Source organism: Nocardiopsis sp. SBT366, assembly GCF_001083815.1.
GTDB classification, from domain to species: domain Bacteria; phylum Actinomycetota; class Actinomycetes; order Streptosporangiales; family Streptosporangiaceae; genus Nocardiopsis; species Nocardiopsis prasina.
On record NZ_LAVM01000005.1, the window covers coordinates 57,500 to 109,995 of the forward strand.

Annotated in this window: 30 protein-coding genes and 1 pseudogene (1 of these 31 cut by a window edge); 15 read left to right on the top strand and 16 right to left on the bottom strand. The window is 71.1% G+C overall.

Features of this window, described 5'->3' with window-relative positions; genetic code table 11:
- The 10 genes from ADX84_RS02530 to ADX84_RS02575 all read right to left on the bottom strand — a co-directional run.
- On the bottom strand, window positions 1-7,402 hold the 5' portion of the coding sequence (locus tag ADX84_RS02530) for a non-ribosomal peptide synthetase (RefSeq protein ID WP_049566757.1). Its footprint begins 3,092 nt before the window's first position; only the first 7,402 of its 10,494 coding nucleotides appear in the window; it begins with the start codon at window positions 7,400-7,402; the stop codon falls past the left edge of the window.
- A 169-nt stretch (window positions 7,403-7,571) separates the two neighbouring features.
- On the bottom strand, window positions 7,572-9,398 hold the full coding sequence (locus ADX84_RS02535; protein WP_049566760.1) for a non-ribosomal peptide synthetase: 1,827 nt from the start codon (window positions 9,396-9,398) through the stop codon (window positions 7,572-7,574).
- Window positions 9,395-10,426 carry a TauD/TfdA family dioxygenase gene (locus ADX84_RS02540; protein ID WP_049566763.1) on the bottom strand — a complete coding sequence of 344 codons (1,032 nt, stop codon included), beginning with the start codon at window positions 10,424-10,426 and terminating at the stop codon, window positions 9,395-9,397. The genes ADX84_RS02535 and ADX84_RS02540 overlap by 4 nt, the downstream gene beginning before the upstream one ends.
- Window positions 10,427-10,496: 70 nt before the next feature.
- Window positions 10,497-11,291 (bottom strand): thioesterase II family protein, encoded by a 795-nt coding sequence (locus ADX84_RS02545; RefSeq protein ID WP_049566767.1) that lies wholly within the window; start codon window positions 11,289-11,291, stop codon window positions 10,497-10,499.
- Between the two features lie 262 nt (window positions 11,292-11,553).
- Window positions 11,554-21,138 (bottom strand): non-ribosomal peptide synthetase, encoded by a 9,585-nt coding sequence (locus ADX84_RS02550; protein ID WP_049566769.1) that lies wholly within the window; start codon window positions 21,136-21,138, stop codon window positions 11,554-11,556.
- Window positions 21,139-21,236: 98 nt separating this feature from the next.
- On the bottom strand, window positions 21,237-22,505 hold the full coding sequence (locus tag ADX84_RS02555; RefSeq protein WP_049566772.1) for a glutamate synthase-related protein: 1,269 nt from the start codon (window positions 22,503-22,505) through the stop codon (window positions 21,237-21,239).
- Entirely contained in the window at window positions 22,502-23,497 is a 996-nt protein-coding gene (locus ADX84_RS02560) for an asparagine synthetase A (protein ID WP_049566774.1), read from the bottom strand. Before ADX84_RS02560 ends, ADX84_RS02555 begins: the two co-directional genes overlap by 4 nt.
- 59 nt (window positions 23,498-23,556) lie before the next feature.
- The gene (locus ADX84_RS02565; RefSeq protein WP_049566777.1) at window positions 23,557-24,819 is read right to left on the bottom strand and encodes a methylaspartate mutase; all 1,263 of its coding nucleotides are present in this window, start codon (window positions 24,817-24,819) and stop codon (window positions 23,557-23,559) included.
- Window positions 24,816-25,256, bottom strand: coding sequence for a cobalamin B12-binding domain-containing protein (locus ADX84_RS02570; RefSeq protein WP_049566782.1), 441 nt, complete (start codon window positions 25,254-25,256; stop codon window positions 24,816-24,818). Before ADX84_RS02570 ends, ADX84_RS02565 begins: the two co-directional genes overlap by 4 nt.
- Before the next feature lie 122 nt (window positions 25,257-25,378).
- The gene (locus ADX84_RS02575) at window positions 25,379-26,677 is read right to left on the bottom strand and encodes a helix-turn-helix domain-containing protein (protein WP_049566784.1); all 1,299 of its coding nucleotides are present in this window, start codon (window positions 26,675-26,677) and stop codon (window positions 25,379-25,381) included.
- Between the two features lie 306 nt (window positions 26,678-26,983).
- Here ADX84_RS02575 and ADX84_RS25905 point away from each other — a divergent pair, with 306 nt between their 5' ends.
- Window positions 26,984-27,142 (top strand): hypothetical protein, encoded by a 159-nt coding sequence (locus tag ADX84_RS25905; RefSeq protein ID WP_156208010.1) that lies wholly within the window; start codon window positions 26,984-26,986, stop codon window positions 27,140-27,142.
- Window positions 27,143-27,173: 31 nt separating this feature from the next.
- On the opposite strand, the gene ADX84_RS02580 is transcribed toward ADX84_RS25905, so the two are convergent.
- Window positions 27,174-30,134, bottom strand: a complete 2,961-nt coding sequence (locus tag ADX84_RS02580) for an AfsR/SARP family transcriptional regulator (RefSeq protein WP_199776451.1) — start codon at window positions 30,132-30,134, stop codon at window positions 27,174-27,176.
- Window positions 30,135-30,481: 347 nt separating this feature from the next.
- Here ADX84_RS02580 and ADX84_RS25225 point away from each other — a divergent pair, with 347 nt between their 5' ends.
- The 3 genes from ADX84_RS25225 to ADX84_RS02595 all read left to right on the top strand — a co-directional run bounded on the left by ADX84_RS25225 (window position 30,482) and on the right by ADX84_RS02595 (window position 38,220).
- Window positions 30,482-30,943: a nuclear transport factor 2 family protein gene (locus ADX84_RS25225; RefSeq protein WP_082206263.1), complete on the top strand. Its 462-nt coding sequence runs from the start codon at window positions 30,482-30,484 to the stop codon at window positions 30,941-30,943.
- Between the two features lie 174 nt (window positions 30,944-31,117).
- A complete protein-coding gene (locus ADX84_RS02590) occupies window positions 31,118-33,166 on the top strand; it encodes a flotillin family protein (protein ID WP_049566789.1) in 2,049 nt (682 codons plus the stop codon).
- A gap of 11 nt (window positions 33,167-33,177) precedes the next feature.
- Window positions 33,178-38,220, top strand: a complete 5,043-nt coding sequence (locus ADX84_RS02595) for a DNA repair ATPase (RefSeq protein ID WP_049566793.1) — start codon at window positions 33,178-33,180, stop codon at window positions 38,218-38,220.
- Window positions 38,221-38,273: 53 nt separating this feature from the next.
- On the opposite strand, the gene ADX84_RS02600 is transcribed toward ADX84_RS02595, so the two are convergent.
- The 5 genes and pseudogenes from ADX84_RS02600 to ADX84_RS02620 form a co-directional block, all read right to left on the bottom strand.
- Window positions 38,274-38,576 carry a helix-turn-helix domain-containing protein gene (locus tag ADX84_RS02600; protein ID WP_049566797.1) on the bottom strand — a complete coding sequence of 101 codons (303 nt, stop codon included), beginning with the start codon at window positions 38,574-38,576 and terminating at the stop codon, window positions 38,274-38,276.
- Window positions 38,573-38,929, bottom strand: a complete 357-nt coding sequence (locus tag ADX84_RS02605) for a type II toxin-antitoxin system RelE/ParE family toxin (protein WP_049566801.1) — start codon at window positions 38,927-38,929, stop codon at window positions 38,573-38,575. The genes ADX84_RS02600 and ADX84_RS02605 overlap by 4 nt, the downstream gene beginning before the upstream one ends.
- Before the next feature lie 144 nt (window positions 38,930-39,073).
- Window positions 39,074-39,412 (bottom strand): annotated as a pseudogene (locus ADX84_RS02610) (acyltransferase family protein); the annotation flags it as partial.
- Between the two features lie 66 nt (window positions 39,413-39,478).
- Window positions 39,479-40,081, bottom strand: coding sequence for a suppressor of fused domain protein (locus ADX84_RS02615; RefSeq protein WP_049566807.1), 603 nt, complete (start codon window positions 40,079-40,081; stop codon window positions 39,479-39,481).
- 92 nt (window positions 40,082-40,173) lie between these two features.
- The gene (locus tag ADX84_RS02620) at window positions 40,174-40,824 is read right to left on the bottom strand and encodes an FMN-dependent NADH-azoreductase (RefSeq protein WP_234003822.1); all 651 of its coding nucleotides are present in this window, start codon (window positions 40,822-40,824) and stop codon (window positions 40,174-40,176) included.
- A gap of 102 nt (window positions 40,825-40,926) precedes the next feature.
- Between ADX84_RS02620 and ADX84_RS26940 the strand changes: the two genes are divergently transcribed.
- The 11 genes from ADX84_RS26940 to ADX84_RS02675 all read left to right on the top strand — a co-directional run.
- Window positions 40,927-41,538: a TetR/AcrR family transcriptional regulator gene (locus ADX84_RS26940; protein WP_255352543.1), complete on the top strand. Its 612-nt coding sequence runs from the start codon at window positions 40,927-40,929 to the stop codon at window positions 41,536-41,538.
- A gap of 207 nt (window positions 41,539-41,745) precedes the next feature.
- Window positions 41,746-42,426, top strand: coding sequence for a DedA family protein (locus tag ADX84_RS02630; protein ID WP_369801046.1), 681 nt, complete (start codon window positions 41,746-41,748; stop codon window positions 42,424-42,426).
- Window positions 42,427-42,597: 171 nt separating this feature from the next.
- On the top strand, window positions 42,598-43,431 hold the full coding sequence (locus tag ADX84_RS02635; RefSeq protein WP_049566816.1) for an aldo/keto reductase: 834 nt from the start codon (window positions 42,598-42,600) through the stop codon (window positions 43,429-43,431).
- Window positions 43,432-43,730: 299 nt separating this feature from the next.
- Window positions 43,731-44,774 carry a hypothetical protein gene (locus ADX84_RS02640; RefSeq protein ID WP_049566819.1) on the top strand — a complete coding sequence of 348 codons (1,044 nt, stop codon included), beginning with the start codon at window positions 43,731-43,733 and terminating at the stop codon, window positions 44,772-44,774.
- A 210-nt stretch (window positions 44,775-44,984) separates the two neighbouring features.
- Entirely contained in the window at window positions 44,985-45,167 is a 183-nt protein-coding gene (locus ADX84_RS02645; RefSeq protein WP_017590578.1) for a thiazolylpeptide-type bacteriocin, read from the top strand.
- Between the two features lie 147 nt (window positions 45,168-45,314).
- On the top strand, window positions 45,315-45,497 hold the full coding sequence (locus ADX84_RS02650; RefSeq protein ID WP_049566824.1) for a thiazolylpeptide-type bacteriocin: 183 nt from the start codon (window positions 45,315-45,317) through the stop codon (window positions 45,495-45,497).
- 81 nt (window positions 45,498-45,578) lie between these two features.
- Window positions 45,579-46,496 (top strand): ABC transporter ATP-binding protein, encoded by a 918-nt coding sequence (locus ADX84_RS02655; protein ID WP_049566828.1) that lies wholly within the window; start codon window positions 45,579-45,581, stop codon window positions 46,494-46,496.
- Window positions 46,493-47,377 (top strand): ABC transporter permease, encoded by an 885-nt coding sequence (locus tag ADX84_RS02660; protein ID WP_049566831.1) that lies wholly within the window; start codon window positions 46,493-46,495, stop codon window positions 47,375-47,377. Before ADX84_RS02655 ends, ADX84_RS02660 begins: the two co-directional genes overlap by 4 nt.
- Complete coding sequence (locus tag ADX84_RS02665; RefSeq protein ID WP_049566834.1) at window positions 47,374-50,022, top strand: lantibiotic dehydratase; 2,649 nt, start codon at window positions 47,374-47,376, stop codon at window positions 50,020-50,022. The genes ADX84_RS02660 and ADX84_RS02665 overlap by 4 nt, the downstream gene beginning before the upstream one ends.
- The gene (locus ADX84_RS02670) at window positions 50,019-51,167 is read left to right on the top strand and encodes a lantibiotic dehydratase C-terminal domain-containing protein (protein WP_049566838.1); all 1,149 of its coding nucleotides are present in this window, start codon (window positions 50,019-50,021) and stop codon (window positions 51,165-51,167) included. The genes ADX84_RS02665 and ADX84_RS02670 overlap by 4 nt, the downstream gene beginning before the upstream one ends.
- A partial coding sequence (locus ADX84_RS02675) for a hypothetical protein (protein WP_199776452.1) occupies window positions 51,160-52,496 on the top strand: 1,337 nt, incomplete at its 3' end. The genes ADX84_RS02670 and ADX84_RS02675, both read left to right, overlap by 8 nt.

Here is a 52,496-nt window from a genome sequence, read left to right on the forward strand (position 1 = left end):
GCACCAGGGTGTTCACGAAGAAGCCGACCAGGTCGTCGAAGGCCGGGTCCGTCCGGCCCGCCACCGGAGTGCCGACGGCGATGTCGTCGCCCACGCCCATCCTGGTGAACAGGGCGGCCAGCGCGGCATGCACCACCATGAAGAGGGTGCAGTCGTGTTCGCGGGCGACGCGCCGGAGCCCGTCGTAGACCTCGTCCGGCAGGACCGCCGTGACCGTGCCGCCCTCGTGCCGGGCCTCGGCGGGTCGGGGGAAGTCGAGCGGCCACTCCGCGACCTCGGGCAACCCGCTCAACGCCCGCTCCCAGTACCGGGACTGGCGGCTGTGCGCGGAGTCGGGGTCGCCGGGATCGCCGAGCAGGTCGTTCTGCCACAGGGTGTAGTCGGCGTACTGGACGGGCAGCGCGTCCCAGTCGGGGGCGCGTCCCTCGAAGCGGGCCGCGTAGGCCTCCTGGAGGTCCCGGAGCAGCGGCGCGAGCGACCAGCCGTCACCGATGACGTGGTGCATCTGCACCACCAGGGCCGAGTCGCCCTCCCCGGCGAGCAGCAGGTCGGCGCGCACCAGCGGTCCGGCCTCCAGGTCGAAGACGTGTGCGTCGATGTCCCTCAGTACGTCCGGGATCTGCTCGGGTTCGACCGCGCGCACCCGGAGGCGGATCGCGGAGCCGTCAGTGACGTGCTGGTAGGGCTCCCCCTGTTCGGTGGGCAGGACCGTTCGCAGTGCCTCGTGCCGCTGGACGACGTCCGCGAGGGCGGCCGTCCACGCGTCGGGGTCGGGGCGGCCGTCCAGGCGCAGCACGGTCTGGATGTTGTAGGCGCGTTCCTGGCCGTCGACCTGGTGCAGGAACCACAGCCTGCGCTGGGCGGAGGACAGCGGAAGGAGCTCGGGTCGCGACCGGGGCACCGCCCTGGGGCGGGACGGGCGGTCCCCGGCGGCCTCGACCACCCGGGCCACGCCCGTGACGGTGGGCGAGGAGAACAGTTCGCGCAGCTCGACGTCGACGCCGAGCACGGAGCGCACACGCGCGATGAGGCGGGTGGCGAGCAGGGAGTGGCCGCCCAGGTCGAAGAAGGAGTCGTCGATGCCGACCCGGTCCAGGCCGAGGACCTCGGCGAACAGCCCGCACAGGATCTCCTCGCGCGGGCCCCGGGGGGCGCGGCCGGAGCCCGTGGCGGCGGCGAAGTCCGGCTCGGGCAGGGCGCGTCGGTCCAACTTGCCGTTGCCGTTCAGGGGAAGGGCGTCCAGGACCATCACGGCGGAGGGAACCATGTAGTCGGGCAGGACCTTCGCGACGGCGGCCCTGACCAGCGCGCCCTCCAGGGACGCGCCCGCAGCGGGCACGACGTAGGCGACCAGGGCCATGGCGCCGCTGTGGTCCCGCCGTGCCGTGACGAACGCCTGGGCGACACCGGGCATCGCGGCGGCGACGGCCTGGATCTCTCCCGGCTCGACGCGGAACCCGCGGACCTTGACCTGGTCGTCGGCGCGGCCCAGGTACTCGATGCGACCGGCCTCGACCCAGCGGACGACGTCCCCGGTCCGGTACATCCTGGCGCCCGGCTCACCGAAAGGGTCGGGCAGGAACCGTTCGGCGGTCAGGTCCGGGAGTCCCACGTAACCGTGCGCCAGCCCGGTCCCGGACACGTACAGCTCACCCGGGACACCGACGGGTACGGGGCGCAGGCGCTCGTCGAGGACGTAGCCCCGGCGGTTGGCGAGCGGCCCGCCGATGGGCACCGGCCCGTCCTCCTGATCGCGGACCTCGTGGGAGTGGGTGAAGACCATGCTCTCGACCGGCCCGTACCCGTTGCGCAGGCGGATGTCGGGGAAGGCGGCGCGGAAGCGGCGCATGTGCTCCGCGGACGGTTTCTCCCCACCCACGTGGACCTGGAGCGCACCCTCGAAGACCTGGGGGTACTCGTCCACGACCAGGTTGAACAGGCCGGTGGACAGGAAGAGCGAGTCGACGCCGTGCCTGGCGACGAGCTCCGCCATGCGCGGGGGCTCGGGGACCTGACCGGGGTGCAGGACGCAGACGGAGCCGTGGAGCAGCGCCCCCCAGAACTCGAGGACGAAGGCGTCCCAGGAGACGGGTGCGGACTGCAGCCAGACCCGGTCGGGGCCCAGGTCGGCGTAGTCCTGGCCGGTGAAGGTGGACACGATGGCGCGGTGCGGGGCGAGCACCCCCTTGGGGACACCGGACGATCCGGACGTGAACATCACGCAGGCCGTGCTCAGCGGCGACAGGTCGAGGGCGAGGTCGCTCCCGTCGTGTCCGTCGATCGCGGACGCGACCGTGTCGACCGCGATGGTGTGCCGGGCCCCGGTCTCGCGCTCCAGCAGGTCGGCGCGGCTGACGACGAGGCGGGTCCCTGACGCGGACGCCATCGCGGCCAGCCGGGTGTCGGGGAAGGCGGGGTCCAGGGGCGTGTACCCGGCACCGGCCTTGAGCACGGCCAGCAGCGCGACGGCGTACTCGACACTGCGCTCCATGAGCACGCCGACCATGCTGCCCGGGGCGACGCCGTTCTCGCGCAGGTGTCGGGCGAGCCGGTTGGCGCGGGTGTTCAGTTCGGCGTAGGTGACCTCGGTGCCCTCGAAGACCAGCGCCAGGGAGTCGGGTGCCGCCGCGGCCCGTTCCTCGAACAGCGCGTGCACGAGAGCCGAGGGTTCACCCGCCGCGGTGTCGTTGACCTCGTGCACCAGCGCGTGGAACTCGTCCCCGGTCAGCACCGCGATGTCGGCGATCCTGGCTTCGGGGTCGTCGGCGACGGCGTTCAGTACCCGGATCAGGCGTTCGCCGAGGTCCTCGGCGGTCCGGCGGTCGAACAGGTCCGTGGCGTAGTCCACGACGGCGGTCAGGCCGTCGGGCCCCTCCCCGAAGGCGAAGGTGAGGTCGAACTTGGCCGTCTTCCAGCCGAAGGGCTCACGGTCCGCACGGAGCCCGGGCAGGCGGGGCTCCACCACGGCGTTGTTCTGGAGGACCATCATCACCTGGAACAGGGGGTGATGGGCGGTCGAGCGCTCCGGGTTGAGCTTCTCCACGAGCAGGTCGAAGGGGACGTCCTGGTGGTCGAAGGCCGCCAGGTCGGTCTCCCTCACGCGTTCGAGCAGGTCGGTGAAGGACGGGTCGCCGGAGGTGTCGGTGCGCAGGACGAGCGTGTTGACGAAGAACCCGACGAGGTCGTCCAACGCGGGGTCGGCGCGTCCCGCGATCGGGGTGCCCAGCGGGATGTCCTCGCCCGCCCCCGAGCGGTTCAGGGTCACCGCCAAGGCGGCCTGGAGCGCCATGAACAGGGTGCAGCCGCGGGCGCGGGTGATCTCCTCCAGTCGGTCGCGCAGATCCGCGCCCAGGTCGAACACGATGCTGTCGCCCCGGTGCGAGGGGGTCGGCGGTCGGGGCCGGTCCAGGGGCAGTTCGAGGACCTCGGGAGCCCCGTCGAGGGCCCGCCGCCAGAAGTCGAGCTGACGCGCGGCCACACCCTCGGGGTCCCGCTCGTCCAGGAGCTCGTTCTGCCAGAGCGTGTAGTCCGCGTACTGCACCGGCAGCGGCTCCCACTCGGGCGCCCCGCCAGCGAGGCGCGCGGCGTAGGCCTGGCACAGATCGCGAACGAGCACACCCTCGGACCAACCGTCGGTCGCGATGTGGTGCATCAGCACCACCAGCACCGACTCCTGGTCGCTGACACGGAGCAGCGCGGCACGCACCGGCAGGTCCTCTGCCAGGTCGAAGGTCCGGCCGATGAACTCCTCGATCGCGCCGGGGACGTCGGACTCGGCGCGTTCGCTTGTCTCGAAGCCCAGCCGGGCACGGGCCTCTCCGGTTCCGAGCACCTGCTGGTGGAGCTCTTCCCCGTGCTCGGTGAGGACGGTGCGCAGGATCTCGTGGCGGTCCACGGTGTCGCCGAGGGCCGCGCGCAGGGCACCGGAGTCGAGGCGCCCGCGCAGGCGCAGGGCGACGGACACGTTGTAGGTGGCGGAGGCGCCCTCGATCCGGTTCGCGAGCCACAGTCGGCGCTGGGCGTAGGACAGGGGAGCCAGTTCACCGCGATCAGCGGGGACCAGCTCCGGACGGGAGGTCACCCCCCGCCCTCGAGCGATCACCCGGTCCACACCCGCCACCGTCGGATCACGGAAGAAGTCCCGGACCCCCACTTCGGCGCAGAGCACCGACCGCACCCGCGACACCAGCCGCAGCGCCAGCAGCGAGTTGCCGCCCGAACGGAAGAAGTTCTCCCCCGGACCCACCGACTCCCGGCCCAACAGTCGCGCGAACAACTCGCACAGGATCTCCTGACGCGGAGTCAGCGAACCAGAGGCCGCAGCCTCGTCGTCACCGGGCGCGGACACGGTCAGCGTGCCCCTGTTGGTCAGGGCCGCGCACTCTTCGTCCGTCAACCCGATCGCGGCACCCGCCACCGCCCCGGTGTCCCCGGCCATCGCTCGCAGCACCCGGTCCAGCACCGCGACCAGCGCTCGAACAGTCGAGTCGTCGAAGAGGTCGACGGCGAAGTCGACCGCGCCCCCGAGCCCGGCGGGTGCGCCGCCGCCGTCCCGGTACTCGACGAAACCCACGGCCAGGTCGAACTTGGCCACACCCGTGGTGACGGTGGTGACCTCCGCACCGTCGAAGCCGGAGGCGTCCGCGAAGGCGGGATTCAGCGCGACCGTGACCTGGAAGAGAGGATGGTGGGCGGTCGAGCGCTCCGGGTTGAGCTTCTCCACGAGCAGGTCGAAGGGGACGTCCTGATGGTCGAAGGCCGCCAGAGCGGTCTCCCGGACGCCGTCCAGGATCTGGGCGAAGGTCTTCTCCCCGGACACGTCGGTGCGCAGGACGAGCGTGTTGATGAAGAACCCGACCAGGTCGTCCAGCGCGGGCTCGGTGCGTCCCGCGATCGGGGTGCCCAGCGGGATGTCCTCACCCGCCCCCGCCTTGGACAGCGCGATCGCCAGCGCGGCCTGCACCACCATGAACAGCGTGCAGCCGTGCTCCTTGGCCACACGCGCCAGGGCGGTGTGCAGCTCCGCGTCCACCTCGAAGTGGACGCTCTCACCCCGGTGCGAGGGGACCTCGGGTCGGGCCCTGTCCAGGGGTAGTTCGAGGACCTCGGGAGCCCCGTCGAGGGCCCGCCGCCAGAAGTCGAGCTGACGGGCGGCCACACCCTCGGGGTCCCGCTCGTCCAGGAGCTCGTTCTGCCAGAGCGTGTAGTCCGCGTACTGCACCGGCAGCGGCTCCCACTCGGGCGCCCCGCCAGCGAGGCGCGCGGCGTAGGCCTGGCACAGATCGCGGACGAGCACACCCTCGGACCAGCCGTCCGTGGCGATGTGGTGCATCAGCACCACCAGCACCGACTCCCGCGCGCAGCCGAAGTAGCGGACCAGGACGGGCCGGTCCACCGCGAGGTCGAACGGCGTTCGCGCGAACTCGCCCACCAGCGCGTCCACCCCATCGGGAGCGCACTCCACCACCTCGAACCCCGGCAGGCCCTCCCCCGGCCCCAACACCCGTTGGAAGGGCTCGCCGCCGCGCTCCCCGTAGACCGTCCGCAAGACCTCGTGCCGCTCGACCACGTCACCCAACGCCGTCTCCAGAGCGGCGGCGTCCACATCGGCGCCGAACCGCACCACCACGGGCACGTTGTAGGTCGAACTCGCCCCTTCGAGCCGGTTCACGAACCACAGCCGCCGCTGCGCGAAGGACAACGGAGAAAGCTCCCCACGCTCCACGGAGACCAACCCCGGCCGGAACGCCACCGCCCGCCCCCGAGCGATCACCCGGTCCACACCCGCCACCGTCGGATCACGGAAGAAGTCGCGCACCCCCACCTCGGCCCCGAGCACCGACCGCACCCGCGACACCAGACGCAGCGCCAGCAGCGAGTTACCACCCGAACGGAAGAAGTTCTCCCCAGGCTCCACCGACTCCCGACCCAACAGTTCCCCGAACAACCCGCACAGGATCTCCTGACGCGGAGTCAGCGGGCCGGACGGTGAGTCGACGACGGTCGCCACCGCGCTCACCGCGGGCGTACCGCGATCGGTCAGAGCCACCCGCTCCGGTTCCGTCAGCTCGACGCACTCGCCCACGGTCGATTCCGGGTCCCCGGCCATGGCGCGCAACACCCGCACCAGGACCGCGCCCAGGGCACGGACCGTGGCGGCGTCGAAGAGGTCACACGCGTACTCCACAACACCGGACAGCCCCGCCGCCCCACCCGAACCGTCCCGGCGCTCCACGAAGCCCACCGCGAAGTCGAACTTGGCCACACCCGTGTCCACGGGGACCAGCTCCGTCGTCACCGCCCCGGCGAACTCCGGGTCCGCGCCATCCCCCTGAGCTCCGTTCACGGCGACCGTGACCTGGAACAGCGGGTGGCGTCCGGGCACGCGCTCCGGGTTGAGGGCCTCGACCAGCAGGTCGAAGGGGACGTCCTGGTGGGCGTAGGCGCGCAGGTCGGCCTCGCGCACCTGCGCGAGGAGCTCCGAGATCGTCTGGTCCGGGCGGACCCCGGTGCGGAGCACCAGGGTGTTCACGAAGAACCCCACCAGGTCCTCCAGGGCCTCCTCGTCACGACCGGCCACCGGGGTGCCCAACGGCACGTCGTCCCCCGCGCCGGCCTTGGAGAGCGCGACCGCCAGCGCCGCCTGCACCACCATCAGCAGGGTGCAACCGTGCGCACCGGCCACCTCCAGCAGGCGTGCGTGCAGGTCCGCGTCGAGGTCGAGGGCCTCCTGCGCGCCCCGGCCCGTGGGCGTGTCCGGACGTACTCGGTCGAAGGGTAGCTCCAGGGATCCGGGCGCCCCCTCCAGCGCGTCCCGCCAGAAGTCCGTCTGCTGTGACAGGAGACTGTCCGGGTCCTCGGGCGAGCCCAGGACGTCCCGCTGCCAGAGGGCGAAGTCCGCGTACTGCACCGGCAGCGGCTCCCACTCGGGCGCCCTGCCAGCGAGGCGCGCGGCGTAGGCCCGCCCCAGGTCCCGCACGAGCACGCCCTCGGACCAACCGTCCGTGGCGATGTGGTGCATCAGCACCACCAGCACCGACCCACCGGGACCGCAGTCGAAGTAGCGGACCCGCACCGGCCGGTCCACCGCGAGGTCGAACGGCGTTCGCGCGAACTCCCCCACCAGCGCGTCCGCCCCATCGGGAGCGCACTCCACCACCTCGAACCCCGGCAACCCCTCCGCCAGCCCCAACACCCGCTGGAAGGGCTCGCCCCCGCGCTCCCCGTAGACCGTCCGCAACACCTCGTGCCGCTCGACCACGTCACCCAACGCCGCTTCCAGAGCGGCGGCGTCCAGACCGGCACCGAACCGCACCACCAACGGCACGTTGTAGGTCGAGCCCGCGCCTTCAAGCCGGTTCACGAACCACAGCCGCCGCTGCGCGAAGGAAAGGGGGATCACGGTTACTCCTCAAGGGAAAGGGTGGTGCCTTCGTCCGCCGGAAACGTGGTGTGCGGCGGTTCTCACCCGGGTTCGGGCGGTCCGGCGGTGCTCCGGGAGGGACCGCGGACGCGGTGGTCCCCTCCCGGGCCGGTCGGAGCTGCGTGGCTCTCCGGTCGAGAGCATCCGCTCAGTTCGCTGACTCGATGACGGACGCGAGGTCGCGCAGCTTCGGGTTCTCGTACACGGCCTTGAGCGGGATCTTCACCCCCAGCTGCGCCTTGACCTGGGAGACGAGCTTGATGGCCAGGAGCGAATGGCCTCCGAGACGGAAGAAGTCGTCCTCCGCCCCGATCACGGGGACTCCCAGGACCGTGGCCCACACCCGCGCGATGAGCTGCTCCACGGAGCTGAGCCCCTCGTCACCGGAGTCCTCTCTGCCGACGGGCTCGGGGTCGGGCAGGGCCGCGCGGTCCAGCTTGCCGCTGGGGGTCCTCGGAAACTCGGCGAGCTCCACGTAGGCCGCGGGTTCCATGTAGCCGGGCAGGCTGGCGGCGGCGAGGTCGCGCAGCTCCCGGTCCAGGCCGCAACCGTGCGACCGGTAGTAGGCCACCAGCGCGGGCCCTCCGGTCAGGGACCGTAGGTCGACGACGACCTCGGCGACGGCGGGATGCGCGCCCAGGACCCCCTCGACCTCGCCGGGCTCGATGCGGAATCCGCGCAGTTTGACCTGGCGGTCGCCGCGGCCCAGGTACTCCAGGCGGCCGTCGTGGAGTCGGCGCGCCAGGTCACCGGTGCGGTACATGCGCGAGCCGTCGGCCGCGGCGATGTCCGGGACGAATCGCTGGGCGGTCAGGCCGGGCGCTCCTCGGTAACCGCGGGCCACCCGGTACCCGGCGAGGTAGATCTCGCCGGTGACCCCCTCGGGCACGGGCGACAGCCGCTCGTCGAGCAGGCGCAGTTCCAGCCCGGGTAGGACCCGGCCGATGTGCGGTTCACGGGAGGAGTCGATCCAGCCGGCCGTCGCGTCGACAGTGCACTCCGTGGGGCCGTAGACGTTGACGGCGCGGATCGAGCCCCGCTCCGCCATCGCGCTCAGCCGGTGCCACAGGGGCGGGCTGACGGGTTCTCCGCCGACGAGCAGCGTGAGGGGCCCCGGACGGTTTCCGCCCAGGTGCTCCTCCAGGTGGTCCAGGAGCAGGTCGGCGTGGGAGGGGGTGATGTCCAGGTCGGTCAGGCGCTGCTCGCTGATGAGCCTGGCCATGGCCGCCGGGTCGGACCGGACCTGGTCGTCGAGGGTGACGACGGTGTCACCCCTGCACAGACGGGTCCACTGCTGGACGGAGGCGTCGAAGGAGGCGGAGGCGTTCCAGCCCACGCGGCCCCCGGGGGGACCCGCGAGGTGCTCGCTCTCCAGGTCCGCGAGCAGGGCCGAGACCGATCCGCGGGAGACCTCCACGCCCTTGGGCCGCCCTGTGGATCCGGAGGTGTAGATGACGTAGGCGAGGTTGGCGGGGCTGACGGCCGCGGGCAGGAAGGGTTCCTGGGACGCCTCGACCGAAGTTCCGTCGGGCGCGATCCGGCAGAGGGCGACGGTCTCGGGGAACGTGGCGTCCGAGGCGCCGCAGTCCTCGTGGCCGCCCGTGGCGGCGCCGCAGGACACGACCACCAGATCGGCGGCCGCGTCCTCCAGCAGGTGTCTGCGGCGCTCGACGGGCAGGGCCGGGTCGACGGGCAGGTAGGCCGCGCCGGCCGTCAGGGTGCCGATCAGGCCGAGGACGAGATCGGCGCCTCGCGGCATGCAGAGGGCGACGACGCGCTCACGCCCGATCCCCCTGCCGACGAGTTCACGGGCGACGCGGACGGCTCCGGCCCTGAGCTGGTCGAAGGTGAGGACGCGGTCGCCGTCGACGACGGCGTCGCGGGTCCCTGGTACTTCGGCGAGGCGGTCCAGGAGGTCCCGGGCCCCGCTGTGGCGCCCGGCCACGGAGTCGAGGGACTCGATCGGGGTCGTCACCGGGCCGTCCCGTCCTGGCTCGCGCCGGTCGCCGGAGGTGCGGTCGGTGCGCAGTCGGCGAGGGGCACCGGGTCGCCCATGGCGACGAGGATCTTCCGGTCTCCCTCGAAGGCCTCACGGCCGTGGGCGTTGAGGATGTTGTCGACCATCAGCAGGTCGCCGACCTGGTAGGTCTCCCTGCGCGTGGCCCGGGAGTAGGCGTCGTTGAGCGCGTCGGCCTCCTCCCGGGTGAGCGGGGTGCCGTCACCGACGAAGGTCTCGAAGGGCAGGCCCTCCTCGCCGTAGGTCTCCAGCAGCACGTCGCGGACGTCCTCGTCCAGGGACCAGCGGCTCCAGAAGGCGGCGTGGTTGAACCAGACCCGCTCCCCCGTACCCGGGTGGGTGACGATCGCCGACCGGCGCTGGCGGGTGCGCAGGGTCTCCTCGTCGAGCCATTCGCAGCCGATCACGTTCTCCGCGCAGTAGGCCTCGACCTCAGCGGGGGACTCCGTGGCGAAACTGGTCTGCCAGGGCAGACCGGCCAGAGCCGAGTAGTTGCGGACCAGCAGCCAGCCGTGTTCCTCGAACCTGCGACGCAGGTCCTCGGGGACCAGCTCCAGCACCTCGCGCATGTCGCCGACGGTCGTCGCGCCTCCCTTGTCGGGGGCGACGACGCAGCAGAAGAGAAGCGTGCCCGGGAAGTCGAGGGTGTAGCTGTTCTCGTTGTGCAGGCGGATGGGCTGGATCGCGGGCAGGTCGGTGGACGAGAACACGCCGCCGCCGAAGTCGGTGCGCGGGGTGGCCTTCTCCTTGTAGGCGGCGGGCTGGGGCAGCAGGACGTCGCGGACCCGGCCGAAGGCGGCGGCGTCCTGGACGGGAAGACCCCTGACCAGAACGCTGCCCGCTGAGGTCAGCTCCGCGGTGATGGCGGGGCGTTCGCGCTCCAGGACCCTGACGGCCTCGTCCATGTCCCGCACACCGGGGAGTTCGATGATCGAGGGTTTGCCCGCCTCACGGCGGACCACGGCCTTCTCTGTTGTCAGCGACATTCTTCCTCCGTTTTCCTCGCGGGCTCGCACCCGCTCTTCTCGCTTTTCGCTCCGCGCCCGGAGCCTTTTCTCAGGAAGCGTGTACGGCGGTCATCGAGGCGGTGACCGAACCGATGATCTCCATGAACCGGGCCAGGTTCTCCTCGCTCTCGTCGAAGTAGAAGTGGCCTCCGGGAAGGGTCTCGACGCAGGTCTCGCCCTGGGTGACGTCGCGCCATTCCACGAGGTCGCCGACGGGGACGATGGGGTCGGACTCACCGCCGACGATCGTCAGCGGGAGGTGGAGACTGCGTACCGCGTCATCGCGCCGGTAGGCGTCGTCGATCGAGAAGTCCGCGCGGATCGACGGCAGGATGATCTCCCGCAGCTCGGGCTCGTCGAGGATCTCGTGATCGGTGCCCCCGCGAGCCTTGATCGCCTCCACCAGTTCCTCGTCCGAGAGCGTCTCGGGCAGGACCGGGCTGGGGTTGGGCAGGAACGGGGCACGGCAGGCGGACCCGATCAGGGCCACCGGCGGCCGTCCCGCCGCGCTGAGGCCCCGGGCGACCTCATAGGCCACCAGGGTCCCCATGCTGTGACCGAGTACCACCAGGTCGCGGCGGTCCCCGGCGAGCAGGGACACGATGGGGGCGACCAGGTCGTCGACGCTCTCGGGCAGGTCGTCGGTGAAGCGCGAGCCACGGCCGGGGTACTGGGCGACCAGGAGGCCCACGTCCCGGGGAAGGTGCTCCTCCCATTGGGCGTAGTAGTGGGCGTTGCCTCCGGCGTGGGGCAGGATCAGCAGGGAGAGGCCACCGGGGGCGGAAGGGCTCCGCAGTTCCCACAGCACCTCGCTCGCGGCCGCGTTGTTTCCGAATTCCGTCATTCCGTTCCGCTCCAGATCGCTGTTCAGAGCCGGTTCGTGTTTCCGGGAATCCCGGGCCCGAATCGGTTTCCTTGTTCTGCTACACCGGTCGAATAACGGAAACGTACGCCGGAATTCCGGGCGCACGGGGCAGGAAGTGACGGCAAGGAAGCGGCAGTTGGGGCCGGTCCGCTGCCTGCCGGTGGACCACGGGGGTCATCCGCTGGGGAACGACGAAGCGGCCGGAGCCCCGGTCAGGGGCCCGGCCGCTTCGCGGGACGGATCAGCCGTCGAGTTCCACCCCGGCGCGGGTACGGCGCCTCAGCGTCGGGCGTGCCCGGGGCGTCGGCACCCGATCAAGGCGCCGCGCCAACTGGGCCACCGTGGGGGCGCGGAAGACGTCCTCCAGAGTGGCCTTGGCGTCCATGGCCGAGCGCAGACGTGTCAGGAGTCGGGTGGCGAGCAGGGAGTGGCCGCCCAGGTCGAAGAACGAGTCGTCGATCCCCACCCGTTCCAGGCCCAGGACCTCGGCGAACAACCCGCACAGGATCTCCTCCCGAGGATTACGGGGTTGCCCGCCCGAGACCGAGGCCGTGTAGTCCGGTGCGGGCAGGGCCCTCTTGTCCAGCTTGCCGTTGGCCGTCAGCGGCAGCTCGTCCAGCACCACCACCGCCGACGGCACCATGTGCTCGGGGAGGACGTCGGCGACCGCACCGCGCACGACGGCGCCGTCCAGCTCGGCTCCCGCGACCGGGACCGTGTAGGCGACCAGGGACGCCGGTCCGCCGTGGTCGCTCCGGGCCACGACCACGGCCTGAGCCACCCCAGGAACTCCGGCCAGGACGGCCTCGACCTCACCGGGCTCGACCCGGAATCCGCGGACCTTGACCTGGTCGTCCACCCGGCCCACATAGTCCAGATCCCCCGAGGACGACCACCGCACCAGGTCACCCGTGCGGTACATCCGATCCCCCGGAGCACCGAAGGGATCAGGCACGAACCGCTCGGCGGTCAGGTCCGAACGCCCGAGATAACCCTGGGCCAGAGTGCGCCCGGCGATGTACAACTCACCCGGCACACCCACCGGCACGGGCCGCAGACGAGCGTCCAACACGTAGACCCGCGACCCTCCGATCGGAGCGCCGACCGGTACCGAGCGTTGTCCGGGTTCGACCGAGGACACCTCGAAACTGGTCGAGAACCCCATGTTCTCCGCCGGGCCATAACCGTTCACCACACGAACCCCGGGATGCTCCGACAGCGCCCTGGCCACATGAGCCACCGACGCGGCCTCACCCGCCGTCATCGCCACCCGCACCACGTCGAACACCTCGGGACGCTCGTCCAACATCACGTTGAACAATCCCGCGGACATCTGCAGACTCGTCACCCGGTGCTCCACCACCAGATCAGCGATCGCGTCGAACCGAGGACGCTGCCCCGGCTGCAACACACACCGGCCACCAAACAACAACGCGCCGTAGAGCTCCAGCGCGAACGCGTCCCACGACACCGGCGAACACTGCAACCAGACCTGATCAGGACCGAAGTCCACATACTCCTGACCCAGCAACGTCCCCACCACACCCCGATGAGACGTCACCACACCCTTGGGCACACCCGAGGAACCCGACGTGAACATCACACACGCCACATCACCAGGCCCCACCTCCACACCAAGATCACCGCTCAGACCAGCAGCGATCTCCGGTGCCTCCACTGACAACACGACCACGCCCGTCGCGGAGAGACCGTCGCGGTTCTCGGCGTTGGAAACAACGGTGGTGATTCCGGCCGAGGCGATCACCGACTCCAAACGCGCGGCCGGGAAAGCCGGATCCAGCAACGTGTAACCCGCACCGGCCTTCAACACGGCCAACAACGCCACCACCATCTCCGGCCCCCGAGGCAGATACACCCCCACCAACTGACCCGGGCGCCCCTCACCCACCAGATACCGCGCCAACCGGTTCGCACGAGCGTTCAACTCCCCATAGGAGACCCGCTCATCCCCGAACACCAACGCCACAGCATCCGGAACCGAAGCCGCACACTCCTCGAACACCCGATGCAGGACCACATCGGACCCCACACCCGTCCCAGCACGATTGAAGTCCACCAGGACACGCTGGCGCTCCTGCGCCGACAGGAGTTCGATGTCCCCCGGCCGCGTCTGCGGGTCGGCCGCCACGGCGGCCAGCACCCGCTCCAACCTGGCCACCAGCTCCACCGCCGTGCCACGGTCGAACAGGTCGACCGCGTACTCAAGGACACCGGAGACGCCCTGTGGGTCGGCGGAGAAGGAGAACGTGAGGTCGAACTTGGCGACCTTCCAGGCGAAGGGCTCCCGCTCCGCTTCGAGTCCCGGCAGTTCGGGTCCGGCGTCCGCGTGGTTCTGGAGTACGAGCATGACCTGGAAGAGCGGATGGTGCGCCATGCTGCGGGTCGGCGCCACCGCTTCCACCACGCGGTCGAAGGGCACGTCACGGTGATCGAAGGCAGCCAGATCACCCTCACGCACCCGAGCCAGCAACTCCACGAACGTCGGATCCCCCGACACATCCGTACGCAACACCAACGTGTTCACGAAGAACCCCACCAAGGGATCCAACGCCTCATCATCACGCCCAGCCACAGGCGTACCGATCGGAACATCAACACCACCACCCGACCGCGCCAACACCACCGCCAACGCAGCCTGAAGAACCATGAACAGCGTGCAGCCCCGCGCTCGCGCCAACTCCGCCAGACGGCCGTGCAGATCGGCGTCCAACGAGAAGGCCAGGTGCTCCCCCCTGTTGGAGGCCACGGCGGGGCGCGGACGATCCGTCGGTAGCTCCAGCACCTCCGGGGCACCGGCCAGGGACCGCTCCCAGAAGTCGAGCTGGTCGGCGACCTGCCCCCCGGGCTCCGCCTCGTCCAACAGGGCGTTCTGCCAGAGCGCGTAGTCGGCGTACTGCACCCGGAGCGGGACCCAGTCGGGAGCCGAGCCCGCGCGGCGGGCGGAGTACGCCTCCGTGAGATCTCTGAGCAGTACGGCCTCGGACCAGCCGTCGGTGGCGATGTGGTGCAGCAGCACCACCAGGACCGCCTCCTCGTCGGAGACCCTGAGCAGGTCAGCGCGCACCGGCAGGGCCTCGGCCAGGTCGAACACCCTGCCGACGAGGGTGTCCACGGTCCCGCGCACCTGGTCGCGCGCGCAGGGCGTGACCGCGAAGCGCAGCAGGGCACGGGCCTCCGGCTTGCCCAGTACTCGCTGGTGGGGCTCGCCTCCGGGCGAGGGAAACACCGTGCGCAACGACTCGTGGCGGTCGACGAGATCGCCCAGCGCGGCGCCGAGCGCTCCAGCGTCGACCTCACCGCGCAGGCGCAGAACGAGCGGAACGTTGTACGACGTGCTCGCCGACTCCAGGCGGTTGAGGAACCACAGACGGCGCTGGGCGAAGGACAACGGCAGCAGGTCGGGACGGGACACGGGCAGAACGCGCGGGCGCGCGCCGCGTTCACCCGAGGCGTCGATCGCCGCAGCCGCACCCACGACCGTCGGGGCGGCGAACAGTTCCCGCAGACTCACCTCAGCGCCGAGCACGGAACGGATCCGGCTGACCAGCCGGGTGGCGAGCAGGGAGTGGCCGCCCAGGTCGAAGAAGGAGTCGTCGATCCCCACCCGTTCCAGGCCCAGGACCTCGGCGAACAACCCGCACAGGATCTCCTCCCGAGGATTACGGGGTTGCCCGCCCGAGACCGAGGCCGTGTAGTCCGGTGCGGGCAGGGCCCTCTTGTCCAGCTTGCCGTTGGCCGTCAGCGGCAGCTCGTCCAGCACCACCACCGCCGACGGCACCATGTGCTCGGGCAGCGAGGCGGCCAGAGCCGCGCGCAGAGCGGCCGGGTCAGCCTCCGCTCCCGCCTCGGCCACCACGTAGGCCACCAACCGCCGATCACCAGGACGGTCCTCACGCACCACCACGGCACCCTGAACGACACCGGACAACCCCGCCAGCACGGCCTCGACCTCACCGGGCTCGACCCGGAAACCGCGGACCTTGACCTGGTCGTCCACCCGGCCCACATAGTCCAGATCTCCCGAGGACGACCACCGCACCAGGTCACCCGTGCGATACATCCGATCCCCCGGAGCACCGTACGGATCGGGCACGAACCGCTCCGCGGTCAGGTCCGAACGCCCGAGATACCCCTGGGCGAGCGTTCTCCCAGCGAGGTAGAGCTCACCCGGCACACCAACGGGGACCGGGTTGAACCACTCGTCGAGGACGCGGGCCAGTGTGCCGCGCAGCGGCACCCCGACGGGTACCGAGCGTTGTCCGGGTTCGACCGAGGACACCTCGAAACTGGTCGAGAACCCCATGTTCTCCGCCGGACCATAACCGTTCACCACACGAACCCCGGGATGCTCCGACAGCGCCCGCGACACATGCGCCACCGACGCCGCCTCACCCGCCGTCATCGCCACCCGCACCACGTCGAACACCTCAGGACGCTCGTCCAACATCACGTTGAACAACCCCGCCGACATCTGCAGACTCGTCACCCGGTGCTCCACCACCAGATCAACGATCGCGTCGAACCGCGGACGCTGACCCGGCTGCAACACACACCGACCACCGAACAACAACGCGCCGTAAAGCTCCAACGCGAACGCGTCCCACGACACCGGCGAACACTGCAACCAGACCTGATCAGGACCGAAGTCCACATACTCCTGACCCAGCAAGGTCCCCACCACACCCCGATGAGACGTCACCACACCCTTGGGCACACCCGAGGAACCCGACGTGAACATCACACACGCCACGTCTCCCGGCCCCACCTCCACACCAAGATCACCGCTCTCACACACGGCGACACCGGGCGCGTCCACCGACAGCACCCCGACACCTGACAGGGCGGCGAGGTCCAGTCCACCGGAGCCCGTGCTCGCCGTTTCGCCCTCGGCTCCGAAGGCCGCAGCGCGGTGACCGGGGTTCGGCCCCGTGCCACCCTCGCCCGTGCCCGTGCCCGAGAGCACGGTGGTGATTCCCGCCGAGGCGATCACCGATTCCAACCGCGCGGCCGGGAAAGCCGGATCCAACAACGTGTAACCCGCACCCGCCTTCAACACGGCCAACAACGCCACCACCATCTCCGGCCCCCGAGGCAGATACACCCCCACCAGCTCACCCCGGCGTAGACCCTCACCCACCAGATACCGCGCCAACCGGTTCGCACGAGCGTTCAACTCCCCATAGGAGACCCGCTCATCCCCGAACACCAACGCCACAGCATCCGGAACCGAAGCCGCACACTCCTCGAACACCCGGTGCAGGGTGCGATCCGCGACGAGGTCGGTGCCCGCGCCGCCGAAGTCCACCAGGACTCGCTGCCGCTCCTGCGCGGAGAGGACGTCGATCCGTCCCGCCCGTACCCGAGGCTCCGCCACCACGGCGGCCAGCACCCGCTCCAAGCGGGCCACCAGCTCCACCGCCGTGCCACGGTCGAACAGGTCGACCGCGTACTCCAGGGTCCCCCGGATCCCCCCGGGCCCGCCGTCAGCGTCGGAGCGCTCGCCGAGGTCGAGAGTCAGGTCGAACTTGGACGTGCCCATGGAACGAAGCTCCATCGCGACGTCCAGGCCCGGTAGTTCCGGGACCGCCCCGGCATTGTTCTGGAGCACGAGCATGACCTGGAAGAGCGGGTGGTGAGCCGATGACCGTGTGGGTGCCAGGGCCTCCACCACGCGGTCGAAGGGCACGTCACGGTGATCGAAGGCAGCCAGATCACCCTCACGCACCCGAGCCAGCAACTCCACGAACGTCGGATCCCCCGACACATCCGTACGCAACACCAACGTGTTCACGAAGAACCCCACCAGGGAATCCAACGCCTCATCATCACGCCCAGCCACAGGCGTACCGATCGGAACATCAACACCACCACCCGACCGCGCCAACACCACCGCCAACGCAGCCTGAAGAACCATGAAGAGGGTCACGTCGTGGTCCGCGGCCAGTTCGGCCAGCGCGGCGTGCAGGTCGGCGGGCAGATCAACGGCGATCGTCGCGCCCTCGTTGGAGGGAACCAGGGGACGGGGACGGTCCGCGGGCAGGTCCAGAACCTCCGGGGCACCGGCGAGGGACCGCTCCCAGAAGGCCGTCTGGCTCGCGAGCAGGCTCCCCGGATCCGACTCCGAGCCCAGGACGTCCTTCTGCCAGAGCGCGTAGTCGGCGTACTGCACGGCCAGGTCGGGCCGGTCGCTCCAGTCGGGGGTCTGCCCGAGCAGCCGCGCCCCGTAGGCGGCGCCCAGGTCCTCCATGAGCGGGGCCATGGACCATCCGTCGCTGGCGATGTGGTGGACGAGCACGACCAGGACGGTGTCCTGCTCTCCCGTACCCAGCAGCCATCCCCGGATGGGGATCTCCCGCTCCAGGTCGAAGGCGTGGCGCACCGCCCGGTCGATCCCGGCGCCGATCTCCTCCTCCCCGACGTCGACGACCTCCAGCACCGGCCGGTCGGGCAGGACCCGTTGGAAGGGTTCTCCGTCATCGGAGGGGAAGACCGTGCGCAGGGTCTCGTGGCGGTCCGCCACGTCCCCCAGCGCCGCCCGGAGCGCGTCCTCGTCCACTCGACCGCGTAGCCGCAGGACCACCGGGACGTTGTAGGTGGGACTCGGTCCCTCCATGCGGTGCAGGAACCACAGACGGCGCTGGGCGAAGGAGAGCGGTACGCGTTCGGGGCGCTCCACCGCCGTGAGCGGTGCGCGCACGGGCCCGCCGGAGACCGACCTGACCAGCGCGTCCACCGCCGCGACTGTGGGAGAGCGGAACACGTCCCCCAGGGCCAGCTCCGCTCCCAGCACCGCGCGCACCCTGCTGACCAACCGGGTGGCGAGCAGGGAGTGGCCGCCCAGGTCGAAGAAGGAGTCGTCGATCCCGACGGCCTCCACTCCGAGGAGTTCGCGGAAGACTCCGCAGAGGATCTCCTCCTGGGGAGTGCGCGGGGCCCGGCCGGTCGATGTGTACCGGGGTGCGGGCAGGGCCCTCCTGTCCAGCTTGCCGTTGGCCGTCAGCGGCAGCTCGTCCAGCACCACCACCGCCGACGGGACCATGTGGTCGGGCAGTGAGGTGGCCAGGTCCGCGCGCAGAGCGGCCGGGTCAGCCTCCGCTCCCGCCTCGGCCACCGCGTAGGCCACCAACCGCCGGTCGCCAGGACGGTCCTCACGCACCACCACGGCACCCTGGACGACACCGGACAACCCCGCCAGCACGGCCTCGACCTCACCGGGCTCGACCCGGAAACCGCGGACCTTGACCTGGTCGTCCACCCGGCCGAGGAACTCAACGGTCCCCTCCTCGGTCCACCGCACCAGGTCACCGGTGCGGTACAACCGGCCCCCCGGAGCACCGAAGGGATCGGGAACGAACCGCTCGGCGGTCAGGTCCGGACGACCCACGTACCCGAGCGCGAGACCGGCGCCCCCGACGTACAGCTCACCGGGCACACCCACGGGGACCGGGCGCGACCGGCCGTCCAGCACGTAGCAGCTGCGATGGGCGATGGGAGCGCCCACCGGGACCAGGGGGCCGTCGATCTCCGTGACCCTGTGCGAGTTGGTGAAGACCATGCTCTCGACCGGCCCGTAGCCGTGCTGCAGCCGCACGGTGGGAAGGGCCTCCAGGAAGCGGCGCATGTGCTCCGTGGACGGGGCCTCGCCGCCGGTGACGACCTGGCGCACACCTTCGAACACCTCCGGGTGTTCGTCGAGGACCAGGTTGAACAGACCGGCGGAGAGCCACATCGCGGTGACCCCGTGCTCGGCGACCAGTTGCGCCATCCGTCGCGGCTCGGGTGCCTGACCCGGTTGGAGCACGCACGTCGATCCGTGCAGCAGCGCACCCCAGAACTCCAGCACGAAAGCGTCCCAGGAGACCGGAGCGGTCTGCAGCCACACCTGTTCCGGACCGAAGTCCAGGTAGTCCTGCCCGAGGAGAGTGGAGACCACGGAACGGTGCGGGGCCACCACACCCTTGGGCACACCCGTCGATCCCGACGTGAACATCACGCACGCGGGTGCCCCCGGGGGCACCCGCACACCCAGGTCCTCCGCGCTGCCCCGGGCCACGGTCGCGGCATCGGCGTCGACCCGGACGAGGTGCTCGGCGCCCACCCCGCGTCCGGCCAGTCCCGCCCTGGTCACGACCGGTCCGACACCGGCGGCCGCGACCATCGTGGCCAGGCGGTCGTCGGGGAAGGCTGGGTCGAGGGGCACATACGCGGCTCCGGTCTTGAGCACCGCGAGCAGCGCGTCAGCGAACTCGGCGCCGCGCTCCAGCAGGACGCCCACCATCGTTCCGGGGCCGACACCGAGCCCGCGCAGGTGTCGAGCGAGGCGGTTGGCACGGGCGTTCAGGTCACCGTAGGAGACCACGGTGCCGTCGGACACCACCGCCGTGGCGTCCGGCGCCATCCCGGCGCGCTCCTCGAACACCTCGTGCACGGCCCGGTCCGCCACCTCGGCCGACGCAACGGAGTTGAACCCCGCGACCACCCGCCGGTGCTCGTCCTCGGAGAGCAGGTCCAGGTCACCGACGGCGGTCCCGGGTTCACGGCACAGCGCGTCGAGCAGGCGGACGAACGACTCCGTACGGCGCTCCAGGTCCTCCTGTGAGAAGACCGCCGGGTTGGCGTCGAAGTCGATCTGCAGGGCGCCGTCGCGACCGCGTTGGAGGACGTCGATCCGAAGTTCCTCGATGGGCCCCTGGAAGAGGTTGTGCGGAACGCAGGGGAGGCCGCCGAAGTCGACGTCGTAGTCGAAGGACATGATGTTGACGAGTGGGCCGAACTCGCGCCTGGTCTGCGGGGTCTGGCCGAGCAGCCGCCGGGTGGCGGCGACCGGGTGACGCTGGTGCGGCAGGCAGGATCGCAGAGCGGCCGCCACGTCGCGGGCCACGTCCGCCGCCGGCGCCTCCGGGTCAACGGCAAGGCGCAGCGGGATGACGTTGGAGTACATCCCGGGGGTGCGGCGGCTGAGTTCCGTGGTGCGCGCGGTGACCGGAAGGCTGAGGAGGATGTCCCGCTCCCCCGTCCACCGCTGGGTGTAGGCGGCCACGGCCGCCATGAGCATCTGTTTCCACCGGGTTCCGCAGCGCTCGGCCGCCCGCTGGATCCTGGCCACGCCCTCCTCGTCGATGATCCGAGTGCAGCGCAGGTACCGGGGTCCGGGTTCCGCCCGGTTCCGGGTGAGGGCGGTGTGGTGCGGTGCACCGTCCAGGTACCCGGCCCAGTAGCGGCGGTCCTCCTCGCGCTCCGGTCCGTCCTCGTACCGGGCCGACTCCTCGACCAGCGCGCCGAACGAGCCGAGGGGCGGGCCGGTGTCGGTGTCGCGGAGCAGCGCCGTGTACAACTCGGCCACGCGCCGGGCCAGCAGCATGAAGGTGTACCCGTCGACCATGAGGTGGTGCGCCCTCTGGAACCAGACGTGGCGGTCGCCGCCGAGGCGGAAGAGCACGTGGGCGTAGAGTGGGTGGCGGGTCACGTCCAGCGGCACCGCGAGTTCCTCGCGCATCATCGCCAGCGCCTCCGCGGCGGGGTCGTCGGCGTCGCCGAGGTCCACGATGCGCATGGGGTAGGTCAGCGTCGCGTCGGTCCACTGGCGGGGGCCGGATTCCGTGGCGACGAAGCGCGTGCGCAGGATCTCGCTCTCCGACACGACCCGACCCACCGCCCGCTCCAGGACGACGGGGTCGAGCGGCCCCGTGATCTCGTAGTACTCGCCGTTGTTGAGCATCGGGCTGTCGGGGTCGGCTTCCTGGGTGAACCAGATTCCGCTCTGCGCCTCGTTGAGCGGCCGGGTTTCGTCGAATGTGCAGAGCATCGAGTTTCCCTTCTCCCTTTCCTGGACGTATCGGACTTGCGGCTGCGGCCTTCGGGGTTCGGAAAGCACCGGCCCCGGCTGGCGGGGCCGGGGTGCCCTCACGGGACGGTGCTCGGTTCCGCCGCGACCGACGCGACCGCGGCGGCCGACGCGGGCAGCAGGACGTCCTCGCTGCCCAGCGCCTCCGGGGAGTACTTGCCGAGCGCGCTGATGAGCAGGCGTGCCTCCAGTGCCAGCGCGCTGACGAGGTTGACCAGACCGTTCTCGGGGTCCTCGTCGACGGCGACGAGCGCGGCGCGGCCCAACCCCACGGCCCGCGCGCCCAGAGCGAGGGCGACGACCGCCCTCCCGGCCTCCCACATCCGCCCGGAGGCGAGCAGGCACCCGTCCGGGGCGCCGATCCTGCGCAGGCACTCACCGAGTGGCAGGCCCACCCGGCTCAGGAAGACCGGCGGCGCCCAGCCGGATCCTCCCTCGGCCCCGTCGACCGTGACGGCGTGCGCTCCCGCCGACCAGGCCACGCGGGCCGCGTGCCCGACGTCCCGCCCGGGCGGGAGCTTCACCCAGACCCGGACCCGCGGGAAGTTGTTGCGCATGAACCTGATCTGCTGGGCGAGGATCTCCTCGGTGAACGTGCCGGGGCTGGAACTGCGCAGCCGCGGGCCGCCTCGGGGGTCCAGGCTGGCGGTGACGTCATAGCGGTCCGAGAGGCGGGCGGCGTCGGCTTCGCCGACCATGGTCATGCCGCCGAGGCCGGGCTTGGCGCCCTGGCCGAGCTTCAGTTCGAAGCCCAGGCGGCCCGAGTCCAGCAGCGGTGCGACGGCCGGGTCGGTGTGGACCCGGTTCCACACCTCGGCGTCGGCGTCCTCCGTGCTCTGTTGAACGACCACGCCCCCGACGCCCTCGGGCAGTTCCGAGGCGTAGGCCTCCAGCCTGCTCAGCAAGGAGGAGTCCGCACTGTAGCCGTGGGCGGGCGCCACGTTCTCGCCCACCACCAGGGGGATGCCCAGGCGTGCGGCCTGCCGCCCCGCGGCGAGGGCGAGTTCGGTCCCGACCTGGGTGGACCCGAAGGCCGACACGTACACCGGAAGCTCCGAGGCGAAACCGCCGATCCGGGTCCGCAGCTCGACGTCGCTGAAGAGCGGCTCCCGGGCCAGGTCGATGAGCTTCTCCATGCGGCGGGGCATGAACACCGGGGGCACGAGGCGGGCGGCGTCGAGAGGGTCCGCGGTGGCGGCGGAGGTGACGTCCGCCCCGATGACGGTCCTACCGTAGGAGTCGTCCGGCGGGAACACGGCGGCGCTGCCCCTGCGGGCGCGGTCGCGGATCGCCTGTTCCGGCAGGCCATCGGCGTGCAGTCGGTTCATGCCGACACCACCCCGGGAAGTTTCGGATAGGCGGTGACCTGCCACAGGGAGTCCATACCGGTCAGGTACCGCAGGACCCGCTGCAGGCCCATACCGAACCCGGCGCTGGCGGGGATGCCCTCGCGGGCCTCCTTCAGGTACCAGCCGTACTTGGCGGGGTTCTCGCCGCTCTCGCGGATACCGGTGACAATCGCCGCGTAGTCGGCCTGGCGTTCGCTGCCGCTGACCAGTTCGCCGTAGCCGCCGTGCGCCAGCAGGTCGAAGTTGCGCAGGACACCGGGGTGCTCGGGGTCCTCCCGGTCGTAGAAGCCGCGGGAGCCCTTGGGGTAGTCGGTGACGAAGAAGGGCCGGTCCGCCTTGTGGGACAGCATCGCCTCGCCCTCCCAGTCGATCTCGGCCCCCGCGTCCTGGTCGTGGCCCATCCCGCGCAGGGTGTCGACCGCGTCGGTGTGGGTGCGGATGCCGAAGCCGCCCGCGAGCAGTTCCTTGAAGAAGACCGGATCCCGCCCGAGGCCGGTCAGGAGTTCGGGGACCCGATCGAGCACGTGGGCGACGACGTGGGTGAGCAGTCGCTCGGCCACCCGCATCGCGTCGTCCCGGGTGGCGCCCGCGATCTCCACGTCGATCTGGTGGAACTCGAAGAGGTGGCGTCCGGTGGAGGCGGTCTCCAGGGGTTCGGCACGCACGTTCGGCGCGATGTAGAAAAGCTTGGGGAAGCCGCGCAGCGACGCCTGTTTGTAGAGGATCGCGCTGGTCATCAACTTGTAGCGGTGACCGTAGAAGTCCACGTCGAGCTGTTTGGCACCGCGGCCGCCGGGGTCGGTGACCGGGCCGGTCAGGGGTGGCAGGAGCTCGACGAAGCCCTGTCCGCGCAGGTGGTCGCGGGTCGCTGCGAGGACCTCCTGCTGGACCAGCATGATGTCGCGCGTGGTCGGGGAGGTGAGGTGCTCGCCCAGGGGCGGGATCGGCGCGGGGTTCGCGGGGTCGTTCATGGTTCCTCCGTTTCGGAGCGCCGGGGTCGGCGGTCGTGGGGGTGCGACACCGGGTCCGCTCACGTGACCCGGTCGTAGCGCTGTTCGACGTGGTGGAGCATCATGAGCAGGGCGTCGGCGGTCAGCCGGGTGGGGACCACCGAGTCCACGGGCACGGGGATCGGCATGTTCCCGGTGCTCAGCCAGCGCAGGTATCCGTCGTCGCCGATGTAGCTGCGGGCCTGTCCGCGGTTGTCCGGGTGCAGGCAGAACGGGAGGTCGAGCCGGCCCCGTTCGAACGCGCGGGGAAGCGCCCGTCCGACGTCCGGGTCGATGTCCAGGACCGCCTCGACGAGCGAGCGCGCCTCGGCGAGGACACCGCTGTCCCCCGCCTCGGCCACGCGCGGTCCCGCCGTCTCGGCGGCACGGGCGCTTGCCTCCAGCGCCCGGATGTTCTCCTCGATGGTGGGGATCCGGTGCGCCTCCGCCTCGGTCTTGACGATGACGCGTGCGGCCCCGGCGCGTACGGCGGTGCGCGCCGCCTGTTCCATCAGGAGCACCGCGCCGCGGGAGGTCCGGGGGTAGACCCCCATGTAGGCGTAGAAGACGATGTGCCACTGGGTGTCGGGGAGGTACTCGCTCGCCAGTCGGCGCAGGGCGAGCACGGCCTCCTCGTCCTGCGCGGGGTGGATCTGCTGGGCGTAGCTGAGCGAGAGGCTGCGGATGCCGTGCTGTCGGAAGAAGACCCCTTCGAGCAGGCTGATCGCGACGAGCAGGCTGGGCGGGCAGAGCTGGCCGAGCATGCATCCGCCGAAGCTCTCCACGTGGGGACGGCGCCCGTCGGCCCCGGACTCGGCGAAGAGTTCGGTGCTCTCGACCCAGCTGTCCACCGCCTCCCGTAGCGGGGTGCGGCTGTAGGGCAGGCAGTAGGAGACCGGTCCGCCCTCGGTGGCCTCCAACCCGAGTCGGGTGAGGGTGCGGAAGATGTCCTGCGGCCGGGAGGATCCGTGGCGGACCTGCACGGGGAAGGCCGTGTCCCGGACCCCGTCGAGAAGCTCCACGGTCTCGTGGTCGGGACGTGCGACGATCGGATAGCCGTTGAGCTTGACGCCGTCGGCCAGGGCCCTGCGGGCGGCCTCGTGGTTTCCCGTCCGCGTGTAGCTGTCCAGGGTCAGGGTTCCCACACTGACCGCGTCGGCCGCCTTGGTCGCGACCAGGCCCGCGCGCATCCGTCGCAGGTCGCCGAAGCCCATCCGGGGCTGGACGACGAGGTTCCCGTTCCGTTCCGCGGCGGCGACGAAGTCACCGAAGGAGGGACGGGCGGTGTCGAGGGGCGGGGTCATGACACCGCTCTCAGCCCGCGCGCCGTCACGAACTCCCGGAACCCGCCCAGCTCGTGCTCCGCGAAGACCGCGTCGAACCCCTCGTTGAGGAGGCGGCGGGTGAAACCGACGTCGCGGACACCGTCCACACCCAGCTTCCCGCCCACGACGAGGGGGATCCGTTCGAGGCCGGGAACAGCGCGCAGGTGCCGGATCAGCCCGAGTGCGTCGTTGAATCCGTGGCCGTTGACGCTGCTCACCACGACCAGGTCGGGGCGGTGTTCCAGGCACGCGTCGGCCAGCAGCTCCTCGGGAACGCAGGCCCCGACGTTCACGACCTCGTGCCCCATCTCCTCCAGCAGGAGCTGCATATAGATGAGATTCCAGGTGTGTGAGTCGGAAACGGTACTGGAAACGATGGACTTGGGCCGAAAACCCGTCACGCCACCACGGAACATCTATCCCACCTCGAATGGCGCTTGGCCGTTGGTTTCTTTCCTCGCGGAGAAGTTATGTCCCGTACGGACGGAGAACGGGAAGTGCTGTCGGCAGATTGGGCGGCATGTGCGCCGACCACGGCTCAGGCCGCGACCGGGGCCGCGACCCGAGGGGTGTGCGCCGCACGCAGGACGCGGACGAGGTTGAGCGTGTGCACACGGGCCTGGCCGGTGCCGCGCTCGCAGTGCACGAGCCCGCGAGTGATCAGGCCGTTCAGCACCCTGCCGCAGTCGGCGAGCGGGAGACCGCAGATACGTGCCAGGCCGTCCGCGCGTTCGCCGTCGGCGGTGGCGCACAGCAGGTCCAGCACGGTCTCCTCGTCCGGGGAGAGGGTGGCGAACGCCCTGTTCAGTCCCTCGACGACGCCGGGCACGGCGGGGCCGGTCAGCGAGCTGAGGAACGGGAGGGGGTCCTCCCGCAGGCAGGCGAGCAGGGTGGCCGGGTCGTAGAGGGTCAGCCATGTCGCCGCGCAGACCAGCGCGCCGGGGATCCGGTCGAGCAGCACGCAGATCTCGGCCAGCAGCGGGGCGTCCTCGGGGCCGGGGCTGGGTGAGAGACGGGTGTCGCCCAGGTGCCAGACGAGCACGTCCACGGCCGCGGCGGGCGCGAGGGCAGCCAACGGGAAGACCTGCTCACCGGGTACGCCGTAGGGCTGGTCGGCCACCGCGAGAACGCGCAGGGCGGGGCATTCGTGGAGGAGGCGGGCGAGCGCCGCGCCGTTGGGTGCCCCCGGACGGGGCGCGTCCAGGACCAGCAGGGCGGGGCGGTCTCCCACGGTGTGCACCAGGTCGGCCACCCCGTCGCGGTCGCTGTCCACGGGTCCGACCACGGAGAACAGGTCCGCGACGGCCCGGCCCACCAGGTCGGCCAGCTCACCGGCGGGCGCCGGGAAGTCGTGGTCGGACCCCGTGGCCCACAGGACCGGGAGCTCGCAGGAGCGGTGCAACCGCTGGGCGACCTCGATCGCCAGGCGGCTCTTGCCGACCCCCGGGGCCCCGGTCACGGTCACCAGGCGGCGGCCCGGAGCGGCCAGGGCCATGGCGAGGGCCTCCGCCTCCTCCTGCCGCCCCAGGACGGGGGTGCGGGGATCCGGGGCGGGTGCGACGACGGCGTCCGGTCCGCACAGGCTGACCGTGCGGGCGCCGCGCCGACCCGCGGCGGCCAGCAGGTCGGCGCGGTCGCGGTCACCGAGGCGCAGGGCCTCTCCCAACAGGCGGACGGTGTCCCTGCGCGGGTGCAGGGCCCTCCCGTGTTCGAGGTCGCGGATGGCCCGGACACTGATCGTGGAGAAGTCGGCCAGCTCCTGCTGCGTGAGCCCGGACCGCGAGCGGTACCGGCGGAGCAGATCTCCGAAGCGCTGGTTCTCAGTGGGGGATGCCATCCTCTGCGCCCTCTTTCCTCTGGGTCGGTTCCGAACAGGACCCATTCTGGAAAAAGCCGCTATCTCCGGCGCATCGTCCGGCAAAACCGCCGGTCCGGAGAGGGCGGACCGGGCCGGACCATCGATCCGACGGGACCGGTGGGACCGCTGTGGCCTGTGCGGGAACGATCAGGGGCGGGGTTGCGACGCGGGTATCCCGCCTGAGGGAAAGGGGGATAGCGGCGTGATAGCCAAACCAGCGATTCGGCGATGCCCCCTGTTTCTAGATTCGTGTTCATCGGAAGAACGAACACGAAAGGCACTCACTTGAAGCTCCTCAGAATCCTCGCCGCCGCGGCCATCGCCGCCACCGCCGCTCTCGGCCCGATCGTCCTCACCGGGGCCGCCGCCCACGCCGGCACGTCCCTGAGCCCCGGAGCGCCCATCTCCCAGGAGAGCCCGAACAACGACCCCTGGGAGCCGTAGACCGCAGGGGCGTCCACCGGGGCCGCCCGTGTCAGGAACCGGGTGCTCCCGCGATCCGCACCGCCTCGGCGTGCTTGGACTCCATCCCCCTCTCCGCGAACACCCCGGCCACCCTCTCCGCGAGTTCGACGGCCTGCCCGCTCTCGCCCAGGCCCTGGAGCAGCCGCGCCAGGTCCAACCCGACCTCGGCGGCACCCGCGCCGTCCCGGATCTGTTCGCGTACGGCCAGCGAACGGCCGAGGAACCGCCGGGCCTCCCCCGACCGCCCCAGCAGCCCGCAGACCCGCCCCAGGTCATGCAGGAGATAGCCCTCCCCGATCGGATCGCGCAGCTCGCGCACCAACTCGAAGGATTCGGTGAGGATGCCCAGCGCCTCCCTGTGGTCCCCCTTCAGTAACGAGTACTGACCGATCCTGCGCAGCACCTGCGCGCGACTGCGCGGGTCTCCCGTCGTCTCCGCGTGCTGACGGGCGCGCAGGAGCTCGACCATCCCCCGCTCCTCCTCGCCCATGGCCAGCCGGACGTGCCCGGTGAGCAGCAGGGTGCGGCCCATGCCCGCCACGTCGCCGATCGACTCGAAGACCTCGTAGGCCCGTTCCCCGAAGTCCAGCGCGCGCTCTCGGTCGCCGTCCACGTTGGCCAGGTGGGCGAGTTCGCGCAGGCACTTGGCGCGGCCGAGCGCGTCCTCGAGGCCGGTGAAGCCCTCCAGGGCGGCCGTCATCGCCGCCCGCGCCTCGTCGTTCTTCCTCTGGTCCAGGTAGAGGCAGCCGTTGGAGAAGGTGATCGCGGCAATCCCGCGCAGGTTGCCCGCCGCGCGTACCGCCTCCATCGCCCGCTGGTTGGTGAGGGCCCACTCGTCCGGGTGGCAGCGCCGGCCGAACAGCGTGAGCAGGGACACCGCGAGATCCCAGCAGAGTTCGTCGAGCCCCGCCCGGGCCGCGGTGTCCACGGCCGCGTACAGGTTGTCCTGCTCCCGCTCCAGCCACTCCATCGGGTCCGCGAGGGCGACCTCGGTGAGCGCGCGAGGCGGGTGCCAGCGCGTGCCCTCGCCGTGCAGGAGCAGGTAGTCGCCGCCGTGGATACGCCGGTTGGCCTCGTCCACCAGGCCGAGCCACCCTCCGACGAGTCGTCCGAGGGCGGCGTGCCGGTCGGGCCCGGGTTCCTGGTCGAGGAGGCGCTCCCGGGCGAACAGGCGGATGATGTCGTGGAAGCGGTACCTGGGGTCGCCGCCGGGGTCGATCCCGGTGACGTCCAGCATCTGGGCGTCCACAAGGGGTTCGAGCAGGTCCGACGGGTAGCGGCGACGGTCGTCGAGGAGCGCGCCGGCGATCCAGCCCGGCTGGTTCGGCCCGTCGGCGAGGGCGAACAGCCGGAGGGTGCGGCGGGTGACGTCGTCCATGCCGTCGTAGGTCAGGCTGAGGCTGGCGCGGACCCCGAGTTCGCCGTGGGTGAGCTCGTCCAGTCGGTGGCGTTCGTCGGAGAGCCGGTTGACCATGGAGGCCAGGGACCAGTGCGGGCGCGCCGCCAGGCGCGCGGCGACGATGCGCAGGGCCAGCGGCAGCCGTCCGACCGATCGCACCAGTGAGTCGGCCGCGGCGGGTTCGGCCTCCACCCGCCCGGAGCCGACGATCCGGCGGAGGAGGTCGAACGACTGGTCCCGGTCCAGCACGTCGAGTTCGACGAGGACCGCCCCGGGGACGCCGGTGAGCCTGGCCCGGCTGGTGACGATCACGCCGCATCCCGGGCTGCCCGGAAGCAGGTCCGCCACCTGGCGCTCCGATCCGGCGTCGTCGAGCACGACCAGGACCCGGCGCTCGGACAGCAGGCTCCGGTACATCTCGGCGCGCTCGTCGCGGCCCTCGGGAATGGACTGGCCCGGGATGCCCAGCGCGCGGAGGAAGCGGGCGAGTACCTCGGCGGTCTCGGTGGGGATCTCACGGCTGCCGCGCAGGTCGCAGTAGAGCTGCCCGTCCGGGAAGCGCTCGTCCTGGAGGCGGTGGGCGACGTGGACGGCCATGGCGCTCTTGCCGACCCCGGGCCGACCGATGATGACGGCGACACCGACCGCGTGGCCGCGCTCGGGGAGCGTGAGGGCGACCTCCACGGAGCTGACGGACTCGGCGCGGCCGACGAAGTCCGCTGTGTCAGCGGGCAGTTGCCGGGGGCGGGCCTCACCGACGCCGGAGTACGCTTCGGGCTCCTCGGGCAGGATCGGGAGCTCGGTCCCCTTGTCGTCGCCGTCAGGGGCGGCAGGTGTGACGGGGGGCGAGGGGGACCGAAGGTCGGTCCGCTCCGGGCCCAGGAGCAGGGTCGGGTCCCCCGAGAGGATGCTCGTCTCCAGGCCGCGCAGCTCCTCGCCCATCTCCAGACCGAGTTCCCCCATGAAGAGGTCCCGGCCCCTCCGGTACGCCTCCAGCGCCTCGGCCTGCCGACCGGAGCGGTAGAGGGCGAGCATCAGCTGCTTCCTGAGGCGTTCGCGCAGGGGGAAGTCCTGCACGAGCGCGTTGATCTCACCGATGAGCCCGCTGTGGCGGCCGAGCCCGAGCTCGAGCTCGATGTAGGTCTCGATGAGGTTGGTGCGGGCCTCGTCCAGGCGCGCGGCCTTGGTCCCGAGGCTGCGGCTGGAGATACCGCTGAGCGTGGGACCGCTCCAGAGCCCGGACGCCCTGCGCAGGAGGGCCACCGCCTCGGCGTCCCGGCCCTCCCTGCCGACGACCTCGGCCTCGGCCGCGAGCCGTTGGAAGCGACGCACGTCGATCGCGTCGGGTTCGGCCTGGAACCGGTAGCCAGGAGGCCTGGTCTCCAGAGTGGCCCCGGTCGAGGCGAGGCACTTCCTCAGCCGGGAGACACAGATCTGCACCTGCGTGCGCGCGGTCCCCGGCGGGTCCTCGTCCCAGATCGCGTCCACGAGGTAGTCGGTGGACACGACGTGCCCGGCCTCCAGCAACAGGGCGGCGAGAACGACCTGTTGCCGTCCCGGGGGGATGCGCACCTGGCCTTCGGCACCCTCGACCTGAAGTGGCCCGAGAATTCTAAAGGGGGGATCCCCTCTGTCCTCGACAAGTGTTTCATAGCCGATGACGGGCCCCTTTGACGGCAGGGTCGGGGTGGGCCGACCAAGGTTATTCTCGGATCCTTGTCGGCCAAGGTAGCCACTCGAAAAGCAACCCGTCAATATGGACCCGACAACAACAAGGAAACGGATGGTAGCCATGCGATAGCGAACGAATAGGTCCGATGGGCATCCTGGTACTCAGAGCCAGAACACAAGCCGCGCCTGCGCGAGCGGGACGTGACGATCCGTGACCAAAAACGGGTTCGGAGCAGGGGGCAGGGAGCGTGGCCACAGTCGAGAATGATCACGACCACCTATCACCAAACGCCACGATAACCTCACTCGGAGTAGAACACGTTCGCCTTTCGTATCACTATTTAGATAGCGGGGATATTGACGGATACGCATCGCTGCTCGCGGAAAAGGTGCAGATAAAGCGACCCGACCTTCCGCTCGCGCACGGGCGAGACGAAGCCGAAAGACTGTGCGGCGACCCGCTGCGCCCCCGCGGTTTCCACGACCTCTACCGGGTGTTCGGTCAGTCCGGGCACATCGCCGCGGTCGGCCGCTTCGTGGTCCTGCCCCACGAGCCCGACCGGGGCCCCGAGGACGTGGACTTCGTGGACATCTTCACCCTGGCCGACGACGGTCTGATCCTCGGCCAGCGCCGCTTTCTGTCCCCGCGCTACGCCGACCGGCGGCGCGGCGGGTGGACCCCGGCCTCACAGCCGGGCGGGAGCACGTGAGCGGACGCGACCACGGGTGCCCTGCTCGTTCCCGATCACACGGAACCGTTTGCCCCGTTCACGCGTCACAAAGCATGACGAACGCTTCTCTCCCCCGGTCGCCGCACCGCCAGCCCCGCGTCGCTCCCCCGGTGCCGGACCGACCAGGTTCACCTCGCAGAAAGAGACACCCACGTGTTGCTGAGTGCATCCTCCACCGGCGGCCAGGAGGCGGCTGACGCGGCCTTCCTGACCTTCGGAGTGGCCCTGGCCATCGGCCTCGTCGTCCTCATCGCCCTCCTGGTGATGGTCACGCGCCTCTTCCGGAAGGTCGAGCAGGGCAAGGCCCTGATCATCTCCAAGGTCAGGGACGTCCACGTCACCTTCACCGGCTCCATCGTCCTCCCGGTCCTGCACAAGGCCGAGATCATGGACATCTCCCTCAAGAGCCTGACCCTGGAGCGCGGCGGCCGTGACGGCCTGACCTGCAAGGACAACATCCGCGCGGACATCAAGGTGTTCTTCTACGTCCGTGTGAACGAGACCGCCGAGGACGTCAAGAAGGTCGCGAAGGCGATCGGCACCGCGCGCGCCAGCGACCAGGACACCCTCCAGGAGCTCTTCAACTCCAAGTTCTCCGAGGCGCTCAAGACCGTCGGCAAGCAGTTCGACTTCGAGGAGCTGTTCACGCACCGCGAGCAGTTCCGCCACGCGATCGTGTCCCTGATCGGCACCGACCTCAACGGCTACATCCTGGAGGACGTGGCCATCGACGAGCTGGAGCAGACTCCGCTCCACCACCACGACGCGAACAACATCCTCGACGCGCAGGGCATCTCGAAGATCACGGAGCGCACCGCCAAGGAGCACAAGCGCACCAACGAGTTCGAGAACGACCGCCGCAAGGAGATCGACCGCCAGAACACGGAGACCGCCGAGACCCTCGCCGAGCTGGAGAAGCGTCGCGAGGAGGCGGCCGCCAAGGCCAAGCGCGAGATCGAGATCATCCGCGCGCAGGAGGAGGCCGAGACCGCCCGCGTCCAGGCCGAGGAGCGGCTCAAGTCCGAGACCGCCAACCTGCGCACCAACGAGCAGCTCGGCGTCCAGTCCGAGAACCAGCAGCGTGAGATCGCGGTCGCCGAGAAGAACCGCGAGCGCGTCATCGCCATCGAGACCGAGCGGATCGAGAAGGACCGCCTCCTGGAGGTCATCGGCCGCGAGCGCGAGACCGAGCTGAGCCGCATCGCCAAGGACAAGGAGGTCGAGGCCGAGAAGCGCGAGGTCGCCGACGTCGTCCGCGAGCGGATCGCCGTCGACCGCACCGTCGCCGAGCAGGAAGAGGCGATCAAGAAGCTCCGCGCCGTGGAGGAGGCCGAGCGCCAGCGGCAGTCCATCATCATCCACGCCGAGGCCGAGGCGCAGGAGAACCTGGTCAAGGACATCAAGGCCGCCGAGGCTGCCGAGGCCGCCGCCAAGCACAAGGCCCAGGAGGAGCTCACGCTCGCCGAGGCCCGCCAGCAGGCCGCCGAGCTGGACACGCGCGCCAAGATCCGACTCGCCGAGGGCATCCAGGCCGAGGCTGCCGCCGCCGGTCTGGCCGAGGTCCAGGTCCGCCAGCAGGACGCCGAGGCCGTCGAGAAGCTCGGCCGCGCCGAGGCCGTCGTCGCCCGTGAGAAGGCCGACGTCGAGGCCGACGCGGTGGAGAAGAAGCTGCGCGCCGAGGCCGCCGGTCTGACTGACAAGGCCGCCGCCATGGCCGCCCTGGACCAGGTCAGCCGCGAGCACGAGGAGTACCGCCTGCGCCTGGACGCCGAGAAGGAGGTCCGCCTGGCCGGGATCGACGTGCAGCGTCAGGTCGCCGAGGCCCAGGCCACGGCGATGGCCGCCGGTCTGGAGAGCGCCGACATCAGCATCGTCGGCGGCGACGGCGCCTTCTTCGACCGCATGGTCAACTCCATCGGCATGGGCAAGGCCGTGGACGGGTTCGTCGGCAGCTCCGACACCGTCCAGGCGCTGGGCAGCGGTTGGCTCAGCGGCGAGGGCAACTTCGCCGACGACGTCAAGCGGGTCCTGGCCGAGGCCGACAGCGAGGACGTCAAGAATCTGACCGTCTCCGCCCTGCTGCTCAAGCTCATCGCGGCGGGCGGCCCCGAGACGGGCAAGCTGGACAACCTGCTGACGACTGCCCGTTCCCTGGGCCTCGACCAGCTTCCCGTGAACGCTCTCGCCCCCGTGAAGCAGTGAGGTAGTCCTCCGTGACCGAGGCCCACTCCCAGGAGAACCGGGAGACCGACGGCCCCGGGCCGGAAGCCGAGGACGCGCGGTCGCTGGACGCGGGCACCTACGAGGTGCTCCGCGCCCGGCTCCGCGAACAGACCGGTGAGCTGGCCCGGCGGACCGAGGAACTCAACAACCGCCGACTCGAGGTGTTCGGCGGCACCGAGCTCTCCCTGCGCGGTACCGAGCGCATCCGCACCGAACACAACTGCGTGCCACGCGACATCGTCAGCGTGGGGCGCTCCGTGGGGAACGACGCCGACGGGGACATGATCCTCTTCGGCTACAACGTCTACATCGGCATGCAGAGCCAGACGCACGTCTCCGACGTGTTCTCCCTGCACCGGTACGAGCACGGCGGCGACTCCTTCGAGTTCACCGACGCGGCCGAGGACGCCGTCCCCGGTCTCCTCGCCGACGAGCGGTTCCGCCAGGAGTTCGCCCAGCTCTACCGGTACTACCGCGACGCCCGCCTGCTCCAGCTGCGCCGGGTCGAGGAGCGGCTGCTCGCCGTCTTCCAGACCGGCCCGCGCACCGAGGACGTGCGGGTGCTGCGGTGGTCGGTCTCGCCCACCGGCGAGGTCGCCTACCTCGATGACCGGGGGGAACGCGACCACGTGTTCCCGCCCTCGCACGACTTCTCGTGGACGGAGGCCACCCGCGAGGACCACGTGCAGGGCCGGCACCCGCACATCTCGATCCGCGACGAACTGTTCGTGGAGACGGTCGGCGGCGACCTCACCATCAAGGTGGAGGACAACACCGAGGTCGGCGAGGGCATCTACAGCGAGCCCGTCGACGAGCCGTTGCAGAGCCTGGCCGACGCTTCGGTCTTCCACGCGCAGGTCGGCGCGCTCGTCCTGCTGAAGATCAGGCCGTACAACGAGACCGCGTGGCGCTACCTGGTCTTCAACACGCGGACCAAGGGCGTCGAACGCCTCGACGGTATCGGCCAGTCCTGCCAGCGCCTGCCCGACGACCAGGGGCTCATCTTCCCCGGCGGGTACTACCTGTCCACCGGGGTCGCGCGGACCTTCGACACCGACGTCACCGACCTGGAGTTCGAACGGGTGGTGCGCTCGCCCAACGGCGAGGACGTGCTGTACGTCTTCCACTCGCGGGCGGACGGCCGCAGCCTGCTGCTGTCGTACAACACCATCCGCAAGGAGGTCGCCAACCCGATCGTCTGCCACGGCTACTCGCTGTTCGACGACGGGACCATGACGGTCTTCCGTGACACCTCGGGTGAACCCACCCGGGTGCACCCCATGCAGGTGTGGCAGACCCCGTACGTGTCCGACGTGTACGCGGCCGCGCAACCGGTCGGCACCGGGCCGCTGGAGCGGATCGGCAACGCCGAACTGGTCCAGGGCGTGTCCGAGTGCCTCTCGGTGGCGCGGATCTCCGAGGACATGCGGCCCTCCACCGAGGTGTTCGAGGCACTCATCGCCTCGTGCCGCAGGGTCCTGGACCGGTTCCACTGGCTGGGTGAGGACGAGCTGGGCGACCTCGCCGCCCCGCTCACGGAGGTGCGCTCCACGGCCGAGCGGGTACTGGACGAGTTCGAGACCGTCCAGGAGCTCACCCGTCAGGCCGCGAAGAGCCTCTCCGAGACGGAGGAGAAGGTCACGGCGCTCATCCGCCGGTCGCGGGGCGAGACCCCGCGCTCGGCGGAGGGGTGGGTGACCCGGCTGACCGAGCTGCGCCGCGCCCAGGGGCAGGCCGCCACGCTGCGCGAGATGCGCTACGCGGACACCGCCCGGATCGACGCGGTGGAGGAGGGCCTCGGTGAGGAGATCGCCTCCGCCGGGCGCCGCACCGTCGCCTTCCTCGAACAGGACGACGCCTTCGACGGCTACCACTCCGAGGTGGAGCGGCTGGTCGAGGACGCCGAGGCCTTGGAGGCGGTCAGCGCCGCCACCGCCGTGGGCGAGCGGATCGCCGAACAGACCGAGGGCCTGCAGGTCGTCACCGAGGTGATCGGGTCCCTGGACATCGGCGACGCCCAGGTGCGCACGCGCATCCTGGAGCGGATCAGCGAGGTGATGGCCGGGGTCAACCGGGCCCGAGCCACGCTGGAGTCGCGACGCAGGGAACTGCTCGCCCTGGAGGGCCGGGCCGAGTTCGCCGCGGAGTTCGCCCTGCTGGGACAGGCCATCACCGGGGCGATCGCCGCTGCGGACACCCCGGAGCGCTGCGACGAGCAGCTGGGCCGGATCATGCTCCAACTGGAGAACCTGGAATCGCGCTTCGCGGAGTTCGACGACTTCCTCCAGGAGCTGTCGGACAAGCGCGAGGACGTCTACGAGGCGTTCTCCACCCGCAAGCAGTCGTTGGTCGACGCGCGCTCCCGAAGGGCCGACCGGTTGGCGTCCTCCGCCGCCCGGGTCCTGGAGGGCGTGCACCGGCGGGTCGCGGCCCTGACCACGCTGGAGGACATCAACACCTACTTCGCCTCGGACGCGATGGTGACGCGGCTGCGCCGCACCGCCGAGGAGATGCGCGAACTCGGCGACACGGTGCGCGCCGAGGAGCTGGAGGGCCAGATCCTGGCCGCCCGCCAGGAGGCGGGTCGGGCGCTCCAGGACCGCACCGACCTGTACGAGGGCGGCGCCGGAGGGGAGACCATCCGGCTGGGCAGGCACCGCTTCGCGGTCAACACCCAGCCCATCGACCTCACCCTCACCCCGCACGACGGGCAGATGTCGGTGGCGGTCACCGGTACCGACTTCCGGTCACCCGTGAGGGACGAGGCGTTCCAGGAGACCCGGCACCTGTGGGACCGGCTGCTGGTCTCCGAGAGCCCCGAGGTGTACCGGGCGGAGTACCTGGCCACGTCGATCCTGAGCGCGGCGGAGGAGGGGGCCGAGGGGTTCAGCCTGGAGGCCCTCAACGAGGCCGTGCTCAACCCCGAGAACGGGGACTCCCTGGAGTCCCTGGTGCGGACCGCGGCGGAGTCCCGGTACGACGAGGGCTACGAGCGGGGCGTGCACGACCACGACGCCACCCGCGTCCTCGCCGCGCTGTTGCGGCTGCGCGCCGGGGCCGGACTCCTGCGCTACCCCGGGCAGGTCCGGGCCGTGGCCCAGCTGTTCTGGGCGTACGGAGCGGGCAAGGAGCGGCGGGGTGCCTGGAAGACGCGGGCGACGTCGCTCGCACGGGCCCGGAGCGTGTTCGGGGCGCGCCGGTCCGCGGCCATCGACGCGCTGCGTACCGAGCTGGCCGAGGGTGTGGACGCCTTCCTCACCGACACCGGTCTGTACCAGGACGCCGATCTGGAACTGGTGGGCGACTACCTCTTCGAGGAGCTGGCCCTGGACGGGGCCGCAGAGCGCGGGTTCGTGTCCGGTGCGGGCGCCCGGCAGCTGCTGGACCGGTTCCACCGGGCGCTGGGCAGCACCCGGGAGACGACCCGCAAGGCCTTCGAGGAGGACCTGCGGGGGCTGGGCGAGGACCTGGCCGCCCGGCACCAGCTGGTGACGGCGTGGCTGGAGGCGTACGCGACCACGCTGGAGGAGCCGCCCGCCCCGGGCGACCTGCCCGAGGCGGCCGCGATCGGCCTGTCCGAGAGCGCTTTGGAGCGGTACGAGTCGTCGGCGGCGGTCAGTGAGAGCGTCACCGGTCTCCTGGGATCGCACCCGAGGATCAGCGAGCGCTCCCTGGACGTGCGGCTGGACGAGATCCTGCCGCGCACCCGACGGTTCCGCACGGTGGAGGTGCCCGCCTACCGGGACTTCCAGCGCCGCCGGAACGCCCTGGTGGCGACCGAACGCGAGCGCCTGCGGCTGGAGGAGTACAAGCCGAAGGTGATGAGCGGGTTCGTGCGCAACCGTCTGCTCGACGAGTCGTACCTGCCGCTGATCGGCGACAACCTCGCCAAACAGCTCGGCGCGGCCGGGGACGACAAGCGCACGGACCAGAGCGGCCTGCTGCTGCTCATCTCCCCTCCCGGCTACGGCAAGACCACGCTGATGGAGTACGTGGCGAGCCGTCTCGGGCTGGTGTTCGTCAAGGTCAACGGCCCCGCCCTGGGGCACGCGGTCACCTCGCTGGACCCGGCCGAGGCCCCGGACGCCACCTCCCGCCAAGAGATCGAGAAGATCTCCCTCGCGTTGGAGATGGGCAGCAACACCATGCTGTACCTGGACGACATCCAGCACACCAACCCGGAGCTCCTCCAGAAGTTCATCTCGCTCTGTGACGGCCAGCGCCGCATGGAGGGAGTGTGGGAGGGGCGGACGCGCACCTACGACCTGCGCGGCAAGCGGTTCGCCGTCTGCATGGCGGGCAACCCGTACACCGAGCAGGGCAAGCGGTTCCGCATCCCGGACATGCTCGCCAACCGGGCCGACGTGTACAACCTGGGTGACGTGCTCTCGGGCAAAGAGGAGCTGTTCGCGCTCAGCTACATCGAGAACGCGCTAACCTCGAACCAGACCCTGGCGCCGCTGTCCACCCGGGACCGCGAGGACGTGTACACGTTCGTGCGGATGGCCCAGGGCGACGACTCGGTGGGCACGGACCGGCTGAAGCACCCGTACTCGGCGGCCGAGGTGGACCGGATCGTCTCCGTCCTCCAGAAGATGCTCCGGGTGCAGGAGGTGGTGCTGGCCAACAACCAGGCCTACATCGCCTCCGCGGCGCAGTCGGAGGACGCCCGTACCGAACCGCCGTTCCAGCTCCAGGGTTCGTACCGGAACATGAACCGGCTGTCGGAGAAGATCGTGCCGGTCATGAACGAGTCCGAGGTGGAGGCCGTCATCGACGACCACTACCTGGGCGAGGCGCAGACCCTCACCTCCGGCGCGGAGGCCAACCTGCTCAAGCTCGCCGAACTGCGCGGCGTGATGACCGCCGAGCAGGAGGCGCGCTGGCGCGAGGTCAAGGAGGGCTTCCGCCGCGGCCGCGCGCTGGGCGGGTCCGACGACGACCCGATGACCAGGGCCATCGGCGCGATGGGCCTGCTGGCCGACCGCGTGGGTGAGATCGGCACGGCTCTCGAACGGGGCTCCGAGAGGTAGTCACCCGAGCGGAGGGGCCGCCGTCCCGAGAGGGTCGGCGGCCCCTTTCGTGCTCAGACGATGGGGAAGCGTTCGTCCCCGATCACCATCTCGACCCGCAGGTTCCCACCCAGGGCCTCCACGTACCTCCTCAGGGTATCGACCTGCGTGTGGCCGATATCCCCGCGTTCGATGCTGGAGACTCGGTTCTGACTGACGTTCAGCTGCTGGGAGAGCTGCACCTGCGTCAGGTCGGCCGCCTCCCTGAGTTCGCGCAGCCGGTAGGACCGAACCTCGTCCAACAACCGCTGCTTGTGCCGCTCCACCGCTTCCCGGTCGACAGGACGCTTGGCCAGCATGTCTCGAAGGTTCGTCATCGGTGTCCTCTCCCTAGTCCGGCGGCGTGTTCGTCGAAACGCCGGTCGGCGAGTGGAATGTTGACCCGGTACCACTTCTGCCAGTTCCCCGACTTGTCGCCGCCCACCAGCATGATCGCCCTACGCACGGGATCGAAGGCGAACAGGACCCGCAGCTCGGATCTCCCCCTGGATCCTGGGCGCAGCTCCTTCATGTTGGCGTGCCGTGACCCCCTGACCGTGTCCACCAGGGGTCGGCCGATACCGGGCCCGTGTGTGGCCAGTACTTCGAGCGCCGCGATCACTTGTTCGTACGAGCCCTGGTCCAGGGCTTCCAACCAGGGTTGGACGAGTTCCAGTTCAATGTCCCACACCAGCTTAGGTATACAACGCACGGGTTGTAAAGGAAGGTCGTTCGGGTGTTTTCCTCAGCCCAGATCAGCCTGTGCGGAGCAGAAGGCGGCGTTCGAGTTGGGGGCCAGGGTGCGCATGTAGGTGGCGGTGATGTGGCGGTGGGAGGCTGCGGCCAGGGACTCGGCGACAGTGTCGCGCCAGCGGGCCTCGGGGAGCAACAGCCGCGCGCCCAGCAGGGACACCGTGATCACCAGGGCCGCTGTGGGGACCAGCCGCACGGCGAGCCGACCGAGGAAGGCGCCGTGGCGCGGGCCGCCCCGTTCGGCCGCGCGCACCAGGGAGCCGGTGACGAGGAACCCGGTGAGCAGCAGGAAGACGTCCACACCACCGCAGAACCGGCCGAACCACACGTGGTAGACCGCCACGAGCAGGACGGCGACGGCTCGCAGACCGTCGATCTCCTGCCGGTGGCGCGTGGGTGGTGGGAGGGGGTCCGTGTTCACGGGGACCCCATGAGGCACTCCCCCACGTGACCACCGGCGTACGTGAGGTGACCGCCACGGATCCCGTCAGAGGCGGATGGTCTCGCGCCCGGGGTCCGTGATCATCTTCGGGTCGCGGTCACGGAGCAGCGCCATGATCGGGGCGATCGTGTCGGCTTCCTGGGCGTACTCACCCTCCTCGGCCTTGAGCCCCACGACCTGGAAGAACAGCACCAGGCCGTTGTCGGTGTCCAGGATGCGCATGTCGGCGTCGGGCACGATCGCCAGCGAGGTCATGTCCCCGTTGGCGCTCTCGCCGCCGAGCGGGGACCGGGTGACGATCCAGTGGCCGACGTCCAGCTGCGCACCGGCCACGTACTGGTCGGCCAGCGCGTGCAGCACGCGCAGGATCCACGCGGGCACGGTCTCGTCGCCGTCCGCGCGCGGGATGCGGCACGTGAACTCGAATCCGGCGCCGGAGACCCGCTTCTCCTCGCTGGTCTTCTCCCCCAGCTCGGTGAGGCCGAAGGTGACCAGCAGCCAGTGCCCCTCCATGGGGTAGGCGAGGACACCGTCGATCCCCTGCTCGGACTCGCGGGCGGGGAACTGGATGGTCAGCGGGCGCACGTCCGGGTAGTGCTGCGCCCACCCCTCGTAGATCTGGGTGAGTCCGGGCAGCAGTTCCAGCATCGTGCGCTCTCCAGGGTCGTGAACGGTGCACCCCAGAGGATATGCGCCGAGGCGGGGGCGGCGGCGTGGTGGCGCCGCCCCCGCCCTTGGGGTCAGACCCCGGCGAGCACCCGACCGGTGTCGCGCGCGGCGTCCAGGGCCCGGGTGCGCTGCTGCTCGGCCAGGTCCCTCAGGCCCTCCATCCCCGGGGTGGTGGCGGCCAGGGTGAGCTCGCACTTGATCAGGGTGAGGTCGGCCTGCCAAAGGTCGCCGACGACGCGCTCCAGATAGGGCGTGGAGTGGTCCCAGCCCTCGCGGGGAGTGCCGGGGCCGTAACCGCCGCCCGCGGTGGTGACCAGCGCGGTGGGAACCCCCTTGAGCAGCGGGTTGGTGGGCCCGGCACCGGCGATGACCAGGTCGACCCAGGTCTTGAAGTGCTGGGAGACGCCGTAGTTGTACATCGGCACGGCCAGGATCACGGCGTCGGCGCTCTCCAGTTCCCCGGCCAGCCGGGCGGCCAGGGCCAGCGCCTCGTTCTGGGCCGGTGTGCGCTCGGGCTCGGGGGTGCCAGAGCCCACGGTGGCGTGCACCCAGGCGTCGGCGGGAAGCGGGTCGGTCCCCAGGTGGCGGCGGTTCACTCCGCCGTCCGGGTGCGCCGCGGTCCACTCCGCCTCGGCGCGGTCCGCGATCTCGGCGCTGGAGGACACGGACGGGAAGATGCTGCCGTCGAGCCGGAACAGGTTCATGATTCCTACTTCTCCCATTGGTTCGGTGTACCGCTGGCCGGATGTGTGCCCGGCGTCGCGGCGTGATGACAGCATAAACGGACTATCCCCCGCTTAGTATTCCCGGGGTAGATTGATTCCGTGGATGTGCCAGTGGTCCCCTTCGGAAAACCGCGCCCCGAGCGGGCGGACGCGGCCCGCAACCGCGAGCACCTGCTGCGGACGGTCCGCGCGATGATCGCCGAGCTGGGCCCGGAGAGCGTGACCATGGACGGCCTGGCCGAGCGCGCCGGGCTGGGCAAGGGGACCGTCTTCCGACGCTTCGGTACGCGTGCGGGGATCTTCCAGGCCGTGCTCCATGACGACGAGCTCCGGTTCCAGGAGCGGGTGCTGCACGGCCCACCGCCACTGGGGCCCGGCGCCGAACCGAAGGAGCGCCTGATCGCCTACGGCCTGGCGCGCTTCGACATGCTCAGGGGCAACCACGCCATCTTTCGTGCCGCACTGGGCCATTCCCCGCTTGCCCCGGCCTCCGTGAGCATGACCCCTCCGCACGTCCGGATGCTGCTCCGCCAGGCCAGCCCGCCCCTCCCCCACCCGGACGGCCTCGCCCTCCAGCTCGCCGCCGCCTTGGAGGGCCCGCTGCTGCTGTACCTACGCACGGACGAGCTCACCGGACCGCAGGGGGAGGTCGGCTGCAACCACCTGGCCGAAAGCTGGCGGACCCTCGTCGAGCGCGTCTTCGACGGCTGAGGCCAGCCCGGCGGTCACGAGGTCCGGCGCGCCCCGGATCTGCGCGCGAACGGCGGCCGGGGACGGGACCGGAGGGCAATCACAGCCCCGGTGGCCCCTCTTGCCACGATTCGGCCGTAGAACGGAATCCGTCTTTACACGGAGCGTCGCTCCCCGCCCCTAACGTTCTGTTCCACCCTTCAAAGGGACCGTGAACAGGAGCAACGAGTGAACGCCAATCTCGCCATCGCGGCGGCCGGACCCGCGGACGGATTCGTCGGGTGGGTCGTCGGACTCATGGAGGTCCTCGGCGGGCCGGGGGTCGGTCTGGCCATCGCGCTGGAGAACCTCTTCCCGCCCATCCCGAGCGAGGCGATCCTGCCGACCGCCGGTTTCGCCGCCTCCCGGGGCGAGTTGGGGCTGGTGGAGGTCCTGGTCTGGGCCACCGTCGGCTCCGTGGTGGGTGCGCTCGCCCTGTACGGCCTCGGCGCCTGGCTGGGACGGGAGCGTTTCAGGGCGTTGGCGAGCCGCGTCCCGCTGGTCAAGATGGCCGACATCGACCGGACCGAGGCGTGGTTCGAACGGCACGGGCCCAAGGCGGTCCTCCTCGGCCGAGTCATCCCGATCTTTCGCAGTTTCATCTCGATCCCGGCCGGAATCGAGCGCATGTCCCTGCCGCTCTTCCTCGGGCTGACCACCCTGGGCAGCGCCGTGTGGAACACCCTGTTCGTCCTGGTCGGGTACCACCTGGGCGAGCAGTGGCACATCGTCGAGGGGTACGTCGGCGTCGGTTCCCGGGTCGTCCTGGGATTGGTGGCGGCGGCGGTCGTCTGGTTCGTGGTGCGTCGGGTGCTGGAGCGTCGGCGCGAGCGGCGGACCGCACCCGATCGCGGGCCCCGACGCGGGTGAGGTCGCGGCCCGACGTACCCGGCGAGCGCACTCCCCTGGCGGTGGGGGCCGTCTGCCGCCCCGAGCAGATCGACCACCGGGCCCCGCCTCCCTGTTTCGTGTGGACTGAAGTGGTGAGGGTTGGGGGTGAGGGGATCGAGAGGTCGAAAAGCAAGGAAACGGGGAACGGCCATGAGACACCTTCTACTGCCCTCCCGCGAGGAGCTGCCGGTACTCGGTCAGGGGACCTGGGGCATGGGAGAGGACCCCGACGCGCACCACGCGGAGGTCCATGCGCTGCGGCACGGGCTCGACCTGGGCCTCGGGCTGATCGACACCGCCGAGATGTACGGATCGGGCGGGGCGGAGAGGGTGGTCGGGGACGCGATCCGCGGCCGCAGGGACGAGGTGTTCCTCGTCAGCAAGGTACTGCCGAGCCACTCCGACCGCCGGGGCGTGGTTGAGGCGTGCGAACGCAGCCTGCGTCGGCTGGGGACCGACCGCATCGACCTGTACCTGCTGCACTGGCGCGGAGGGGTGCCGCTGGCCGAGACGTTGGAGGCCCTCACCGAACTGCGTGACTCGGGAAGGATCGGCGACTTCGGAGTCAGCAACTTCGACACCGACGACATGCGCGAACTGTGGGGCGAGACGGGCGGCGACGCCTGCGCCGCGAACCAGGTCCTCTACAACCTGTCCCGGCGCGGACCGGAGTACGACCTCCTGCCGTGGTGCCGGGACCACGAGATCCCCGTGATGGCCTACTCCCCCATCGAACAGGGGCGGCTGCTGGGCGACCCCGTCCTGGAGCGGGTCGCCGAGGGGCACGGGGTCTCGGCCGCGCAGGTGGCCATCGCCTGGGTCCTGGCGGGCGGGGGCCTGTGCGCGATCCCGAAGGCGGGCACCGTCGGACACGTCGAGGAGAACCACGCCGCCCTCGACCTGCGCCTGACCGAGGAGGATCTGGCGGCCCTGGACGCGCGTTTCCCCGGCCCGGACGGGCCCAGCCCGCTCGACGTGCTCTGACCGGGGCGAAGGGAGCCGGGGCGCACGCAGCCGGGGGCGAGGACCAGGACGGGGCCGGACCCGGAACGGCCCGGGGCGGATGGACGCTGAGGGCTGACCCGGTGCGGGTACGCAGCGGAACGGGCCCGGACAGCACCCTGTCCCCGAGGTGAGAGTCCGAGGTACTCCGCCAGGGGATCTTGTCCGAACCCGGAGCGGGATGTAACTTTCCTCCGAGTCAGACATCCACGTTGGAGACAACCGACAGTGCCCCGGTCGGCGACAGCCCCTCCCCTCTAACCCGCTCCTGAGGTGGACACGTGAAGACCCCCCGACCGCCGCGCTCGCGGCGTGCCCTGACCACCCTCACCGCCCTGGCCGCAGCCGTCCTGCTCTGCACCCCGCAGACGGCCCTGGCCGAACCGGCGCCCGACGACACCGTCGAGTTCGTCCCCACTCCGGCCGACACCCCCACCGAACGCACCGAGGCCGACCGGGAGGCGCTGGAGGAGAAACTCGCCAACACCGCCGTCCCGCCCGGACCGCTGAGCTTCGGCGCCGAACCCCTCGCGGCCGCCCGGAACGCCGCCGAGGGCGCGGCGGCCGGTGCCTCCTGCGCGATCACGGCGGAGTCCGCCACCGCCCTGGCGCTGGCCCCCGTCTGGCCCGAGGTCTCGGCCGGCTCCGCCCTGCCTCCCTCGCCGATGACCCTGTCGAGGTACGACAACCAGTCCGGCCTGTACGACCCCGCCGGACGGGACGGCCTGTTCTTCAACCCGGGCGTCGGCCTGTGGCAGATGGACTCCGCCGGGCTCGGCACCAACAACACGGCGGGCGAGGCGATCGACTCCGTCTGGGTCTCCGACTTCGTGGTGCCCTACATCGTGGACAAGTACTGCTCCGCCATCAACGGGGGCTCCGCGGCGCCCGCCGCCCGGGCCACCGCGTGGGCGGACTGGAACGCCTGCTCCGACGGGGACTGTGACACCGTGTACTGGCGTGCGATGAACGACGGGATCGGGTCTGACCCGTCCGTGGGCCGCCACGGCGGCGCGCAGCCGCGCACCTGTGAGTTCGAGGGAGCCTCGTACGACTGCCTGTTCGTGGACGTCTCCGACGTCCAGGGCGCCGACTGGTGGACCCGGCCCGAGAGCGGCCGTTCCCCGGTGCCGTCACCGTTCTACGTGCTCAGGGCCGGTTCGGGCGACGGCGTCCGCGAGGTGCGCGTGTGGCTCGCGGCGGACTCCGGGCACGGGGTGGACGTGACCGTCACCCGGCCGTTCGGCGGCAACGCGCGGGACGCGCTCTCCTGGACCGACGGTCTGGGCCTGTGCGACACGACCGCCGGACGCGGTTCCTGCTGATCACGGAAAGTGTCGGATGAATTCGGGCTCTGGTCCCTTCTGGGACCAGAGCCTGTTTCCATTTGCAGTGTTCCCTCTGTGAAACACAGGAGAACCAGAGGTCACACCAGGGAAAAGGTTCAATACAACCTCTATCTACCGGCCGAATCGCATGTTACTTTCTTTCCCGCCCGGGGGACCCGCTAGGAAGATTCAAACGAAGAGGCCACAATGCCCCATTCGACGGCACCCGAGATCGACCTGCCCGAGCTGAACTTCGACGACATGGAGGTGATGAGCGTCCGCGAGGCGGTCGCCGTCCCGGAGACCGGCGCCACCAGCGGCTCCAGCTCCTGCACCTCCACCTCGTGCTGCGGCTCCAGCAGCTGCTGCTCCGGCGGCTCCTGCGGCTGACTGGTACTCCGGTCAGCCCCGCCACCGGAAATGCACGCGCGCGTGCGTGATCAACGCGTGCGTGCCTGATCAAAGCGTGGAATTCGGCAAGGGCAAGCTCCAGAGTTTCACGCCAACATCCCCCTCCCACCCAGAAGAAGGTGTCCGATGGCGTTGCAGGAAACCCCCACGATCGACCTGCCCGACCTCAACTTCGACGACATGGAGGTGATGAGCGTCCGCGAGGCGGTCGCCGTCCCGGAGACCGGCGCCACCAGCGGCTCCAGCTCCTGCACCTCCACCTCGTGCTGCGGCTCCAGCAGCTGCTGCTCCTCGGGTTCGTGCGGCTGACCCCCTGAACCGGGGCGGCCCTCTCGCCGGGGTCGCCCCCCTGCCCCGAACCCCCCAGTAGAAGCACGACGAGGGCCGCACGTGTACGCGATCGACGCCACGGACATCACCAAGGACTACGGGAAGGGAGAGGTGCTCCACCGCATCTCCTACCAAGTGCCCGCCGGACAGATCGCCGCGCTGCTCGGCCCCAACGGGGCGGGCAAGACGACGCTGATCGAGATCCTGGAGGGGCACCGGGGACGCACCTCGGGACGGGTGGAGGTGCTCGGGCTCGACCCCGGCAACCGCCGCGACTTCGCCGAGCTCCGCAAGCGCATGAGCGTGGTGCTGCAACAGACCATGCTGGAACCGGGGCTGTCGGTCCGCGACATCGTGCGCCGCCACGCCTCCTACTACCCGGACCCGCTCGACGTGGACGAGGCCCTCGCCCAGGTGGAGCTGACGGAGAAGCGCTCCGCCCTGGTCAAGTCGCTCTCCGACGGCCAGCGCCGCCGGCTCGACCTCGCCCTCGCGCTGACCGGCCGCCCGGAGCTGCTCTTCCTCGACGAACCCACCACGGGATTGGACCCCGTCTCACGCCGCCGCATCCGCAGCCTGGTGGCGGGGCTGCGCGAGAGCGGCACGACCGTGGTCCTGACCTCGCATGACCTCACCGAGGTCCAGGAACTCGCCGACCGGGTGGACGTCATCCGCGACGGCTCGTTCATCGCCTCCGGCAGCCCCGACGACCTCGTCCGGGGCTCGGCGGCGTACACGGTGGTGGAGTTCGCGCTCCCCGAGGGGACGGACGGTCGCCTCCCCGAGGGCGCCGCACTGGTCAACGGGAGGGCGCGCATCCTCACTGACGACCAGGACGCGGTGGTGGAGCGGGTGCAGGCCTGGGCGCGGGACGAGGGGACGCGGATCAGCGGCCTCACCATCGTGCCGCCCAGCCTGGACGACGCGTACGTGGCGATGTTGGAGAACGGCGTGCTGGAAGCGGAGAAGAGCGAATGAGCGTCACGGGAACCGAACGCGCGCGGAGCACCCGCCGCCCGTCCTCCTTCTGGCTGCACGTGGACGGGGAACTCAAGGAGTTCTGGCGCTCCCCCATCACCCTGGCGTTCATCGTGCTGATGCCGGTGATGTTCTACGTGGGGTTCGGGCTGGCCTTCCGCTCCCAGGCGGACGAGATCCGGCTCGTGGGCGAACACGGGATCACCCAGGCCAACCTGAGCTTCGGCGGCATCCTCGGCTTCGCGCTGATGTCCGTGGCCTTCGCCAACGTCGCCATCGGGCTGGCGATCCGCCGCCACCACGGGCTGTTCAAGCGCTTCCGCACCACACCGGTCAGCCCGGCCACCGTGATGGGCGCCTACCTGGTGAACACGCTGCTCACCGCCGTGATCGTGCTGGGAGTGGTGACCGCGATCGGTCTGCTCGGCATGGGTGTGACCATCGACCCGGCCCGCCTGCCCCAGCTGTTGACGGCTCTGCTGCTCGGCTTCGTGTGCATGGCCCCGCTCGGCGCCGCCGCCTCCCTGCTGCCGCCCAACGCCGACGCCGCCGTGCCCATGGTCAACGGCATCTTCTTCCCCGCGGCCTTCCTCGCGGGCGGGTTCATCATCCTGCCGTTGGGTGACACGGTGGGCGCCGTCGTGGACCTGCTGCCGGGCCGACCGCTGACCCTCCTCATCCAGGGCGCGTTGTCCGAGTCCGGGCCCGTGTGGGACTGGTCCTCGGTGGCGCTGCTCATGGCGTGGTCGTTGCTGGGCACCGTGGCGGCGCTGCGCTGGTTCCGGTGGGCCTCCGAGCGGGAACCGCGCGGCTTCGGTTCGTCCCGGAGCAAGGGCAAGGGCAAGGACGAGGCCAAGGCGCCCGAGGGGACCGGGGCTTGAACACTCCCGCCGAACCCTCACGGTCCTTCGAGGTCGTGGAGGGTCCCTACCTGGTCTCCCGGGTCAACCCCCATCCCCACCGACACCTGCGCGGGGGCGCCCCGACCGCGTCTGGGCTGCGCAGCCTCGCCCGGCTGGAACGCGAACGCGAGGAGCTGCGCGAAGGGCTGCTGGACGCCCTCCACCGGGCCGCGCCCGAGCTGGGCGCCCACCGGAGCGCTGCGCTGGCCGCCAAACGCGCCGTGTTCAACCGCCGCCCGCCCCGGGAGGACCTCCTCGACCACCCGGTCACCCGCGAGATCCCCCTCCTCGCCGTGTGGGCGGACAACTGGCGGGAGGCGCTTGCCACGGCCGCCTCAGTGGACGCCGAACACGAGCCCGCGCTCCTGGCCGAGCGCGCGGCGCTGACCGCGTGGGCCCGCGATCCCGGCGTGGACCGTGCGACCGCGCTGTCCAGCCCGGACCTGCACCGGGCGGTGGCCGCCCGCGCCGCCACCGATCAGGCCCCCGACAAGCGGATGCGCAAGGCCGAGGCCGCCCTGGTCCGGTACTTCTCCCGCTCCACGGTGAAGGTCAGCCCGTACTCGCTGTACACCGCCGTGCACTTCACGCCCTTGGGGGCCGAGGCCCCCGAGGACGCCGACCAGCCGTTGCGCCTCACCTCGCACGCCGCGCTCCGGCGACTGCTGCCCCGGCAGGCGGCGCGGGCACTGGCCGCCAACCCCGAGGCGCGTCTCGACCTTGAGTGGGTGCTCACCGGCGGGGCCCGACGCGAGACCTCCGACCAGGGAGAACGTCTGGTCGTACGCCGCCGCCGCTGGGCGCCGCCCTCCCCCGGGCTGCGCGCGGAGGCCTTCGGTGAGGAGGAGGTCCGGCTGCCCATGACCGGGAGCTGGGACCGCCTCGTCACGGTCCTGGAGAAGCGCGCGGCCACCCCGGTGCGGTTGGCGGCACTGCGTGACGCGGTCGCCGCCGAACTCGGCTGCGGAGCCGAGCGGGCGCTCGGCGTCCTGGACAAGCTCATCGACGTGGGCGTCCTCGTGCCGTGGTCGCCCGTGCCCGAACAGTCCCCCGACTTCACTCGGCACTGGCACCGGCTGGCCGGCACCCTGCCCGGCGAGGCGGCGGCCCGGGTGGCGTCCGCCTTCGAGGAGACCGAGGCGGTGCTGGCCGGGTTCGCCGAATCCGACGGCGCCGGTCGGGCGGGCGACGTGCTGCGACTGCAACACCTGTGGTCGGCGGCGGTGGGTGTGGAGGGCTCCGCCACCTCACCGGTCGTGGAGGACTGCCTGGTCTCGCGCGGCGTCCCCGTGGAACGCGACCGCACCCGCGCGTGGTCGGCGGACCTGGGTCGGCTCATGCCGATGTTGTTCGCGCTGGACGACCAGCGCGTGCTCTCCGGTGCGCTGGAGCAGGTGTTCGTGTCCCGGTACGGCCGGGGCGGGCGCTGCACGGACCTGGAGGGTTTCGCCCAGCACGCCCGGGCGGCCTTCCCGCTGACCCAGGAACTCATGGGCGGTGAGCCCGCCGCCCTGGCAGGGGCCGACCCGGAGCTGACCCGGGTGCTGGCAGCGCGGCGGCGCGCGGTGGACCACCTCGTGGAACTCGGCCGTTCCGGCGGGAAGCGGGTGGACGTCGACCCCGCCGTGGTGGACGAGGTCGCGGCGATGCTGCCGGACCGGGAGTTCGCCGCCCGTCGTTCCTTCGCGGTGTTCGGCCAGGTCGTTCCGGACGGTCTGGTGGTCAACCACCTCTACGGCGGCCGGGCCCGCTACTTCAGCCGGTTCCTCGGCCAGCTGCCGGAGGAGTTCCGGGACCGGGTCGCCGAGCACGTGCGGCGGCTGGGCCCTGAGGAGGCCGACACCGTGCACATGCGGTCGGCGCTGGGATTCAACGCGAACCTCTCGCCCGCCCTCGCCGACGAGGAACTGGCGCTGCGCGACGAACCCACCCTGGTACCCGGACCCTCCACCCTGGACCTCACCCTGGTGCACACCCCGCACGGGCTGCGCCTGGTACGGGGCGACGGCCGCGAGATCGACCCCGTCTACACCGGGTTCCTCGTGCCGCACGCGCTGCCCTACGACGAGATGCTCGTGGCGATGGTCGCGGACTCGCCGTTCTTCTCCTTCGGCGACCTCACCATCGACCTCCACGAACGGTGGACCGAGCACGGTTTCCGGGGCGGGACGCCCAGGATCGGCTTCGGTGAACTCACCCTGTTCCGCCGCAGGTGGGGCATGGACACCGCCGACCTCTCGCCCCGCTCCGAGGAGTCCCCCGCCCAGCTGCACCGACGGCTCAACGTGGAACGCGAACTCCGGGGCATCCCCGAGCAGGTGTTCGTCCGCCCGCTCCAGGGGTCCCGCCTCGGCCCGCTGGAACGCGCCATGGCACCCAAACCGCAGCACGTGGACTTCCTGAGCAGGCTGCACACCGGCACCGCCGCCAAACGCCTGGCCCACCTGGGACCGGCGCTCCTGGTGGAGGAGATGCTCCCCGGGCCGGACCACCACCGAATGCGCAGCCCCGTCGGTGAGCACGCCAGCGAACTGTTCCTCGAACTCTCCACGGTGCCGCGCGCGGCGCGCACCGACGCCACTCCCCCTTCCCATCCCCCAGGCGAAGCGAGGCTGACCCCTTGACCGTCGGACTCAGAGTCAACTACCACGACAGCGACAAGAGCGCCCTGCTCGGAGACTGCCTCGTACCGGCGGCGCGCGCGGCCGCCGCGCGTACCGGTGTCACCGCGGCCTGGCTGCACCTGCACTGGCGGCTCGGACCTCACTGCGTGCTCTACGCGGACGGTGACCCGGCCGCGGTGGAGGCCGCGGTGTCCGAGGCCGAGGAGGGTGTCCGCGCCTTCCTGGGCCATCACCCCTCAGGCAGGCGGTTGGACCCCGGGCAGTACGAGGCCTTCTCCCAGCGCATGGGGCGACTGGAGCTGGTGGAGGGCCCCTACGCACCGATCGAGCCGGACAACAGCACGCGACGGCTGGCGGGCGACCCGGTCGACACGTTCCTTCGTGGCCCGGAGGCGGTCGCCCTCAAGGGGCGGGTCCTCACCGACGGCCTCTCCCGGGTGGCCGACCACGCGGGCGGGCGCGGCGGCGAACGGGCGGTGTCCGCGAACGTCTTCGCGGGGATGGGCGCGATCGCCACGCGCTATCCCGAGTGGGGGCTGCGCTCCGGGTACCAGGCCTTCCTCTCGCACTGGAAGGAGTACTTCCACTGGTCGGACCCCCAGGGGACCGCGCAGGAACGGCTGGCCACCGCCTACCGCACCCAGCGCGAGGGACTCGTGGCCTCCCTGCGCGCGGTGCACGAGCGCGACGGCGCGGACCCGTACGCGCTGGCCTGGGGAGAGTGGGCCGACCGCTGGCTGCCCGAGGCGGTCGCCCTGGCTCGCGAGGAACACATCCTGCCGTTCCCGCATCCGGACCGGCAGGAGCAGGCGGCGAAGTTCGGCGAGGACGTCGGGGTGCGCTGGAGCGGCTCCGACGACCGCTCCTACAGCGACTTCCACCAGGAGTTCCGCAAGCTCGACTTCACCCGGCTCGGCGACGGGTACGGGTTCGCGGCCTTCCGGTTCCTCATCAACTGCTTCTTCGACCTCCTGCCGCTGATGGGTGTCGCCCCCGTCCAGCGGTACTCAGTCGCGTACCTGTTCACCGAGGCCGCGCAGGAGGTGGTGGGCGAGGGCTGGGAGGAGACCGTCCGCCGGGTCGTCGACCACCAGAGCGAGGACCCCCAGCTGAGGCCGACCCTTCCGTGGGTGGGCGATGCCTGACTCCACCGCGAACACCACCGCGACACGGCTCAAGAGCGCCGTCCGTGCCCGGTCACTCGCGTCGGAGGGGGTGGCGCTCAGCATGGGGTCCACCGCCGTCGTCGTCCGGGGCGCCCGGGCCGACACCGTGTGGCGGGCCCTGGAACCCACCCTTCGCGCCGGGTTCCACCGGGCGGACCTGCTGGGACGCTTCCCCGAGGCGGGGCGGCCGTTCCTGGCGGGCATCCTCGACCAGCTGGAGGAACACCGCTTCCTCCGCGACCTCGAACCCGAACCCGCCTCCCTCACGGACGCCGAGCGGGCCGCCTACCCGCACCTGGAGTCGGCGACCCACCGGCCCCACGCGGCGCTGGCCGCGCTGCGCACGAGCGTGGTCCGGGTGCGCTCCTCGTGCCCGCTGCTGGAGGCGCGGGTGCGGCGGGCGCTCGCCCGCGCGGGGTTCGGTGAGGTGCACGCGGACACCGGGCCCCCGCCCGAGGCCCCCGTCCTGTTGAGCACCCGGCTCTCCCTCGACGGGGACGCGGCCGGGCACGGGGCCGAACACGTCGTCGCCGCTGGCGACGGCCTCTGGCTGACCGGGCCGCGCGACCGTCCGGGCACCCCGGACCTGTCGGGGCGGTTGCGCGCCTGGTTCGCCAAGAGGGAGACCGAGCCGGACCGCCTGGCGCCGGACGACTCCGCGCTGGAGGTGACCCGGAGCCTGGTCGCCGCCCAGCTGGCCCTGGCGCTGGTGGCGCAGGTGGCGCGCGCCGTGTCGGATCCCGGCGCGCTGACCGCTTCGGGGCCGGGCCCCGAGTTCATGGTGACCACGGACGAGCTGGTCAGTGAACCCCACGTCCTGCTCGTCGCGGCGCCGCTGGACCCGGGCTCCGTCGAGGTGCTGCCCGAGGCGGCCGCCGAGGAGACCGGTCCACCGGAGCCGCTGGAGGTCCCCGACCGCCTGGACACCGTCACCCACCTGTGGGACCGCGTCTTCGGGCCGGTGGCCGAACCGGCACCCGGGAACCTGTCCCAGCTGCCCGTGGGCCTGGCCAGGTCCGGACGGCACGCGGGTTACGGCCTCACCACCGCACAGGCCCGAGAGAACGCCCTGCTCAACGCCCTGCACGGGGTCGTTTGGCGTGCTCGGGGCGCTGACGGCCCGGAGGTCGGTGAGATCCCGGCCGGTGGTTGGACCCCCGGTCCAAGGGTCGGACAGGGCGTGGGCGAGGCCGATGGGCGGACTGTCGAACAGCCCACTGGAGGCGCCGTTCAAGGGGCCGTTGGAGGCGCTGAGGAAAGCCAGGAAGCGGGCGGAGCGGGGGACGGGGCCGACGGGGAGGCACGTAC

Bases quoted from the DNA above. Each gene is read 5' to 3' on its own strand.
- ADX84_RS02570 (WP_049566782.1), bottom strand. From the start codon at position 25,256: ATGTTCCGTGGTGGCGTGACGGGTTTTCGGCCCAAGTCCATCGTTTCC.
- ADX84_RS02635 (WP_049566816.1), top strand. From the start codon at position 42,598: ATGAGACACCTTCTACTGCCCTCCCGCGAGGAGCTGCCGGTACTCGGT.
- ADX84_RS02540 (WP_049566763.1), bottom strand. From the start codon at position 10,426: ATGTCGCTGACAACAGAGAAGGCCGTGGTCCGCCGTGAGGCGGGCAAA.
- ADX84_RS02555 (WP_049566772.1), bottom strand. From the start codon at position 22,505: ATGAACCGACTGCACGCCGATGGCCTGCCGGAACAGGCGATCCGCGAC.
- ADX84_RS02560 (WP_049566774.1), bottom strand. From the start codon at position 23,497: ATGAACGACCCCGCGAACCCCGCGCCGATCCCGCCCCTGGGCGAGCAC.
- ADX84_RS02575 (WP_049566784.1), bottom strand. From the start codon at position 26,677: ATGGCATCCCCCACTGAGAACCAGCGCTTCGGAGATCTGCTCCGCCGG.
- ADX84_RS02620 (WP_234003822.1), bottom strand. From the start codon at position 40,824: ATGGGAGAAGTAGGAATCATGAACCTGTTCCGGCTCGACGGCAGCATC.
- ADX84_RS02650 (WP_049566824.1), top strand. From the start codon at position 45,315: ATGGCGTTGCAGGAAACCCCCACGATCGACCTGCCCGACCTCAACTTC.
- ADX84_RS02565 (WP_049566777.1), bottom strand. From the start codon at position 24,819: ATGACCCCGCCCCTCGACACCGCCCGTCCCTCCTTCGGTGACTTCGTC.
- ADX84_RS02645 (WP_017590578.1), top strand. From the start codon at position 44,985: ATGCCCCATTCGACGGCACCCGAGATCGACCTGCCCGAGCTGAACTTC.
- ADX84_RS02600 (WP_049566797.1), bottom strand. From the start codon at position 38,576: ATGACGAACCTTCGAGACATGCTGGCCAAGCGTCCTGTCGACCGGGAA.
- ADX84_RS02615 (WP_049566807.1), bottom strand. From the start codon at position 40,081: ATGCTGGAACTGCTGCCCGGACTCACCCAGATCTACGAGGGGTGGGCG.
- ADX84_RS02550 (WP_049566769.1), bottom strand. From the start codon at position 21,138: ATGCTCTGCACATTCGACGAAACCCGGCCGCTCAACGAGGCGCAGAGC.
- ADX84_RS02660 (WP_049566831.1), top strand. From the start codon at position 46,493: ATGAGCGTCACGGGAACCGAACGCGCGCGGAGCACCCGCCGCCCGTCC.
- ADX84_RS02545 (WP_049566767.1), bottom strand. From the start codon at position 11,291: ATGACGGAATTCGGAAACAACGCGGCCGCGAGCGAGGTGCTGTGGGAA.